This window comes from Paenibacillus sp. sg306046, from assembly GCF_059821225.1.
Window position 1 is genome coordinate 1 of sequence record NZ_JCAMRT010000022.1, and the last position, 57,203, is coordinate 57,203.

The 57,203-nt window shown below is 55.2% G+C and carries 55 protein-coding genes; 15 read left to right on the plus strand and 40 right to left on the minus strand.

Annotation, left to right across the window (positions count from 1 at the left end):
- Positions 1-399 (plus strand): MAE_28990/MAE_18760 family HEPN-like nuclease (locus AC6ROY_RS19930; RefSeq protein WP_500102352.1); only part of this gene is annotated, 399 nt, incomplete at its 5' end.
- Positions 400-621: 222 nt separating this feature from the next.
- On the opposite strand, the gene AC6ROY_RS19935 is transcribed toward AC6ROY_RS19930, so the two are convergent.
- The gene (locus AC6ROY_RS19935; RefSeq protein WP_500102353.1) at positions 622-1,479 is read right to left on the minus strand and encodes a sugar phosphate isomerase/epimerase family protein; all 858 of its coding nucleotides are present in this window, start codon (positions 1,477-1,479) and stop codon (positions 622-624) included.
- A 104-nt stretch (positions 1,480-1,583) separates the two neighbouring features.
- On the minus strand, positions 1,584-1,766 hold the full coding sequence (locus tag AC6ROY_RS19940) for a hypothetical protein (RefSeq protein ID WP_500102354.1): 183 nt from the start codon (positions 1,764-1,766) through the stop codon (positions 1,584-1,586).
- Between the two features lie 154 nt (positions 1,767-1,920).
- Here AC6ROY_RS19940 and AC6ROY_RS19945 point away from each other — a divergent pair, with 154 nt between their 5' ends.
- From AC6ROY_RS19945 to AC6ROY_RS19955, 3 genes are read left to right on the plus strand one after another with little or no spacing between them, the layout of a single operon-like run.
- Positions 1,921-3,459 carry a spore germination protein gene (locus AC6ROY_RS19945; RefSeq protein ID WP_500102355.1) on the plus strand — a complete coding sequence of 513 codons (1,539 nt, stop codon included), beginning with the start codon at positions 1,921-1,923 and terminating at the stop codon, positions 3,457-3,459.
- A gap of 54 nt (positions 3,460-3,513) precedes the next feature.
- Positions 3,514-4,722, plus strand: coding sequence for a Ger(x)C family spore germination protein (locus AC6ROY_RS19950; protein WP_500102356.1), 1,209 nt, complete (start codon positions 3,514-3,516; stop codon positions 4,720-4,722).
- 19 nt (positions 4,723-4,741) lie between these two features.
- The gene (locus tag AC6ROY_RS19955; RefSeq protein WP_500102357.1) at positions 4,742-5,851 is read left to right on the plus strand and encodes a GerAB/ArcD/ProY family transporter; all 1,110 of its coding nucleotides are present in this window, start codon (positions 4,742-4,744) and stop codon (positions 5,849-5,851) included.
- A gap of 18 nt (positions 5,852-5,869) precedes the next feature.
- Here the strand turns inward: AC6ROY_RS19955 and AC6ROY_RS19960 are convergent, their stop codons facing one another.
- On the minus strand, positions 5,870-6,052 hold the full coding sequence (locus AC6ROY_RS19960; RefSeq protein ID WP_500102358.1) for a hypothetical protein: 183 nt from the start codon (positions 6,050-6,052) through the stop codon (positions 5,870-5,872).
- Between the two features lie 195 nt (positions 6,053-6,247).
- Between AC6ROY_RS19960 and AC6ROY_RS19965 the strand changes: the two genes are divergently transcribed.
- Together AC6ROY_RS19965 and AC6ROY_RS19970 are read left to right on the plus strand one after the other, a co-directional pair.
- The gene (locus AC6ROY_RS19965; protein ID WP_500102359.1) at positions 6,248-6,727 is read left to right on the plus strand and encodes a hypothetical protein; all 480 of its coding nucleotides are present in this window, start codon (positions 6,248-6,250) and stop codon (positions 6,725-6,727) included.
- Positions 6,697-7,362, plus strand: a complete 666-nt coding sequence (locus tag AC6ROY_RS19970; protein ID WP_500102360.1) for a tellurite resistance TerB family protein — start codon at positions 6,697-6,699, stop codon at positions 7,360-7,362. The genes AC6ROY_RS19965 and AC6ROY_RS19970 overlap by 31 nt, the downstream gene beginning before the upstream one ends.
- A 96-nt stretch (positions 7,363-7,458) precedes the next feature.
- Here AC6ROY_RS19970 and AC6ROY_RS19975 read toward each other — a convergent pair whose 3' ends face one another.
- On the minus strand, positions 7,459-7,620 hold the full coding sequence (locus AC6ROY_RS19975; RefSeq protein WP_500102361.1) for a hypothetical protein: 162 nt from the start codon (positions 7,618-7,620) through the stop codon (positions 7,459-7,461).
- A 280-nt stretch (positions 7,621-7,900) separates the two neighbouring features.
- Between AC6ROY_RS19975 and AC6ROY_RS19980 the strand changes: the two genes are divergently transcribed.
- On the plus strand, positions 7,901-8,311 hold the full coding sequence (locus AC6ROY_RS19980) for a hypothetical protein (protein ID WP_500102362.1): 411 nt from the start codon (positions 7,901-7,903) through the stop codon (positions 8,309-8,311).
- A gap of 110 nt (positions 8,312-8,421) precedes the next feature.
- Positions 8,422-8,850, plus strand: a complete 429-nt coding sequence (locus AC6ROY_RS19985) for a VOC family protein (RefSeq protein WP_500102363.1) — start codon at positions 8,422-8,424, stop codon at positions 8,848-8,850.
- A gap of 164 nt (positions 8,851-9,014) precedes the next feature.
- Here the strand turns inward: AC6ROY_RS19985 and AC6ROY_RS19990 are convergent, their stop codons facing one another.
- From AC6ROY_RS19990 to AC6ROY_RS20040, 11 genes are all read right to left on the minus strand, one after another.
- Positions 9,015-9,221, minus strand: coding sequence for a hypothetical protein (locus AC6ROY_RS19990; protein ID WP_500102364.1), 207 nt, complete (start codon positions 9,219-9,221; stop codon positions 9,015-9,017).
- 197 nt (positions 9,222-9,418) lie between these two features.
- Positions 9,419-10,018 carry a TetR/AcrR family transcriptional regulator gene (locus tag AC6ROY_RS19995; protein ID WP_500102365.1) on the minus strand — a complete coding sequence of 200 codons (600 nt, stop codon included), beginning with the start codon at positions 10,016-10,018 and terminating at the stop codon, positions 9,419-9,421.
- A 182-nt stretch (positions 10,019-10,200) separates the two neighbouring features.
- A complete protein-coding gene (cysI, locus tag AC6ROY_RS20000; RefSeq protein WP_500102366.1) occupies positions 10,201-11,922 on the minus strand; it encodes an assimilatory sulfite reductase (NADPH) hemoprotein subunit in 1,722 nt (573 codons plus the stop codon).
- A 37-nt stretch (positions 11,923-11,959) separates the two neighbouring features.
- Entirely contained in the window at positions 11,960-13,819 is a 1,860-nt protein-coding gene (locus AC6ROY_RS20005; RefSeq protein ID WP_500102367.1) for an assimilatory sulfite reductase (NADPH) flavoprotein subunit, read from the minus strand.
- 601 nt (positions 13,820-14,420) lie between these two features.
- On the minus strand, positions 14,421-15,896 hold the full coding sequence (locus AC6ROY_RS20010; protein WP_500102368.1) for an oligosaccharide flippase family protein: 1,476 nt from the start codon (positions 15,894-15,896) through the stop codon (positions 14,421-14,423).
- A 303-nt stretch (positions 15,897-16,199) separates the two neighbouring features.
- Positions 16,200-17,090: a carbohydrate ABC transporter permease gene (locus tag AC6ROY_RS20015; protein WP_500102369.1), complete on the minus strand. Its 891-nt coding sequence runs from the start codon at positions 17,088-17,090 to the stop codon at positions 16,200-16,202.
- A 10-nt stretch (positions 17,091-17,100) separates the two neighbouring features.
- Positions 17,101-18,033 (minus strand): ABC transporter permease, encoded by a 933-nt coding sequence (locus AC6ROY_RS20020; protein ID WP_500102370.1) that lies wholly within the window; start codon positions 18,031-18,033, stop codon positions 17,101-17,103.
- A gap of 178 nt (positions 18,034-18,211) precedes the next feature.
- The gene (locus tag AC6ROY_RS20025; protein WP_500102371.1) at positions 18,212-20,500 is read right to left on the minus strand and encodes a glycoside hydrolase family 2 protein; all 2,289 of its coding nucleotides are present in this window, start codon (positions 20,498-20,500) and stop codon (positions 18,212-18,214) included.
- 96 nt (positions 20,501-20,596) lie between these two features.
- The gene (locus AC6ROY_RS20030; protein ID WP_500102372.1) at positions 20,597-22,096 is read right to left on the minus strand and encodes an ABC transporter substrate-binding protein; all 1,500 of its coding nucleotides are present in this window, start codon (positions 22,094-22,096) and stop codon (positions 20,597-20,599) included.
- A 157-nt stretch (positions 22,097-22,253) separates the two neighbouring features.
- The gene (locus AC6ROY_RS20035) at positions 22,254-23,855 is read right to left on the minus strand and encodes a response regulator (protein ID WP_500102373.1); all 1,602 of its coding nucleotides are present in this window, start codon (positions 23,853-23,855) and stop codon (positions 22,254-22,256) included.
- Between the two features lie 18 nt (positions 23,856-23,873).
- The gene (locus AC6ROY_RS20040; protein ID WP_500102374.1) at positions 23,874-25,604 is read right to left on the minus strand and encodes a sensor histidine kinase; all 1,731 of its coding nucleotides are present in this window, start codon (positions 25,602-25,604) and stop codon (positions 23,874-23,876) included.
- A gap of 260 nt (positions 25,605-25,864) precedes the next feature.
- Between AC6ROY_RS20040 and AC6ROY_RS20045 the strand changes: the two genes are divergently transcribed.
- The 5 genes from AC6ROY_RS20045 (at position 25,865) to AC6ROY_RS20065 (ending at position 28,252) form a co-directional block, all read left to right on the plus strand.
- The gene (locus AC6ROY_RS20045) at positions 25,865-26,077 is read left to right on the plus strand and encodes a LacI family DNA-binding transcriptional regulator (protein ID WP_500102375.1); all 213 of its coding nucleotides are present in this window, start codon (positions 25,865-25,867) and stop codon (positions 26,075-26,077) included.
- Positions 26,011-26,808 (plus strand): LacI family DNA-binding transcriptional regulator, encoded by a 798-nt coding sequence (locus AC6ROY_RS20050; RefSeq protein ID WP_500102376.1) that lies wholly within the window; start codon positions 26,011-26,013, stop codon positions 26,806-26,808. The genes AC6ROY_RS20045 and AC6ROY_RS20050 overlap by 67 nt, the downstream gene beginning before the upstream one ends.
- Before the next feature lie 219 nt (positions 26,809-27,027).
- Complete coding sequence (locus AC6ROY_RS20055) at positions 27,028-27,195, plus strand: hypothetical protein (RefSeq protein ID WP_500102377.1); 168 nt, start codon at positions 27,028-27,030, stop codon at positions 27,193-27,195.
- A 30-nt stretch (positions 27,196-27,225) separates the two neighbouring features.
- The gene (locus AC6ROY_RS20060; protein WP_500102378.1) at positions 27,226-27,774 is read left to right on the plus strand and encodes a Gfo/Idh/MocA family protein; all 549 of its coding nucleotides are present in this window, start codon (positions 27,226-27,228) and stop codon (positions 27,772-27,774) included.
- Positions 27,764-28,252, plus strand: coding sequence for a Gfo/Idh/MocA family protein (locus AC6ROY_RS20065; RefSeq protein ID WP_500102379.1), 489 nt, complete (start codon positions 27,764-27,766; stop codon positions 28,250-28,252). Before AC6ROY_RS20060 ends, AC6ROY_RS20065 begins: the two co-directional genes overlap by 11 nt.
- Before the next feature lie 13 nt (positions 28,253-28,265).
- On the opposite strand, the gene AC6ROY_RS20070 is transcribed toward AC6ROY_RS20065, so the two are convergent.
- From AC6ROY_RS20070 to dapA, 20 genes are all read right to left on the minus strand, one after another.
- Complete coding sequence (locus AC6ROY_RS20070; protein WP_500102380.1) at positions 28,266-28,535, minus strand: DUF2277 domain-containing protein; 270 nt, start codon at positions 28,533-28,535, stop codon at positions 28,266-28,268.
- 70 nt (positions 28,536-28,605) lie between these two features.
- Positions 28,606-29,874 (minus strand): nickel pincer cofactor-dependent isomerase, group 22, encoded by a 1,269-nt coding sequence (locus tag AC6ROY_RS20075; RefSeq protein ID WP_500102381.1) that lies wholly within the window; start codon positions 29,872-29,874, stop codon positions 28,606-28,608.
- A gap of 12 nt (positions 29,875-29,886) precedes the next feature.
- Positions 29,887-30,849: a phosphoglycerate dehydrogenase gene (locus tag AC6ROY_RS20080; RefSeq protein WP_500102382.1), complete on the minus strand. Its 963-nt coding sequence runs from the start codon at positions 30,847-30,849 to the stop codon at positions 29,887-29,889.
- Entirely contained in the window at positions 30,849-31,679 is an 831-nt protein-coding gene (locus AC6ROY_RS20085; protein ID WP_500102383.1) for a carbohydrate ABC transporter permease, read from the minus strand. The genes AC6ROY_RS20080 and AC6ROY_RS20085 overlap by 1 nt, the downstream gene beginning before the upstream one ends.
- 10 nt (positions 31,680-31,689) lie before the next feature.
- Entirely contained in the window at positions 31,690-32,562 is an 873-nt protein-coding gene (locus AC6ROY_RS20090; RefSeq protein ID WP_500102384.1) for a carbohydrate ABC transporter permease, read from the minus strand.
- Positions 32,563-32,633: 71 nt separating this feature from the next.
- Positions 32,634-33,965: an ABC transporter substrate-binding protein gene (locus AC6ROY_RS20095; protein ID WP_500102385.1), complete on the minus strand. Its 1,332-nt coding sequence runs from the start codon at positions 33,963-33,965 to the stop codon at positions 32,634-32,636.
- 141 nt (positions 33,966-34,106) lie between these two features.
- Positions 34,107-35,759 (minus strand): response regulator, encoded by a 1,653-nt coding sequence (locus AC6ROY_RS20100; protein ID WP_500102386.1) that lies wholly within the window; start codon positions 35,757-35,759, stop codon positions 34,107-34,109.
- Positions 35,737-37,491, minus strand: coding sequence for a sensor histidine kinase (locus AC6ROY_RS20105; RefSeq protein WP_500102387.1), 1,755 nt, complete (start codon positions 37,489-37,491; stop codon positions 35,737-35,739). Before AC6ROY_RS20105 ends, AC6ROY_RS20100 begins: the two co-directional genes overlap by 23 nt.
- 178 nt (positions 37,492-37,669) lie before the next feature.
- Positions 37,670-38,797 (minus strand): GerAB/ArcD/ProY family transporter, encoded by a 1,128-nt coding sequence (locus AC6ROY_RS20110; protein WP_500102388.1) that lies wholly within the window; start codon positions 38,795-38,797, stop codon positions 37,670-37,672.
- Between the two features lie 29 nt (positions 38,798-38,826).
- Positions 38,827-39,030, minus strand: coding sequence for a hypothetical protein (locus AC6ROY_RS20115; protein WP_500102389.1), 204 nt, complete (start codon positions 39,028-39,030; stop codon positions 38,827-38,829).
- On the minus strand, positions 39,027-40,184 hold the full coding sequence (locus AC6ROY_RS20120) for a Ger(x)C family spore germination protein (protein WP_500102390.1): 1,158 nt from the start codon (positions 40,182-40,184) through the stop codon (positions 39,027-39,029). The genes AC6ROY_RS20115 and AC6ROY_RS20120 overlap by 4 nt, the downstream gene beginning before the upstream one ends.
- Positions 40,181-41,803: a spore germination protein gene (locus tag AC6ROY_RS20125; protein ID WP_500102391.1), complete on the minus strand. Its 1,623-nt coding sequence runs from the start codon at positions 41,801-41,803 to the stop codon at positions 40,181-40,183. The genes AC6ROY_RS20120 and AC6ROY_RS20125 overlap by 4 nt, the downstream gene beginning before the upstream one ends.
- A 158-nt stretch (positions 41,804-41,961) precedes the next feature.
- Entirely contained in the window at positions 41,962-43,440 is a 1,479-nt protein-coding gene (locus tag AC6ROY_RS20130) for an amidase family protein (RefSeq protein WP_500102392.1), read from the minus strand.
- A gap of 281 nt (positions 43,441-43,721) precedes the next feature.
- Positions 43,722-44,474, minus strand: coding sequence for an SDR family NAD(P)-dependent oxidoreductase (locus tag AC6ROY_RS20135; protein WP_500102393.1), 753 nt, complete (start codon positions 44,472-44,474; stop codon positions 43,722-43,724).
- 65 nt (positions 44,475-44,539) lie between these two features.
- Complete coding sequence (locus AC6ROY_RS20140; RefSeq protein ID WP_500102394.1) at positions 44,540-45,727, minus strand: sialidase family protein; 1,188 nt, start codon at positions 45,725-45,727, stop codon at positions 44,540-44,542.
- Positions 45,728-45,801: 74 nt separating this feature from the next.
- Entirely contained in the window at positions 45,802-47,202 is a 1,401-nt protein-coding gene (locus AC6ROY_RS20145) for a sodium:solute symporter family protein (protein ID WP_500102395.1), read from the minus strand.
- Positions 47,203-47,347: 145 nt separating this feature from the next.
- The gene (gene pdxA, locus AC6ROY_RS20150; protein ID WP_500102396.1) at positions 47,348-48,343 is read right to left on the minus strand and encodes a 4-hydroxythreonine-4-phosphate dehydrogenase PdxA; all 996 of its coding nucleotides are present in this window, start codon (positions 48,341-48,343) and stop codon (positions 47,348-47,350) included.
- Positions 48,340-49,623: a four-carbon acid sugar kinase family protein gene (locus AC6ROY_RS20155; RefSeq protein WP_500102397.1), complete on the minus strand. Its 1,284-nt coding sequence runs from the start codon at positions 49,621-49,623 to the stop codon at positions 48,340-48,342. The genes pdxA and AC6ROY_RS20155 overlap by 4 nt, the downstream gene beginning before the upstream one ends.
- Positions 49,624-49,636: 13 nt before the next feature.
- Positions 49,637-50,806 carry an iron-containing alcohol dehydrogenase gene (locus AC6ROY_RS20160; protein ID WP_500102398.1) on the minus strand — a complete coding sequence of 390 codons (1,170 nt, stop codon included), beginning with the start codon at positions 50,804-50,806 and terminating at the stop codon, positions 49,637-49,639.
- A gap of 2 nt (positions 50,807-50,808) precedes the next feature.
- A complete protein-coding gene (gene dapA / locus AC6ROY_RS20165) occupies positions 50,809-51,705 on the minus strand; it encodes a 4-hydroxy-tetrahydrodipicolinate synthase (RefSeq protein ID WP_500102399.1) in 897 nt (298 codons plus the stop codon).
- A gap of 312 nt (positions 51,706-52,017) precedes the next feature.
- On the opposite strand from dapA, the gene AC6ROY_RS20170 reads away from it, so the two are divergent.
- On the plus strand, positions 52,018-52,422 hold the full coding sequence (locus AC6ROY_RS20170; protein ID WP_500102400.1) for a CBS domain-containing protein: 405 nt from the start codon (positions 52,018-52,020) through the stop codon (positions 52,420-52,422).
- 204 nt (positions 52,423-52,626) lie between these two features.
- On the opposite strand, the gene AC6ROY_RS20175 is transcribed toward AC6ROY_RS20170, so the two are convergent.
- The 3 genes from AC6ROY_RS20175 to AC6ROY_RS20185 form a co-directional block, all read right to left on the minus strand.
- Positions 52,627-52,983 (minus strand): DUF1304 domain-containing protein, encoded by a 357-nt coding sequence (locus AC6ROY_RS20175; protein WP_500102401.1) that lies wholly within the window; start codon positions 52,981-52,983, stop codon positions 52,627-52,629.
- A gap of 44 nt (positions 52,984-53,027) precedes the next feature.
- Entirely contained in the window at positions 53,028-53,303 is a 276-nt protein-coding gene (locus tag AC6ROY_RS20180; protein ID WP_500102402.1) for a hypothetical protein, read from the minus strand.
- Between the two features lie 133 nt (positions 53,304-53,436).
- Complete coding sequence (locus AC6ROY_RS20185) at positions 53,437-53,604, minus strand: hypothetical protein (protein ID WP_500102403.1); 168 nt, start codon at positions 53,602-53,604, stop codon at positions 53,437-53,439.
- Positions 53,605-53,811: 207 nt separating this feature from the next.
- Here AC6ROY_RS20185 and AC6ROY_RS20190 point away from each other — a divergent pair, with 207 nt between their 5' ends.
- Positions 53,812-54,219, plus strand: a complete 408-nt coding sequence (locus AC6ROY_RS20190) for a hypothetical protein (protein WP_500102404.1) — start codon at positions 53,812-53,814, stop codon at positions 54,217-54,219.
- Positions 54,220-54,404: 185 nt separating this feature from the next.
- Here AC6ROY_RS20190 and AC6ROY_RS20195 read toward each other — a convergent pair whose 3' ends face one another.
- Positions 54,405-55,358 carry an ABC transporter substrate-binding protein gene (locus AC6ROY_RS20195; protein WP_500102405.1) on the minus strand — a complete coding sequence of 318 codons (954 nt, stop codon included), beginning with the start codon at positions 55,356-55,358 and terminating at the stop codon, positions 54,405-54,407.
- 123 nt (positions 55,359-55,481) lie between these two features.
- Positions 55,482-57,155 carry a helix-turn-helix domain-containing protein gene (locus AC6ROY_RS20200; protein WP_500102406.1) on the minus strand — a complete coding sequence of 558 codons (1,674 nt, stop codon included), beginning with the start codon at positions 57,153-57,155 and terminating at the stop codon, positions 55,482-55,484.
- Positions 57,156-57,203: the final 48 nt, after the last annotated feature.

Sequence of the window (57,203 nt, forward strand, 5' to 3'; positions counted from 1 at the left end):
CATAATGAACTGGCCTTCAATTCAGTTACATCGTGCATTAAAGCCGATTTTCGTTCTGCGAAAGTTGAGTTAATTAGTTTTATCTTTCAGAATTTGAATAAAAATATTTCATTCGATCCAAGTCTGGCAATTGACACAGAATCAAACTTATCCTCAGCGGTACTAAAAAACATAATGTTTACAGTAGGTTTTGAATTTGATGAAGTTTGGGAAAAGAAAATACAACAAATTGATAGCAAATTGTTAAAGCATAGAAACGAAATCGCTCATGGTGAGTTAATCGAAATAACTGAGGAACTATACGAGGAGCTACACAATTTTGTTTTAGGCACCCTAGAGGAATATAAAACATTAATTGAGAATGCAGCGTATACCTCCAGTTATCAGAAAGCAAGTTAACATAACGGACATTACCGTGTAGCTACGGAGACCCGCCGGATCATCCAAGGGAGCATCTTTTTGAACCGGATTCGGCGTTTAATGCGCCTGTACCAGCCTGCCCGCACAGCTCCCGCACCGCCAGCCTACACAGAATAAGCAAAAAGGAAGCTCCCCGCCAACCTGCGCGAGAGCTTCCTTTTCGTTGTGCTGCAGCGGATTTAGAAGGCCAGACCGCCTGCTTTATTGGACCGCAGCAACGAGATCGGACAGCTTGTCGAAGCTGCGCTTGATGCTTTCCATTTCATCCATCGTGATGATATCCTGCTCGATAATGACGTATTCCGTCTTCGTCGATGCTTTCGCGCCCTCCAGAATTTGCTGGATCGGGAGCGAGCCGTAACCGATTTCCACAAAGCTGTCCGGTTTGAAAATAACGCCAAATGTATCGAATCCGATCGGCTGGCTCGCGTCAATCAGCTCGAACACATTAATCGGCTGGACAGCCGCCGGCATATCCTTCTGATGGATCAGCTCGCAGCGCTCTCCGAGCCTTTCCAGCAACGGCAAGACGTCCACGCCGCCGCGCAGCGCCCAGTACGTGTCCAGCTCAAATTTGACCAACTCCGGATCGGTATGCTGCAGCATCAGGTCAAAAACCGTATGGCCGTTAAACGGCTGGAACTCGTTAAAATGATTGTGATAATACAATTGGAGGCCATGCTCCCGAAACCGCTTGCCGAACTTGTTTAATTTTTCGGTATAGGCCATCACATCGTCATAGCTTTGGAAAAACTTGATCGGGATAATGACCTTGCTGGAGCCGATCGCCTGATTGTACGCAATCGCCTGTTCGACCTGTTCATCCGTATCAACCATGATATGAGTGCCCAGCACCTGCAAGCCGGCCTGTCTGCTCATCGCGTTCAGCTCATCCGCAGGCATCGCGGTCACGCTGAACGGGTTGTCTCCCCCATCCAGACCGACCGGAATTTCAATATGACGAATGCCGATTTCAGCTACCCGCTCCAGTGTTAGCTGACGGTTTTGCGCAAAGGAATTACGGATCGAATACATTTGCAAGCCAATTTGAAAAGACAAGAGCAAGACCTCCCCGGATTCACTGCATGAATTCGCTGCGCTTGCAGGAAGCAAGATGTGCGGATGGCTGCTGCGCTGCGATGTAACCGGTTAGATTTAACCGGTTACATTATTTTTATCATACCGGCGGCTACACTGTCAACTTGCTTCGGCGGCTTGCCGGGTCCAGGGCCGCGCCTGCCTGCAGCGTATACTTGAAACAACGGCACGGCCGCAGCTGCCGGACTGTCTGCAGCTGCCGCATCCAGTCTGGCCTGAACCGCTACATCCAGCTCGATGCGCGTCATGCGGTATACATATAGCTGCCATACCTTTGTTGCAGCTTGTTGACATTATGCTAAAAATCACATCAGTAGACCGACAGGATTTCCTGTATAGTTCAGGAATCTTGGGTAAATCCTACAAGTAACTTACCGCAGTTACCGGGAAGGAGCTCAACCTATGGCCGCCCCGTCCTCGTTAGCGTCTGAGCCGTTTCAGGCTGATTTGGAGCAAAATTTCACCTGCCTGCAAACGATTTATCATAACTGTGCGGACGTCAAGTTTCATAAACTTTCCATCGGCGGACATACCGCCGCCTTTGTCGTTTTTATCGAAGGCATGATTAATATGGAACTGCTCGACCAGCACGCCTTGTCGCCGTTGATCAAAACGATCCCGGTTACCTGGGACGATCCTGTCAAAACGTTGTCCGCCATCGTATCCATTACCGACTTCACTTCGCTAACCACCTGCGCGGAAGCCGTTGCCCACCTGTCGAACGGCAATGCCGTGCTGTTCATTGATCAACTGACGACCTGCTTCTCCCTTGGCGTGGCGGGCTGGGAGAAACGTACCATTGATGAACCGGCGGCCGAATCGGTCATTCGCGGCCCCCGCGAAGGCTTTATCGAGACGCTTGGCGTCAATACCGCGATGCTGCGGCGCAAAATTAAAGACCCGTCACTGAAAATTGTGTCCTGCCAGGTAGGACGACTGACACAAACGGTTGTGGCGACGGTTTACCTTGACGGCATCGCGACGGAATCGCTGGTCGCCGAAGTGGGGCAGCGGGTCAAAGCCATTGATGTGGACGGCATTTTGGAAAGCGGCTATCTCGAAGGGTTTATCGAGGACAATCCGTATTCGCCGTTTCCGCAAATTCAGATCACCGAGCGGCCGGATGTCGTCAGCGCGGCGCTGCTGGAGGGCCGGGTCGCACTCCTGGTTGACGGGACGCCCTTTGCGCTCATTGTGCCGACAACGCTGTTTTCCTTGCTGCAATCGCCGGAGGACTATTACCAGCGCTTTATGATCGGCACGTTTATTCGCTGGCTACGCTTCCTGTTTTTTGGCATTTCCTTGCTGCTTCCGTCTTTGTACGTCGCGATTTTAACCTTTCATCAAGAGATGGTGCCGCCGTCTCTGCTGCTCAGCATCTCGAAGTCGCGCGAGGATATTCCGTTCCCGGCGCTCATTGAAGCGCTGCTGATGGAAATTTCGTTCGAGGCGCTGCGGGAAGCGGGGGTTCGCTTGCCCAAGCAGGTTGGCGCTGCAGTCAGTATCGTCGGCGCACTGGTCATCGGCCAGGCCGCGACATCGGCAGGGCTTGTCTCCTCCCCGATGGTCATGGTCGTCGCCATTACAGGGATCGCTTCCTTTCTGCTGCCGCAATATGTGACAGGCATCGCGATGCGCGTGCTGCGGTTCCCGATTATGTTTTTGGCCGGCATGTTCGGGCTGCTGGGTTTAATGCTGGGATTTATCGCAATTGTCATTCACCTGTGCTCGCTGCGGTCGTTTGGCATGCCGTATTTGCAGCCGCTGGCCCCGATGCGACTCGCGGAAATGAAGGATGTGCTGATCCGCGCTCCGATCTGGGCGATGCTCAAGCGACCGCACCTCACCGGGCGCGCCAACTTTACCCGCCAGCCGCGCGGGCAGAAGCCGGCTCCGCCGCCAAAGCCGGACGATGTGCCGGAAGCGCAACGGCGGCGCTGAGCCTCTGAGCCCTGCACTGAATCTGTACACGCATTACGGAAAGGGGCAAGCCCGATGAGCGCATTTCACAGCTTCGTACGTCTGCGGCCCCTGCTCCTGCTTGCCCTGTGCTCCGTCCTGCTGACCGGCTGCTGGGACCGGCGGGAGGTCAATGACCTTGCGCTGGTGACCGGCGTCGCCATTGATCGCAAGGACAGCAAGCATCTGGAGCTTACCGTGCAAATTTTTATTCCCCGCAGCAGCGGGAACGGGGCAGCCACGATGGAACAGCAGTCCATTAGCAGCAACTCGACCTTCATCCAGTCAGCTCTCGGTGAAAATGTCGCCGATGCTCTGGCCCAGCTGCAGGATAGGCTGGCGCGCCGCATGTTTTGGGGACACTCCGAGGTGTATATTTTCGGCGAGGAGGAAGCAAAAAGAGGTCTGCGGGAGGATATTGATTACTTAATGCGGGCTTCGCAGCCGCGCGAGCGCGCCTATGTTTACGTCTGCAAAGGTCAGGGGAAAAAAATATTGGAGCTTCATTCCTTGCTCGAACGAGATACGGCGGAGGTGCTGCGGGAAATGACCAACAATAAGGCGTCTGTCTCCCTCACCTTGGCGCAGCTGTCTGCCAAGCTGACCAGTGAAAGTCACGCCGCCGCAGTGCCGTACGTGGACAAGCTTCCCCCGTTGAAAAAAGAAGAGCCTGACAAAACCGTTGGCTATATTAACGGCACGGCCATTCTCAAAAAGGACAAAATGGTTGGCTTGCTTAACAATCACGAGGCGCGCGGCATTTTATGGCTTCAGGACGCGATCAAATCTGCGGTCGTTACCGTTCACCCGGAAAACACCAGGGACACAGTTTCCTTGCAGCTGATGCATAGCCGTTCCCGGCTGCAGCCTGCGCTCGCAAACGGCAAGCCCAGCATGCAGGTCATCATCGAAACGACCGATGATGTGCTGCAAAATACGACCAGGCTCGATCTGCTATCCGATCAAGCGGCAATCCGGCAAGTTGAGGAGCGCATGAACGAGGATATCCAAACCCGCGTCCATCTGGCGCTGGACAAGGTGCAGAAGGGGATGAGGGCGGATGTGTTCGGCTTCGCCGGAGCGTACCATCGCGCCTTCCCCCGCCAGTGGAGGCAGATGAAAAGCGACTGGGAGACGCTTTTCCCCCAGATTGAGGTTACGGTGCAAGCCCATTCCAAAATGGCCCGGCCCGGGATGGCCAACATTAAGCTCCGTCAGCATCTGGAGGAAAATAAAGCGAACTAAATCGAAGGAGGGCGAAGCGATGAGCTCGGTGCGGATCAGCAGAAATCAGTTGTTTTGGATGATCTCCACGATGCAGGTTGGCATGTCGGTGCTGCTGACGATCAACCCGACGATTGCCGCGGCGAAGCAGGACGCCTGGCTGTCCTCGACCATCGCCGGAATCAGCGGTATGCTGTTTGCTTACGTATGCTGCCGGATCACCGCCCTGTACCCGGGAGAAACGTTAATTCAGTTTGCGGGCAAAATTTTAGGAAAATGGCCAGGGCATGCCGTCATTTTCCTTTACATGCTCTACTGGTACGCTGTAATGGCGATCATTTTGCGCCAATATGCTGAATTTATCATCAGCACCATTCTGCCGTATACGCCGGTCATCGCCCCGGTGATCGGCATGCTGCTCGTCGCGATGTATGTAACCGGCATGGGCCTCGAAACGATTGCGCGCTGCGGCGAAATTTTCGGCCCGTTTATTTTACTCGGCATAGCGCTGCCGCTGCTGCTCAGCCTCAAGCAGGCGGAGATTCACAACCTGATGCCTGTGTTTGTCGACTCCGGCTGGATGACCTTGTTCAAGGGAGCGTTGCCCACCGCTTCCTTTCTCAGCGACAATATGATGCTGCTGGTGCTGATCGCCTTCGTCAACAAGCCGCAGCAAAGCACGCTGCCCGCTGTGCTGGGGACAGGGATTGCCGCACTGCTGACGATGGCGTCCACGCTGCTCAGCGTCGCTTTATTTGGCTATGCGACCTCCTCCGGGCAAACCTACCCGTACTTTAATCTGGTCCGCTATTTGTCATTCGGCTTTATCCAGAATATGGACTCCATTGTCGTCGCCATCTGGATTATCGGCGTCTTTGTAAAGGTGGGACTTTATTTCTTTATCTGCACCTACGGCACTGCCCAATGGTTCGGCGTTCGCAAGTGGACGAGGATGATTGCCTTCACGGCTCCCGTAACGCTCTTACTGGCGATGGCGCCGCGCAATTTTTACGACAGCTCCGTCTGGTTTCCGAAATCCATCGCGATTCCGTTTGATTTGCCCGTGTATTCGATCATTTTGCCGCTGCTGCTCTGGGGTGTGGCCGCTTTGCGCAAAAAAAAGAAAAAGCCGCGCCCTTCCCCTTCATAACAGCGCGCTCCTTTCCCTTTATCCGAGCTCCTTCGCCTCCTGCGCATCCTCATGCAGCTTGAACTGCTCGATCTGGGTATGCAGCTCGCCTGCAATTCCGACCAACTGCTGCACCTTGCTGTAAGACGATTCAAACGCCCGCTGCTGCTCCAGCGTCGAAGCGGAAATTTCCTCGCTGCCTGCCGCCGACTGCTCGGTCACAGCCTTATATTTTCCACCGCTTGCAGCATTGGGATAACCCTATTCTTATTCATTGTCAGAGCCTCCCTGATCGGTAACGGTATGCTTGTTTCTTCCTTCCGCACATGAGACAATGGCTTACAACGGCGGGATTCAGCCGGATGCCGCGAATTCAGGCAAATTGATCGCGTGCGAAGCAGGGGGTGCTATAGTCAGGTGTACCAGGAAAAGCATGTGCTGGAACGGACCGCAGTCCGGATTTTCCTCGACATTTATAATCGAAATCATACAAACAAGCTGCGGCTGCTCTACCAGCGCGAACGGCCGGACGCCGTGCTTCAATTTCAGAATCAGCGGCTGCTCGGCATGGAAATTACCCATCTGTTCTACGATTCCGAAGAAGCCAAGCTGCTGCTCGGCCGCTCCAAGGGGCGGATTCACAGCCAGGAAGTGATTGAGATGCTGATTGCCGAGCTGAACAAACGTATCCGCATCAAGGAAACCAAAATCAATCAATACGCTACCGGCTACCCGATCGCCTTAATCATCCGCAACGTGTCGCCTTCCTTCGGCATGTCAGACATTTTACGCGCCAAGCCGCTGATTGAGAAGCCGCGCGGGCGGTTTACGCAGGTCTGGTTTTTGTCACGAGACGGTGAAGATGAGTGGCTGTTGACCGACCTTCAGGAGCTTTAGGCGCACACGATCAACCGGCTCTCCTGCGCGGCAAAAATTTTTTTGAATCGTCGAAACCAGTCTCCGCCTCTGTCGTACTAGTTACATGCTGGAATGATCCAGATCACGAATTTGTAGGAGGAATGTGTGTGGGACTGTTTGATATGTTTAAAGGTGACAAAAGTACAGAAGGCATGACTCCTCATTTTGCATTTGCAACCTCGTTGCTGTACATGATGCAATCCGATGGCGAGATGGATCATGAAGAAGTAGGACAGCTGCTGTCCGTACTCGGCGGCGAAGAGCAAAACGGCGTCATCGGCGTTGGCGCCAACAACCGCGCTCTGCTGGATCGCGCTTTGAAGTACATACGCTCCAATTCGGTGGACAAGTTCCTCAGCGAATCGGCCCCGATCCTGACCGACGCGCAAAAAATTTGTATCTTGATCAACCTGGTAGATTCCTCCCTCGCTGACGGCCAGCCGGAGCGCGAAGAGCAGGAATTATTCGCGAAATTTTTGCAAGCCTTCCATATTTCCGAAGAGCGCTTCACTCCGTTTTTCGAGGTTATCAGCCTGAAAAACGACCGCTCTGTCTTTTTGGACCAAAACCATCCGAAAAACCAGCCTGGTTACCAGGTTCGTCTGAACGTGTAATCGTTCGTTATAAGAAACGACTTTCCTATCGGCAGCAAGCCAAAAAGAGCCTCCCCAGAGGCTTTTTTTGTTTCTGTCATCCAGACTGCCGTTGACCTACACCCTATACACGATCAATCCGATCACTACCGCAATCGCTAAATGGATAAACGTATTGCCGGTTAGCCGTACCCATCGTTTCGCGCTCTTGCTCGTCCATAATCCGTATACAAACGCACCAACGACATAGACGGCCAAATAAATGACAACCTGTAGCACCGCTTCACCCCTGTCCCTTCTGTCAACCTGCACATGCTGTCCACACAGCTGCACATCCGGCAAGCGGATGTGTTCTACCAAACCATACCATATGTGCTCCCCGTTCCGCCACACCGAAAAGGCCAACCCCCTTCATCCATTTTGATGATAAAGTTAATTCAACCTATATTTTCCTCAATCCTCTCGTGGTACGCTTTAGATGCTTAACTCGACTTTGCCTGAAAGGAGCTGCCATTTTCCGTACGGTCCCCTATTCTACAAAATGAGAGGATGATTTGCTTTGCTGAAAAAACGATTTGCGGTCACGTTCCTGCTTCTAATGTCCCTCGTGTTAGCCGCCCTGCCGGTTCATGCCTCTACCTCGTATCAATGGGTAACACTTGACTATTTCAGCTCATCCAAAGATTCGTACAGCCGTTACGGAACCGATGTGTACGTCAATGTCGGCAACATGGCCGCAGGCAGCAACCGAAGCAACGTTTATTTCGAGGTTGTCGATGCGTGGAGCGGCGTCATTGACAGCGGCTACGTGATTCCGGAGTATGACCGGATTCATAACCTGCAAAGCGGCGAGTCCTATGTCAGCCGGGAATACCATTTTGATACCGCTCGTCCGATTCAGGTTGTGCTTTACAGCACCAATGGCTACGGAAGCGAAGGGGAAGCTTACATCGAGTGGATTACGAATTGATGGTCAGCAGCGTGCCCCATCTTTACAATTTCGTATATTTGCCTGTCCGCAGGTACATGATACAATGGTGATGGCACGCACACCGATCATGGCCTAAAGGAGCGAATCGAATGTCAGTAATCGCCTATTTGAATTTTCAAGGAAACTGTCGTGAGGCCGTGGAGTTTTATGCAGACGTTTTCGGTACCGAGAAGCCGCAATTCATGACGTTCGGCGATTCGCCGCCTAACCCGGAATATCCGCTTCCGGAGGAAGCGAAGTCGCTGATCATGCACACGAATCTGAAAATTGACGGCAGCTATGTGATGTTTTCCGACACGTTCCCTGGCATGCCATATACAGCCGGCACAAACATCAGCCTTGCTCTCGTCAATAAAGATACAGACCGGCTCAAAGCCCTTTACGCGAAGCTGAAGGAAGGCGGCCAGGTTCGCATGGAGCTGCAGGAAACGTTCTTTAGCAAATGTTACGGCGCGCTGATCGACAAATTCGGGATTGAATGGCAGTTTAGCCATGATAACCAGGATTTTACCGCCTAAGCAGCGTCCCTTTCACGAAAAAAACGGCGGCCCCGCAACGGGGCTGCCGTTTTCTTGTCCGGCGCCTTCGACAGCCGTTCCGCACACTGTACGCCAAAAAATCATGGCCACGCAAACGGAGGCCATGATTTCGGTTCAAACGTACGTGCCATGAACTGCCTGTGCTACGAGTTCACAAGCAGTAAAATCATCGCGGCCACCACAACGATCACGATAAGACTTGCCACCCACAGCCTGGCACGGGACCCCGCCGGAGCTGCCGGCTCGGACAGAGCCGCCGCTTCCCCGGAGCCTGTCGTAAAAGCGCCGCAATACTTGCAGGAAATGGAGCCTTCCGGAACCCTTTCGTTACATTGCGAACAAAATGTCATGGACATGGGCCTCACTCGCATTCCATTGGATTTGGCTACGCATAGGTAATGTATGCGCTCCCTGCAGCCCTCCATTCATACGTTTAGGCAGCTGTTTGCTGTGGAATGTATACGCTTTTGCGCTGAAATGATGCCATGTCGTCCAAGCCTCGGATGCGCTGTGAAGCCGCTGTGATTCGGGGGAAAACAGTCGCTCGCTACGGCAACGGCTCACATAACGTCTGCAAATGCTTATCCACGATCGCCTCCAGCCGCTCCACGGCCAACCGACCCGGCTGCATCATCTGGTGAATCGCCAAACCGTCCACAAGCGCATACAGCTTTTCCGTCTCCAGCTCCACATCCAGTCCAGGCCGGGTTAGCCCCTGCTCCAGCAATGTTTCCACCACGTACCGCGAAGCTTTGAGCAGTCCGTTTTGCATTTCTTCCGTCAGCCGCTTCAGCTCCGGATAAATCAGCGCCTTGGCGTTAAATGAAAACCAAACCTCCATTTCCAACATACGATCCTCATCAACCGGCATAAACTGCATCAGCAGCCGTCGCATGTCCTCCAGCAGCGGTCCGTTGATTTCAAAAGCTTCCAGCCGCATGTTGATGCGATGCACAAACAAATTCATGCAAAACGCAAACAGCTCAGCCTGCGTGGAAAAATAATGGCGCATCGAGCCTACGGACAATCCCGCCTCCTCCGCAATGTGGCGAACCGTCGCCTGATCCAGCCCGGACCGGTGGATCACCCGCAGCGCAGCTTCGGCAACAAGATGCCGCTGTTTATCATGATCTACAATTTTTGGCATAGCTCTATTATACAGGTTTCTCTTTTTATCGTACAACGTGTGACAAAAAGGTTTATTCACGCCTGGCAAACGGCTCGAAAGATGTGAACCCGTCCCCCAACGCGAAGAAGACCGCCCGAAACCGGAACGGTCTTGTTCTCAATCAACCTGCATATATCGCGTGCCGGAGCGGTTGCCTCGCACTAGGCGTGGAAATCGGTTCCGTCAAGCACTTCCTTCACATAACCGGCACGGATAACGAAGTCGCCAAAATGCTCGCCTTCTGTCCGCTCCTTCGCGTAGCGGGCAAACATTTCGCCCAGCGAATCGAGAATTTCCGTTTCGCCGATCGTTTCCTTATACAGCTTGTTCAAGCGCTGTCCGGCGAAGCCGCCGCCAAGATACATGTTGTATTTGCCCGGCGCTTTACCGATAAAGGAAATTTCAGCCAGCATCGGACGCGCGCAGCCGTTCGGGCAGCCGGTCATCCGGATGACGATATCGTCATGACGGAGGCCGTTTTCCTCCAGCAGCAGATCAATTTTGCTCAGCAGCTCCGGCAAGTAACGCTCCGCCTCGGCCATCGCCATCCCGCAGGTTGGCAGCGCCACACAAGCCATCGCATTGCGGCGCAGCGCGGAATGATGCGCGCCATCGTCAAGCTGGTAGTCGGCAATCAGCTTCTCAATCCGTTTCTTTTTGGCTGTCGTGACGTTGCCGATGATCAGGTTCTGATTCGCCGTCAGCCGGAAATCGCCGGTATGCACCTTGGCAATTTCCCGCAAGCCGGTCATCATCAGATAGCCGTCCTCGTCCTTGACGCGGCCGTTTTCGATAAACATCGTGAAATGCCACTTGCCTGTGGTGCCCTTGACCCAGCCGTAGCGGTCGCCATGATCCTTGAACGCATAGGCGCGTGGTGCAGCCAGCTCCCAGCCAAGACGCGCCGTCAGCTCGCCCTTCACCCAATCGAGCCCGCGGTCATCAATCGTATACTTGAACCGGGCGTGCTTGCGAACGGCGCGGTCGCCGTAATCGCGCTGAATCGTGACGATTTTCTCCGCCACTTCGACAGCCTGCTCCGGCGTGCAGAACCCGATGACCTTCGCCACCTGCGGGTATGTCGCCGTATCGCCGTGCGTCATGCCCATGCCGCCGCCAACCGCGACGTTGAAGCCTTGCAGCTTCCCTTTTTCCACGATTGCAATGAAGCCCAGATCCTGCGAGAAAACGTCCACATCGTTAGACGGCGGCACCGCGATGCCGATCTTGAATTTACGCGGCAGGTACACCGGTCCGTAGATCGGCTCCTGCGGCGCGTCGGCCTGGCTATCCACTACCTTCTCGCCGTCCAGCCAAATTTCATGGTAAGCGCGGGTATGCGGGTCCAGATGACTGCTGATCTTACAGGACCAGTCATAGACCTCGGCATGCACCTCGGATTGGTCCGGATTCGGGTTGCACATCACGTTGCGGTTAACGTCGCCGCAGGCGGCCAGCGTGCTGAGCATCGCATCATTGACTTCGCGAATCGTATTTTTCAAATTCCACTTGATGACGCCGTGCAGCTGAAACGACTGGCGCGTCGTCAACCGGATCGTTCCGTTCGCATATTTTTGCGCGACCCGGTCCATCATCAGCCATTGGTCGGAGGTTACGACCCCTCCAGCCGCGCGCACCCGCAGCATGAACTGGAACGCAGGCTCCAGCTTTTGCTTATGGCGCTCATTGCGCAGGTCGCGATCGTCCTGCATGTAGCTGCCGTGGAATTTCATCAGCCGGTTGTCCATCTCCGGGATCGAGCCGGTGATCCGATCCTCCAGCGTCTCGACCAGACTGCCGCGAAGATAATTGCTTCGCCGCTTCAGGTCCTCGACATCGCTGTGTCCGGCCGTATTGGAAGATGAGATTAAATTAATAGCCATGGTGGGAAAGCCCACTCCTCTCGTTCTGGGTCAGGATTTAATAAACATCCCGCTGGTAACGCTTCTCCTGCTGCATCCGGCTCAAATACTCCGCTGCCGTCTCCTGGCTCAGTCCGCCCTCTTGCTCCAAAATCGTGATGAGCGCCGCGTGGACGTCATGCGCCATCTTTTTCTCGTCGCCGCACACATAAAGGCTTGCGCCTTCCTGCAGCCACTGGTACAGCTCCTTGCTTTTCTCCAGCATCCGGTGCTGAACATAGACCTTCTGGTCCGTATCGCGGGAAAACGCCACATCCATCCGGGTCAGCACGCCGTCCTTCAGCCAGCGCTGCCATTCGAGCTGGTACAGGAAATCGGTCGCAAAGTGCTGGTCGCCGTAGAACAGCCAAGACTTTCCTGCCGCTCCCGTCTCCTCGCGCTCACCGAGGAACGCGCGGAACGGAGCAACGCCGGTGCCCGGCCCGATCATAATAATCGGCGCATCGGGATTGGACGGCAGCTTGAAGTTCGGGTTCTGCTGAACGAACACAGGCAGCGCAGAACCGGATTCGGCGCGTTCGGCGAGATGCACCGAGCAGACGCCATAACGCTGACGGCCGCGCGCCTCATAGCGTACTGCGCGAACCGTGACATGAACCTCTTCCGGGAATGCCTTAGGACTGCTTGAGATCGAATACAGCCGGGCAGGGAGCTTGCGCAGCACGCCGACGAAGCCGGCTGCAGGCACACCCTTCAATTCAAAGTCCTGCACGAGATCCAGCAGGTCGCGCTCCTGCAGACAGGCCCGCAGCTCCTGCTCCCGTCCTGCTTCCAGCAGCTCGGCCAGCTTGGCGCTGCCCGTCAGCTTGGCAAGCTGCTCGATCAGCGTCTTGGTCAGCACGGTGATTTCATAATGACGCAGCAGCGCATCGCGCAGCGCCAGCGGCTCGCCTGTCTTCGGCGCGGCTACCTGCTCCTGCGCATTCCAGCCCATCGCCGCGATCAGCTCATCGACCAGCTGCGGATGATTTTCCGGATAAATGCCGATGCTGTCGCCCGCTTCATACTGCAGATTCGAGCCTTCCAGCGAAATTTCAAGATGGCGCGTTTCGCGGTCGGAGCCGCGTCCGTTCAAGTTCAAGTTTTCCAGCACTTCCGCCTGGAACGGATTGGAACGGCTGTAGTCGCTCTCGGCGGCAGCTTCCACGGCTTGACCGGCTGCCGATCCGGCCGGAGCCGCCGCTGCCGAAGCGCCCTCGAGCGCCGCAAGCACTTGAGCCGTCCATTGTCCGGCCAGCTCGTCGTAATCTACGTCGCAATCGGCGCGATCGGCCAATCGTTTGCCGCCCAGCTCCTCCAGACGCTTGTCGAAATCTTTGCCTGTCTGGCAGAAAAACTCATAGGAGGTATCACCGAGGCCCAGCACGGAATAAGACAAGCCCTCGAGCTGCGGCGCGCGCTTGCTGTGCAGAAATTCGTAGAAGGAAATCGCGCTGTCCGGCGGTTCGCCTTCTCCGTGCGTGCTGACGACCAGCAGCAGATTTTGAATTTTTTTCAGACCGTTGGTTTTGAAATCGTTCATCGACGACAGCGACACCTGGAAGCCGCGTTCTTCGAGCTTCTTCGACAGCTTCTTCGCCAGTCCGCTGGAATTGCCGGATTGGGAACCGAACAGCACGGTCACTTCCTTGGAAACCGGAGCCGCGGCCGGAGCTGCTTGCGGAGCAGCAGCAGCAGGGATCGCCGCTGCAGCCGGAGCAGCCGGAGCGGCCGCCGTCGGAGCTGCGCCTGCGGATGCCTGCGCAGCCAAAAAGCCGCTTAGCCAAACTCGCTGACCCTCGGTTAACGTAGGCAGCAGACGATTAAGCAGCTCTGCTTGTTCTTGCGTAAAAGGACTGTTTGTCACATGAAATTCCACGAAATAATCCACCTCGCCTAACATGCCATGATAGTTGCTACATACCCAATATGCTTACTATAAACGTACCAGCAAGGGATGTACAGGTCAATTAGAGTATTCTTATGAGATTCATCAGACTTTCTGATAAGTTCAAGATGTAACCGCGCACTTATATGTATCCAAGCTTCCACGCAACACAAATAGGGCCCCCGCTTATCCAAGATAACCGGAGGACCCTATGCTTCGTTTAACCTATTCAATTTGACTGCTGCACTCCAATCTGCCTCGATTTTAATCCCTTTGCGCCTTCCAACGTTGCCTGAGACCCGCATGCCTTGAATTCCGGCACGCTTCGCTAGCCCATTTCAACGGAATCGCCGCCCTTCCAGGAGGATTAGGGAGTAACTTCAACGTGGACCGGTCGCTTGTCGAAATTCCGGTTCCAGGTTGAAACTTGTGAACTGTGGTGTGCTGGGCTCTCCTTTCTTGTCTCTTACTCTACTCCTTTATTAATAAATTGTAAATATTCAGAATATTCTATTTTCGTAAAAAAGAACACGCTTTTCTTCCATTATCGCTGATTTCCTTACAATATCTTAATATTTCGGACAAAAATGCTTTATCGGCTCGCCAGGGCCCGTCTGAGCTTCAGCCCTTTGCCGAACTCGACCCGCAGCGTCAGCGCCAGCAAGCTAAGCGCGCCGAGCCCGATCAAAAAAGGCTGCCCCGCACCGGCAAACTCGCCGATTCCCATCAGCAAGCTCATCGCGGCTGTCGGCGCCAGCGGCTCGCCATAAGCTTTCCACCAGTCGAGCGAAAAGCCCTCGCGGTAAAAAAAGTACACCATGGCAAGCGCTGAAGCCGCCCAGCTGGCCGTATAAACCCACACCGCCCAAACAGCGCCTGTTTGGACCAGCAGCGGAACAAGCACAACAACGATCGCTCCCGCCAAAATCATGACCCAGAAATTCGCTTTCGTCTTGCCGATCCCTGCCAAAATATTGCCGCCCAGCCGGCCGACGGAGGAGAAAAACACGCCAAGCGCCAGCAGACGGATGTAGGTGGCCGATTCCGCGGTCACATACCCTGCGCCAAACAGAAAGCTGTTGATTTCATCGGGAAATAAACAAATGGCTGCCGTCAACGGATACAAAATAAGATTATTGTACCGGATGCATTGGGTACCCCGGCGTCTGCTCTCCTGCGGGTCACGTGCGCTTTCCGCCACAAACGGGAGCGTAACAATCATAAACGCCCAGGTGACAATGCCGATAAACCCTGTAATCCGGGCTGCATTGGCCAGCTGTCCGACTGCAACCACCGAGATGGAGCCGATCATCATCACAAGAAACGGCTGCTGGAACGCCTTGGCGATGTTGCCGGCCCACATCGGAACGCCGTACTGCATCAGCGCCTTCAAATCATCCGCCAATACCGGCCCCCACAGACGCGGTCGATGTACCCGGATGACTCGCCAGCTGATCAGCGCCGCAGTGAATGCGGAGCCGATGCCCGTCCACAGCGAAACGCCCCAGAGCAGGTGGTGAAACGGCGCGAGTACGCCCATAATCATGCCCGCCGTGGAAAACAAGGTCATCATCACCATAAAGAAAGCCTGGGTGCGGAAATCGCGGTTGCCGGAGAAGGACGCGACGCCTATATTCACGATGGAATTGCACAGCAAAGTGATCGAGCTGAGCATAAGCGCGCCCTTCAGCTCCGGGATGCCGTACGCCGCCGCCAGCACAGGCGCCAGCAAGCAAACCGCGAGGCTAACCACAACCCCGCTTGCCGTGCTGCCGACGAGCGCTACCCGCAGCTTGAGCCGGATCGCCTCCTCCGCGGCGGTGGAGAACGTATACACCAGCGCATTCGTGAAGCCTGCATTCAGGAACAGCGTAATCATCCCGAATATTTGCAGCAGCAGGTTCACCTCGCCGAACTTGACCGGATCGTCCAGCAGACGGGCCAGCACGATGCTGCCGATCGTCTGCAGCAGCTGGTTAATAAACAGCCCCAGTACAATAATGGATACGTTGCGCAGTAAAAACCGCTGGTTGTCGGTAAACCGGAATCCGAATTTGGCCATGTTCATATGCAATCTCCCTTTTCCTGCTGGTTAAATTGAGCTTGCTCCCGGATTGAAATCGCTTGCTTTATCGTAGCAAAAGGAACGTTGCAACTGCAACTGTCAAATCGGCCGATAACAACCGCAAGGCACGCGGAATGGCCGGTTTCTTCCGCTTTTTCCATACGAACCGGCAGTATGGTGACTATTTCGGCGTATCCTGCCCATTCTGCGTCCAACTTCCCCACTAACGCAAATAGGGACCCGGCTTGGTCATCCAAACCGAAGTCCCCAGGCTTCGTGCAACCGACTCCGTCTCGCCTGCTTACGCTAGCCCTTTACTGCCCCTATGGTCATCCCCTTGACAAAATATTTCTGGAAAAACGGGTACGCGATCAAAATCGGGATGACGGCAATTACCGCAATCGCCATCCGGAACGTCTCGCTTGGGAGCTGGGCAACCTTTTCTCCGGCGCTTGCACTCAGATCGCCATTGCTGGCCAAAAACTGGATGTCGCTCATAATCCGGTTCAGTACGTTTTGCAGACTGAACAATTGAGGATCCGTAATATAAATCAAGCCGTTATTCCAATCATTCCAATAGGCCAGTCCCTGAAATAATCCGACAGTAGCCAAAATCGGCAGCGACAGGGGCAGCACAATTTTATAGTACATCTTGAATTCGCTCGCTCCGTCAATGCTGGCTGATTCAAGCACGGGTACCGGAATCGTCGTCATGAAGAAGGTTCGCATCAGCAGTACGTTGAATCCGTTCATGAGCAGTCCGGGGACGATCAGCGCCCACAGCGTATTTTTGATATCTAATAGTTGCGTATAAACGAGATAGGTCGGAACGAGCCCTCCGTTAAAAAGCAGTGTAAAAAACAACATAAAGGCAAAGAAGGTGCCGCCCGGCAAATCGCGCCGCGATAACGGATAGGCCAGCAGCGAGGTCATGATCAGGCTGGCCGTTGTCCCTACTACCGTAATCAGAACCGTAATTCCATACGCATTAAAGATCAGGTAGGACTGCTCCCACAAGTATTGATAAGCGCCAAGGCTGAACTCCTTCGGAAAGAAGGAGTAGCCATGCTGTATAATGGATGTCTCTTCGGTGATGGAAGACATAATCAGCAGCATGAACGGAAGCAGGCAAGTGACAGAAAACGAAAACAGAATGGCGTGTGCGGCCCACTGCCAGGCCTTGTATTCTTTATTCATGGCGTCCCCCTTAGAACAATGCGTTTTCTTTATTGATTTTGCGGACCACGTAGTTGGATACGATGACAAGCACGAAGCCGACCAGCGATTGGTAGAAGCCCGCCGCAGACGACATGCCGATATTGCCGAGCTGAAGCAAGCCGCGGAATACGTACGTATCAATGACGTTTGTGGTACTGAACAAGGCGCCTGCATTCATCGGAACCTGGTAAAATAGGCCGAAGTCCGAGTAGAAAATGCGGCCGATCGCGAGCAGGGTAAGCATAATAATGACAGGCGTGATCAATGGAATCGTGATCTGACGAATTTGCTGCCATTTGGAGGCCCCGTCGAGCGTGGCTGCCTCGTAGTATTCGGGATCAATGCCGATGATCGCCGCCAAATAGATGATGCATGCATAACCCGCGCCTTTCCACACATGGACCAGAGTCAAAATGACAGGCCAGTATTTCGGCTCGTTGTACCAGGAGATCGGGTCAATGCCCAGCGCGGGCAAAATGGTTTTGTTCATAAAGCCGCTCTCCATACTCAGCATGGAATAGACCAGATAGCTGACCAATACCATGGAGATCAGAAACGGCAAAATAATAATGCTCTGATACAACCGCGAGGCGATTTTGCTCTTGATTTCGTTCAGCAGTATAGCGAAGCCCACCGAAACGACGAGGCCGATCAAGATAAACGCGACATTGTACAGGATCGTATTCCGAGTGATGATATAAGCATCTGAGGTTTGAAACAAAAACTTGAAGTTTTGCAGCCCGATCCAGTCGCTCGCCCATATCCCCTTAGCGAAATTAATGTCCTTGAAGGCAATGACCAGACCGAACATCGGGAGGTAGTTATTAACGATCAAGTACACAAGACCCGGGATCATCATCAAATAAAGCGGACTATATTTCCAAATTTTCTTTCTTGTCATGCTTCGCGTGCGCGCTGCCATGGTTTGGTTCCCCTTTCCTTCTCAAGCAAGTTAGCTGTTTTGTACCTTAATCGTACTGAAAACGAGCTGAGCTCACTACCGCTCCGACGACTTCACAATGGCACTTTGCCGACCATTCGACAGCCGCCGCACACCGCAAAATACCCCGACCGGAGAAGCAACCGATCGGGGCATTGATTTACTTTTCAATCACGTTCAGCTCTTTGTTAATCACGCCGAGCAGCTCTGGCGGAATGTTGTAGAAGACAAGCTGGGACATCTTTTCGATCGACATGACGCCGCGAGTGGCCTCGAAAAAGGGATGGTTCGTCACATGAGCGAAATACTTCAGGAATACCGCTTTTGCCGCTTCATTGCTGTACAGCTCCTCAATCGTGTCGAAGGTCGAAAAGCCGCTGCTTTTCAGCTCAATCGTTTCCGTGTCCGTCAGATCGAAGTTCTCAAACCAGTTCACGACATGCGCGGCCTTCTCTTCCTTAACGTGCACGTAACCGAGGTCCTTCTGCTGAACGTGAACAAGCACAATCTCGTCTGTATGCACAACGCCTGCGCGATCTGTTCCTTCAACCTTGAGCAAATTTTCTCCAAGCCGGAAAACCGCATCCTTCACGACCTTCATCGGTGCATCGCTTTCCAGCTCGGCGATCAGCGCTTGATTCAGATATACCCGAACATGCCGTACGTTGGACAGCACAACGATGTCGTTTAACGGCTCGTGCCGGTTGACAAACCGCCGGCCGGCAAGATGAACGAACGGCTCCTTGGACCAATACGCTTTGTATAAAAAGAATGCATCCTTCTTTACGGTACGATCCAACGTAACAAGGCCCTTCAGGTTTTTCCCGGTTTCGCCCCCCTCCTTCCGGTTCGCGCTTCCGAAGTCAAACATATTCCATACATACCCGCCCAAGACAAACGGTCTGGCTTCAAACGTTTCTAACGCATTGTGATGGAACAGCAGCTGATACTCCTCGGTGTAATCCTGCACCGCAGGCTTGTAGGCATGATAATTCGGATTTGTATCTACCCCGTACTCTGACACGAGCACCGGAATATGCGGCCGGTCGCTGTGAAACGCATCCAGCCGCTCAGCCAAATCCTTGATTTCCCCATAATACCAGCCGTAATACAGGTTGTAGCCGACGATGTCGGTGAAGTCGTTGATCAGGCTTGTGTTATCGACGCCGTTAATGTTGGCCTGCGCGATGATCCGGCCCGGGTCCAGCTGTCTTGCCGCTTTGACGAGCTTCTGAATGTTCTGATAGGTCTGCTCCGATTCGACTGCGATCGTAATTTCATTTTGCACACCCCAGCAATAGATCGAGCAATGATTATACGCTTGCTTGATAAGCCGCTCCAGCTGCTCCATCGCGTTGCGGCTTTCCGGGTCCTTGGTCGAAGGGATGCTGATGTAAGGAATTTCGGCCCATACCAGCAACCCGTAGCGGTCGCATAAGCGATAAAAATAATCATCATGCTGGTAATGCGCCAGACGAATGCTGTTCGCGCCAATCTCCCGGATGAGCGACATATCCTGGTCCATATGCGCCCTGGTGATCGCGTTGCCGACCCCGGCGTAATCCTGATGGCGGCATACGCCATTTAATTTGATCGGCTTGCCGTTCAGGAATACGCCCCGATCTCCTGTAACTTCCACGGTTCGAAAGCCGATCTCTAGGCTTCGTGAGTCCTGCAACACGCCATCCATGCTGGCAACGACTTCAACCGTGTAAAGATAAGGCTGCTCCACGCCGTCCCAAAGCACAGGGCGCTCAATCTCGCTGCGAATCCTGAACTCGGCTGCAGCGGCCGGCGACAGCTCCGCATGTGCCTTCGCGACAACGGAGCCGTCACGGTCCTTGATTTGCAGCTTGATATCCGTCTTCGCAGCGGATATGGCTTCATAAATCACGCAGCCGCTAGCCACCAGCTCAAAGCTGTGCTCGCCGAGCTTCCGCTGAGACAAGTATACGCCGTCTCTCCCATTGTCCAGCAGATCGAAATGTACATCCTCCACGATAAGCAGCTGCACGTCCCGGTACAACCCGCCGTAGAAGGTGAAATCAGCGAGCAGCGGGTACACCTCGTTATCATAGCCATTGTCAACTCTGATGGAGATCAGGTTGTCTCCGGCAGTCAGGAACGGACTTAACGCGGCCCGGAACATCGCATACCCGCACCGGCTTTCGGCCGCAAGATGACCGTTGACATACACAGACCCGATATTTCCGGCAGCTCCTATCTCCAAATAAAGACGCTTGGCGTTCTCTTCCGCGGTAACCGTCAACGTCCTCTGATACCAGCACGCTCCCCGGTAATAAGCTTCGCTGCCGCCTTGCCCGTCCGTATCATTCCAGCAGTGCGGCAATGTAACCGGCTGTCCGGCCTCGATTGGCTTGTGGGCATAATCCGGATTGTTGGTTTTCGTGAATACCCAATTTTCGTTCAGTAACACGGCCTTGGTCATAAAGCATTCCCTCTTTCCCGAGCATGGCTGCGCTTGTCGCGCCAATTGCCCGGCCAACGGCATCGTCGGGCGGGCAATTGGAGCTGGCAGCTAGCGTTATTTATTTGTTTTGGCCCATTCGTCAAGCTGCTTTTGCTTTTCTTCAATAATTTTGTCGATGCCCGCAGACTTCAGCTTGCCGATAAACTCGGGCAAAATTTTATCCGGATCGACACTGCCTGTTTCCAGCGGCAGCTTGTACTGCGTAACCACGTTTGTGACAGCCGCGTATTCCGCCTTAATCTTGCTGGCGTCAAACGTAAAGCCGAGCGCTTTGGACTTGACAGCCGATTTATTAAACTGGTCCATCTTCTCCCAAATTTTCGGGTCATCTCCGTTGAACACGTAGGACAGGAACTGGTTGCCGAACAAGTAGCCCATGTTTAAGCTGTAGCCGGAATTTTTCGCGTCAACGCCTTCCGGAAAGTCAATAACGTTGTCGGATTTGACGACGTAATGCTTGCCTTCAATTCCCCAGTCAAACAAATTGACCATTTCCTTGCTGGCGTACATCAAATCCAGGAAGGCCATTGCTTTTTCCGGTGTTTTGGAGTTAATCGGAATCCCCCACATGATGTTGGTAACGTTCGTAGTCGTAGAAACTTGCGGAACCAGGCTGGCGGTTACAACCGGAATGCCGCTGCTTTTCGATTCCTGCTGCTCGAAGCCAGGCTTCATGTTGGAGAAATAAGCAAAGCCGCGATTCGACTTCAACAAGTCAAACTGGGATGTCTTATTTGTCGCTGCATCCTTGAGAATCAAGTCGGAGGTATACCAGCTTCTCATCTTTTTAATAAATTGCGCATATTCAGGCGACTCGTACAAATTCACGATTTTCAGGTTGTTATCAAAATTGGGAAGAACGCCAATCGAATCCCCGAGCGTATCGTAGGTACGGTACGCGTCAAGCATGGAGCGGCCGATATTGCCCGGAATTAACGGAGACAAGTTCGGCTCCTTCTCCTTGATGAGCTTCAGCGTCGCCTCGACATCGTCGAGCGTACGAATTTTACTGACATCAAGCTGATATTTGTCCACAAGGTCCTTGCGCAGCGTTAAGCCCTGGTTAGCGGCAAAGTCGCGCTGCGTAGGCACCGCGTAGATCGCGCCTGAAATTTTGGCCGCATTGACATAAGCCGGGTCCAGCGCCTTCTTGATGCCTTGGCCGTGCTCCTCAAGCCATTTATCCAGCGCAATGAGCTGTCCCTTGGCTACAAAATTGCTGTACAGATTGCCGGTTACGACCATCAGGTCCAGCTTTTCGTTGCTGCTCAGCATCAGGTTCATCTGCTGCTCCCAGTTCCCAAAGCTGATTGGCGTCAACTTCACCGTAGCATTGATTTTTTCAAGCGAAATTTTATTGATCGCATCCTGCACCTGGGCGATATCTTTGGGCACTGCGCCGAAAATCGGAAAGGCAACATTCAGCTCCGTCGGCTTCTCCGCAGACTTGTCTCCATTAGCCGGAGCCTTGTTTGTGGCTGCACCGCCGCAAGCGGTTAACGTGAGCATAGCTCCGATGATGAGAGCGCTTGCCGGCTTAAATCTGTTGTTCATGGAACTCCCCCATTTTACATAGTATCACTCGCATCCGGACCGGCTTCCTTGCCCGTACCGATCAGCGAAGCTATAATTATTATAAAATTGCCTGGGTGCCTGCTCTGCCCCTCTCACGACTTTTCGCTATGCATTTGCCGACCACGGGACTACGAGTTCAGCTTTGCATGTGCTGATGCATCTGGCGGTATTCGTTCGGGTTTTGCTCCGTATGCTTTTTGAACATCCGCGAGAAATGCGAAAAATTCGAATAGCCGATGTGTGAGGCGACGGCGCTGATCGGCATATCGGTTTTCGCAAGCAGCTCCTGCGCCAGCTTCAGCCGTTCCTGCAGCAAATAGTCGGAAACAGCCATCCCTGTCTCCTTTTTAAATATTCTCGTTAAATAGTCCGGATTTAAAAACACATGCTTGGCAATATCCTCCCTCGACAAGTCTTCGGCAAGATGCAGCCTGATATAGCTGATGACGCGCTCAACAACGCTTTGCGATTGCTCGATAGACTGCATATAATCGATTGCATGGCTCGCGATGTAGGTCATCCAATGCTTCAGATCGGTCACGGAACGAAGCGCTGTCGCCGTTATCTCCTCTGACTGCGGATCGCTGAACAGCTGATGCGCCTGGACGCCTTTCGTTTGCAGCACATAGTAGATCATTTGCTGGAAATCGTGAAAAAATTGTCGCAGAAGACTCGCATCCAGCGCTTCCCGCTGCAGCAGCTGCTCCAGGTAGCCGAACGCTTCCTCCAGCACATGGCGATGTGCGCCATCCTTCAGCATAACCGCCCATATGCCCATATCAGGCAGCTGATTGGCGCTCGGCTTGATCTGCTTGTCAGCTGACCATACAAACACTTTGTTGCTGTAAGCCACATTATTTTTTTCATAGCTTTTCAGCCGCTGTACCATCATGTGCATCTTGTGGCTTCGCACCTGCTCCCCGATATAACCGGACAAATCGCAGTAAAAGTATGAGCTGCACGCTTCGATGTAGCGTTCGCATACCTGCTTCAACGATTCAGTGTCGGAGAAGCTGTCCCCCAGTAAAATCGCCAAAAATTTTCCGTCCTCAAGCCTGATCAGCTGCCCCAGCTGACGATTGTGCAGCAGCATTTCCTCGGCTGAGTTTTTAAGCGCATATTCCATCAGCTTCTCGTCACGCAAGCTCATCGGCTTATGCCAGCGTTGAATGCTGATCAGCACCGGTAAAAAACACATATGCTCCGCATACGGAATATTGCGGTCAGTCGCCGCACGCATCACAGCCTCCGCACTCGGCGGAATGGTCTGGCTAATAATATCCAGCCAAAAGCGTTCAATCAGCATCGGCTGATATTGAAACCAAAATTGGCCGTATTGACTGAACTCCGTCAATTTTGTATGCTCGTTGATGCTCTCAACCGCCTTGAGAATCGTTTTTTCCAGCTCGCCAAATGGAATCGGCTTCAACATGTAATCCAGGCTGCCCAGCTTGAGCGCCTGCTTCGCATACTTGAAGTCGGCATGGCAGGTCAGGAAAATAATGACGGTTTGCGGATGCCGTTCCTTCACCCATTCGGCCAGCTCCAGCCCTGTAGCCTGAGGCATCTCAATATCGCACAGCATGATGTCAATGCGCTCGCTTGCGAAAATTTCGCGCGCTTGTTTGACCGTATAGGCGGTAAATACTTTACTTATTCCAAGCGACTGCCAATGAACACCCGACCTGACCCCTTCAACGGCATGGATTTCATCATCCACGATCAAAAGCTGCAGCATCCAGGCCCCCCCTTCCAGCTATATGCCCGATTGATAGGGCAAATTAATTTCAACGACAGCTCCGCCGGGCAAGCCATTATAGCAATAAATCGTCGCCTTATCGCCATACAGCAGCTGCAATCGCTTGCGAACATTCCAGATGCCGATATGCTCTCCCTCTTCGTCCACGACGCGTTTGCCGGAATGAATGTCCGTCAGCACATGCTCCGGAAAGCCTCGGCCTGTATCCCTTATTATGATTTCAAGGTAAGGCTCCAGCCCTGATTCCACCAAGTCGATCATAACGGAAATATAAACCCGTTCTTCAAGCGTTACGCTATGCTTAATGGAGTTTTCCAGAAACGATTGAATGACTAGCGGCGGAACCGGATGATCGTTCAGGAAGCTCGGCGAGTTGACCGTGCAGGTCAAGCTGTGCGGAAAGCGAAGCTCCTGAATCCGGACATAGTTTTGTACATGCTGAAGCTCCTCCTGCAACGAGACAAATTTCAAATTGCTGTGAAACATAAAGCGGAAATAACGCACCAGGCATAACGTCATCTCCTGAATCAGCTCGAAATTTTTCACTTGCGCCAGGTTATATAAAATGTTTAAGGAATTCATAAAAAAATGAGGATTAATCTGCAATTGCAAATGCTGTAGCTCGGCCTGCTGCTTGCTTAACTGCTCCTCGTACACGTTGATTTTCAGCTCTTCGATTTGGGCAATCATCGTATTAAACGTTTGATTAACGAGCAGAAACTCGTCCGACGCCGGATACGGCTCGATACGGGCATGCACCTGGCCGTCGTTAATTCTCCTCATGACGATAATTAACCGTTTGAGCGGCACGAGCAGCGTTTGGCGAAGAAACAGCAGACTGAGCGGCACCAGCCCGATCGAAGAAAGGATGATCACCTGAATAATACGCGTCAAGCTCGGCAAATTTTGCAAAATTTGCTTGTCCGGTATGACGGCAGCCAAGCTAAAATCGCCTTTTTGCGAGTTTTCCCCGACGATCAAATAATTATTTTGGTGCCCGGACAAATAAAACTGCTGGAAGCCTTTCGTAAAATCCAGATTCGCTTCCGGCAAAGCCTGCGTGCTGACCATCGGAGTCCCTTGGCTCGTAACCAGCAAGGCGCTCCCCTTATCGCCCAGGTCGATCAGGTTCAGCGGCACCAGCAGCGTCTTCGCGCTAACCCATGCCCCGATGTAAAGGTCACCGGACTGAATAATGCGCAGCGCGTAGTAATTTTGCCCGATGGGCTGCATAAACCAGCTGCTGCCGCGGGTTTCGGCCACTGAAGGACTGCCAGCCAAAAACCGGCGCAAATAGTCGCCTATCTTGTCGCTCTCCGCAAAAGTAACTCCTGACTTGAATACATTTAATAGATCGCGGCGGGATTGGGAAAATACAAAAAAAGCATCGACCGATTGAAAATAAGCTATATCGCTTGACAGCTTATTGGAGACGCCATGCTTCGCCAGCACATATTCATCCTCCGAGCCCGGCGCATTCATGGACTGCAGGAGATAGTCCGAGGTAAGACTGATCAAATTACGATCGGCATCCCGCAGCTGCGCGTCAATCTGTCCCATGTAAAGCGAAATCAGATTTTTGTTGGAGATAGCCACTTGATTGTGGACAACGCGAATGCTGTAAAAATTATGGTAAAGCATGAGTCCAATGAGCGGCACGGTTATGAGCAGCAGCCCGACCACCAGCTTGAAGCGAATTGAATTCCATGACAAGCGTGGGATTTTCATGTTTATCCTCATCTTGTGTCCCCCTTCTCCCCGCACCAACAGATCAATCGGACGGCCGCGTGGTCTATCCTGTCATTATCTCGCAAAATGGCACACGTTATTGCTAAAATATCAAATTTCGCACGTCCTCACTACTGTTTTGACAACCTTCGATTGTGCATTTCACGACTCTCCGGCTGATAAACAAGGACCAATCGCGAGCCGACACAAAAGTATGCTAACATGGTAACGATAACACATGGAGGCTGGAGACTGATTTTATGAATATCAAGATGTCGGATATCGCCAAAGCAGCAGGTGTTTCGCTCGCCACCGTCGGCCGGGTTTTGCACAACAACGGCTACGTGTCCGAGGAGAAGCGCAAGGAAATTGAGCGAATCATCAAAGAGACGGGTTATATTCCAATATGCAATATAAAGACATCAGCTCCGCCGTCAATGAGGCTGCCGCAGCCAACGGCTATCATGTGTTAACGCTTGCAAATCATCCAGGTCTGGGCGAAGAGGAGCAGCAAATCAACGACTTGATCGGCCACCGCGTTGACGGTGTGATTATTACCTCCTACCCTTCCATTTCGCAGAACTTAATCGGCCGCTTGGTCGAACAACAGATTCCCGTGGTTATGATCGAACGGACCTTCGAGCTGCCCCTGGTCGACCAAATTGTAGTTAATGATCGCGACAGCTCGCTATGCGCCGTCCGTCATATGGTGCATAAAGGGCACAGACGTATTGCCTTTATCGGCGCCGAGCTTGGACAGCAGGTAGAGGTAAACCGTTACGCCGGTTATGCGGATGCGCTGAACGAGGCAGGCATCATACCTCACGAGGCCTGGGTCAAAGTAATATCGGAGTATTCGGCTGAGGCGGGTCGGCAGGCCGCCTGTGACCTGCTGAATGCAGAGCCGGCGGTTACCGCCATTTTTATGACCTCGGACATCTACGCCTGCGGCGTGATGCAGGTGTTGTACGAGCGCGGTCTGCGTGTGCCGGATGATGTGTCGCTGATCGGCTATGACAATACGCTGTCGGCATTGCTGTCACCGCCGATTACATCCGTCGGCTTACCGTTCAAGGAAATCGGCGAGCATGCATTGCGGCTGCTCATGCGACGAATAGACGACATGTCCGCCCCATCCAGCAGCGTCGGAATCTCCCCCTTCCTGATGGACCGGCATACGGTGCGTGAGTGGCAGGCCGAATAGGCGAGGCGGAGCGAATTGAGCTCTTAGGGAGAGCAATGTTCTGCAAATAGATCATGCCGAGCACCCGGTTCGTCGGGTTTTCCAGCCAATGTGGTAACGTTAACATGTCAGGTGTCAGATTTTGTGGTAACGATAACACATGTCGAGGCAAGTTATAGAATCATTATAAGGAGGTAAACATGCTCGCACCCATTCAGCTTGGAAAGGAGCACGAAAAACATGGATATCAGCACGCTTCGCGCACTCCTAAGAGAACGACGTTCTTTCAGCATGCTGGAGCTATTGGATGTTGCCACAGGCGAACGAACGGCTTTGCGCGAATTTGACGAGGTTATCGCAGCCCCCAACTGGACAAACGATGGCCGGTTTCTGATTTATAGTTTCTGATTTATAACAGCGGCGGCGGCATGTACACCTATGAGCTGGCTTGGAAGGCGGAACGCCGACACTGGTGACGCCGAACGCCCACCGATCAAGGTGGCTGTCATAGGCTGCGGCATGATTAACGACGCTTATTTAAACACGATGATTAATAAGTTCCAAATATTAGAGGTCGTTGGCAGCTGCGATCGTAACCCCGAGAAAGTCGAACGGGCCGCACAGAAGTATAAAATCAAGGCGCTTACCATGGAAGACATTATCGCGGACGATTCGATCGAGATCGTGGTCAATCTGACCGCTGCAACGGCGCATTACCAAATCGTGAAGCAGCTGCTCGAAGCGGGCAAGCATGTTTATACCGAAAAGGTGCTGACTGTTGACCTGGAGGAAGCGGCCGAGCTGGTGCGGATCGCCGATGAGAAAAACTTGTATCTGGGCGTTGCCCCGGATACGTTCCTCGGCGCAAGCATCCAGACCGCTCGCTACGTCGTCGAAAGCGGGATGATCGGCAAGGTTACGTCCTTCCACTGCGCACTGAACCGAGACGTTTCCTTTTTTTGCGGAGCGTTCGCCGGTGGCCGTTAAGCCGGGAGCAGGCATTGGCTTTGATGTTGGCATTTATTACATTACGGCTATGTTAAGCATCTTGGGGCCGGTAACGGAAGTATCGGGAATTGCGAAGACGGTGGATACGGAGCGCAAGCATTATTTTGTGGAAAAGCTGGACGAGACCTATGAGATCCAGTGTGAAAATCTGATGGCAGGCACGCTGCAATTTGCAAGCGGCGCAGTCGGCAGCCTGCTGTTCGATTCCAATTCCATCCTGATCGTGCCGGAGAAGCCCTCGCTGGTGGCGTGGTCCATGCGCAAGGGCCGCATAAATCGTGCGAACAAGGAAATGGCCTATCATGCGCTGGACATTTTGCACAGTATTGTACAAAGCGGCGAGACGAAGCGGCATATCGGCCTGCAATCAACCTTCGTCAATATGCCGCCTCTTCCCAGAGGCTGCCTGGGCAGCTCGTATTACAACTCCCAGGAAGAATCCGGACTCGCCTATTAAACCTCCGGTCAGGTCAAGGACCGAACCGCTTCGCGTTGCGAGCCCGCGCACGCTCCGCTTCCACTTCCCGGTTGCGCGGCTCCGCTTGCGTCACCAGGGAATCCAGCAGCTGGCGCGCGGTGGCCGACACTTCGCGGACCGCATGACGGAACGCCTCCTCATTGGCCTTGGACGGTTCCTGGAAGCCGGTCAGCTTGCGGACGAACTGCAGCGCCGCGGCTTCGACCTCCGCATCGGTCGCAGGCGGTTCAAAATTAAATAACGTTTTAATATTGCGGCACATCGGGCTCACTCCTTCTCCATCACTTGTCTCTCCATTATACAGCATACCGGAGGGAGTGAAACCCGGACGCTTACCGTTCGTCAAACAGCACAGGTCGCGCCAGCTGACCCTGACTGTCAAATTCAAGCGGATTTGGCGGGCCGAGCATACGCAGCCCTTCAGAGACGGCCAGCTGCTCGCCGTACGTCTCTGACACGTAAATATGCCGCAAATGAAGCGTATCCGGAATCCAGACAAGCTTGACCAACGCGGGGTGGATGCCGTTGCAGGTGCGAATAGCAATGTCCAGCGCCTCCCGGTCGTTCGCGGCCGTCAACGGTATTTTCGCTCCGTCCAGCACCGTCGACGTGATGCAATTCGTATACGTTTTGTGGAAATCAATCTGCTCCACCACATGCCGGGTCGTTATATCGGCAAGCCCGATGCCGGTCGCATTGCCGTGCGATTGCCGGGTCAGCCCGCGCACGACAATTTTTTGCACCGGAGGCGCGGGCGGCCGCGGTGAAACCGGCACAGGAAAGCGTCCGGTAATGTTCGGGTCCATGCCCGCTCCGCTGATGTTTTTGCCAATCTCCTCGATCAGCAGCACATCTATGGCGTCCAGCTGCAGACGCGGCATCTGCCGCTTCGCTTCGTCCAGCAGCGCAGGCTCCCGTTTGGCGATCCGGTCCGCCGGGAGCACTTCGATGCAGGCGATCTCATCGTAAGCATTTTCGATAATGGCGACTCCAAGCGCAATCGGCGTGTGCGTCAGCAGCAGCTGACCGGCCAGCGGGATCAGCGCAGGAAAGGAGGCAAAGCCGCGACTGTGCAGAGCGGCTGCCCCCTGATGCTTGCCGAGACCGATTGCGGCCATCTTCAGCAGGCCGCTTTCGATCGGCCCCTTGAAGTCGGTATGCGCTTTGATCCGCGCGACCAGGACGACGGCATCCGCCTCATACGCCTGCCGGTCGACATGCAGCGGCAGCCCGTCCGGCAGCCGGCAGGCGATGACTGTGTCCATCGAGCTGATCACCGGCGCGCCGACGGCTGCTTCGGTAATGCTGTAGTCGGCCAAAATCGCCGCCTGCCCTTCGGCGGTAGCACCGCCGTGACTGCCCATGGCCGGCACGATAAACGGCTCGGCCCCAAGCGCCCGCAGCTCGCCGACGACGCAGCGGACAATCTGCTGCAGCCCGGCGATGCCGCGGCTGCCGACCGCAACCGCTACGCGCATGCCGGGCGTCAGCTTGCTCCTGACCTCATCTGCGGCGAATTGCACGCGCAGCGCGCCCGGCACATCCTCGATGCGATCCGGGCAAAACTGCTGCTCGACCGGAATCATCCGGGGAAACTCCATGGACGCCCCTCCTCAAGTCAGCGCATTCGCCGGCGTCCGGCCCTCGAATACGTCGAGAATCGCTTGCGCCGTCGTCAGGCTGACAAGCTGATACGTCTCAAACGTCTCAGCCGCCGTATGCGGAGTCGTCACAATCGTGTCCAGCTCAAACAGCGGATTGTTCGCAGCAACCGGCTCCTGCTCGTACACGTCAATGGCCGCGCCGGCCAGATGGCCGCCGCGCAGCGCCTCAGCGAGCGCCGCCTCGCTGACAACCGCGCCCCGCGCCGTGTTGATGAAGTACGAGCCAGGCTTCATCATCGCAAACCGCTCGCGGTTCATAAAGTGCCGGGTTTCACTCAGGCTCGGCAAATGCATGCTGACGATATCGGACTCGCGCAAAATAGCCTCGTAGTCTTTCAGCGTGACGTTCAGCTCACGCGCCTTCTGTTCGTTCGGATATTTGTCATAGGCGGACAACTCCACCTGGAAGCCCTCCAGCTTCTTGGCCGTCATCTGTGCGATGTTGCCGAACCCAAGCAGGCCGACCTTGCGACCCTTCAGCTCGGAGCCGACATGGCGGTCCCAGTAGCCCCGGCGCGCCGACTGATGCAGATTCGGCAAATTACGCATGGTGCTCAAAATCAGGCCAACCGCCAGCTCCGCCACCGCGTTGGCATTGCCGCCCGGCACATTGGTCACGCGGATGCCATACGCCTTCGCTTGCTCCAGATCAATGTTGTCAACGCCGACGCCGAAGCGGGCGATTACCTTGAGCTTGGGCGCCAGCTTGAACACCTGCTCATCCCACGTATCGACGCCTGCCACAACCGCGTCAATATCGCCAACCAGCTCCTTCAGCTCTTCGAACGTATGCGGCCGTCCAACCTGATTCTCAATAATCTCGCAGCCTGCCGCTTCGAGCTGCTGCTTTGCCTCTGCGCATAAAGTCGCGTAATTCGTAGCTGTCACAAGAATTTTTTTATGTGCCGTCATTATTTCACGCCTCCTACCGTCATCCCGCTTACCATATATTTGGAAGTAAACAAGTACATAATCAGCACCGGAATGGATGCCAAAATCGAACCGCCCATCAGCGGGCCCCAGGCGAATACATCGCCTACAATCATGTCGGCCAAGCCGAGCGTAATCGTTTTGTCCGCGCTTTTCGTGATGACAACAAGCGCATACAAGTATTCGCTCCAGCACAGCGTGAAGGCGAAAATAAACGTCGCCGCAATGCCGGGCGCAGACAGCGGGAAAATAATGCTCAGCATCGTCCGCGTCCGCGTGCAGCCGTCGATCATCGCAGCTTCCTCAATTTCGATCGGAATCGACTTGAAATAAGAGATCAGCATCCACGTCGCATACGGAATCGTAATCGTCGGATAAATGAGCATGATCCCCCAGATCGAATCATTCAGCCCGATCGACGATACGAGCATGTACAGCGGGATAAACAGCACCGCGCGCGGCATCAGGTACGCGTACAAAATCCCCCGGGAAACAACGCTCCGGCCGCGGAACTGCAGCTTCGAGACGGCGTAAGCCGCCAGCATGCTGACCAGAATCGAGACGAAGGAAACGATCAGTGAAACGACCAGGCTGTTTTTGACATTATTCAGAAAGTTTTTCTCGGTGAGCAGCTTGACGTACGCCGACCACGTAAACTGCTTCGGCCAGAACGTCGGGATCATGTTGTACACTTCGCCCTGCGACTTGAACGACGTATTAACCATCCAGTACAGCGGGAACAAAGCAAACAGAAGCATGACCGCAAGCGTCGCGTACACGATAATTTGTTTGACCAGTGAGTTATTTTCCATAGCTTGTCACCTACTCTTTCGATGAAAGCGAACGCTTCGTTACAAAATTGATAAGCATAATGAGCGGAGGCATCGTCAATATGGCAATCGCAATAGCTTTGCCCAGTTGAAGGTTCAGGAAGCCGACCGTATAGCTGAGGGTGGACAGCACCTGCGTACCGTTGGACGGACCTCCACGGGTCAGAAGCCAGATGATTTCGAAGTCATTCAAAGTCCAGATCGTTGTCATAACAGCGGCCAGCAGCGTCACTTCTTTCACCGACGGCAGCGTCATGTAGAAGAAACGCTTGATCGCTCCGGCCCCGTCCAGCATGGCCGCCTCGTACATTTCCTTGGACACGGTTTGCAGACCGGCCAGGATTGCAATGCCCATAAACGGAATGCCGCGCCAGACGTTCACGAGAATAACGGAGAACATGGCCAGATCCGGTGTAGCCAGCCAGCCGATTTGCCGGTCGATCAAGCCGGTTTTCATCAGCAGAAAGTTGAGCACCCCGCCGACGTCGGAATAAATCCACTGCCAGGTAAACACGGAAACGATCGTCGGAATCGTCCACGGCAGAAACAGCAGCACGCGAAATACATTGCGGAAAATAATTTTTTCATTTAAAATTAGAGCCATAATCATGCCGAACACGCTTTTGGCGATAACGGCGACAAGTGTAAATACAACGGTGTTCCAGACCGCTTTCCAGAAGATCGAATCCTTGAACAAGTCGATGTAGTTTTGCAGTCCGACGAACGTCGCCGGTCCGCCCACGACCTTGCTGGTGAAGCTGAGATAAACAGCCCAGCCGAACGGCAGCACCATAACCGCCAGCAAATACGCGACGACCGGACTGACTAGCATATAAGCCAACTTGCTATCTTGAGTAGTTTTCACGCTGTATCCCGCCTTACCTGTAAGGTTATGGAGAGCAGGCCCACCCTGCCCTCCACAGCCGAGTTTACCTGCTATTTTTTGTTGTACACATCTTCAATCTTGGCCTGCAGATCCTTCATTGCCGCTTCCGGCGTGTAGTTGGCATCCAGCAGCAGACGCTGGAACGCATCGTTGACCAGTCGCAGGTTAAACACTTCGCCCGCCTTCGGGTTGTACGCCCCAGGGTAACCGAGGAAGTTGAAGCCTTTTACGGATTCGACAAACGCCTTGTTTTTCGCATCCTGCCATACCGGCTCGCTCGTCAGCTTCGTGTAGACCGGACCGGACAGCGGAGCGCCTTTTTCAACCCAGGTTTTGTACCAGTCCGCATCCAGCATGTACGCGAGGAACTTTTTGGCCAGCTCTTTGTTTTTGGAATCCTTGAAAATACCGAGGTTGTTGCTGATGCCCGGAATGAAGACGCCCTTCGGTCCGGCCGGATACGGCGCGATGCCCGTGTTTTCGTACATCTCCGGGTTGTCCTTCTTCAAGGTGCCGAGCACGCTGCCCGTATTAAAGATCATCGCGGCTTGTCCGCTCAAGTACGCTTTGTTGTTGCCGCTGTCATCCCAGCCGATGGCGCTTGGCGGCGTGCTTTTGTCCGTCAGGAAAATGTCGCGGATCATCTTGGTTGCCTCGATGGTTTCCGGCGAGTTCACGATGACGGTTTTGCCGTCCTTCGTATCTACAGAGCCGCCGTAGGACCAGATAATGCCCCGCGTCAGAAACTCTGCGTCCGAGTTGCCCTTGCCGTAGCCGATGCCGGCTCCGTATACGCCCTTGCTCGGATCGGTGAGCGCTTTAGCCATTTTGCGGAACTCGTCCCATGTGGCAGGCGGGTTATCGAACCCTGCTTTTTTCAGCAGATCCTTGCGGTAGTACAGTACCTGCGATTCGGTCCAATATGGAACCGCGTACGCTTTCCCGTCGAAGCTGATTGATTTTTTCAGGCTGTCCTGAATGGCGCCGTTTTTGTCCTCGATGCTTTTCATGACATCGCTGACATCCTCCAGCACATTTTTGCCGTAAAACTGCCCGACCTCCTGGTAGCCGAAAAACGATACGTCCGGCACCGTAGCCGATTCAATCGCCGCCGACCATTTCGGATAAAAATCCTCGTAAGCGATAATTTCGACATTGACGTTCACATTGTTTTCTTTGCCGAACTGCTTCGCGCGCTCCTCGATCAGCTTGTTCTGATCGTCGAACAGCTGCTTTTTCATCCAGAAGGTGATCTGTCCCTGCTTGCCCGCCGGAGCTGCCGTTCCCCCTGTGCCTGGCTCCGTACTCCCTGCATTGCTGCACCCGGCTGCCAGCGATACGAGAACCGTTGTCGCCACCGCTTTGGAAACCCAATGTTTCATGTTTTTCTGACCCCCTAAGTGTTGTGTTCCCTGCTTTTTTATCTTAATCAATCCCTGACTGGATGAAAATGAGACAAATTTAACATCCGTGATACAAATTTAACGGATTGCCGCAGCCAGCATCTTCCGCGTTTCGCCGCGCTAGGCGTCTTCCTCCAGCTTCATCCGGTACTCCTGTGGTGTAAGCGAATAGTATTTTTTGAAAACCTTAATAAAATAGTTCGGATTCTGGTAGCCGAGCCTGGTCGAAATTTCGTAATTTTTCAGTGCGTTGTTCCGCAGCAGCGACGCCGCCAGCTCCATCTTCAGCCGCAGCACGTAATCGCTCAGGTTTTCACCGGTTTCCAGCTTGTACAGGCGCGAGACATGCACCGGATGCATAAATAAAAAGTCGGCAATCGCCTGCAGCGACACATCCTCGGTCAGCTGCTTCTGCACAAACTGCTGAATTTTGCGCACCGCGCCCTCCCGGTCGTTGCGCGTGTCGCGCTCCATGCTTTGCTGCATGTGACGGAGCGCCTCGAAGCACCAGCTCTCCAGCGCAGCCAGCGAACGGCAGGCAGGCAGCCCGACCACATGCGACAAATCCGGTCCGATCAGTTCGGCCAGCTCGCGGCCGTTCTTGTGAGCGAACGAGCTGAACGACGCGTAGACGGAAAAAAACACCTCGACGAGATGCTCCCGCGAGTCGGCCCACTTCAGGCTGATCTCCTCCAAAATGCCTGTCAGCTTCTCCTCCGTAACCGCCCACTGGCCGGACTCCAGCAGATGGATGAGCAAGGGCGGCTCATACAGCTTGTGCAGCGCCTGTACGGGCAGCTGCTCGGTTTCATCCGCGACATACACAAGCAGCTCGCTTTGATTGCCGACGCGGCGGCGGAGCGACAGCAGGCTGTCCTGATACAGCTTACGCACGTCGCCGGGGAAGCTGCCCCATTTGTGCAGCAGCACGGACACCGTCCCTTTCAAATATTGGCCGACATTCATCTGCAGCTGGGAGCCCATCAGCTCCAGCTGGCTCTCCAGATCCGCCTTCCCTTGCTCCGTCGCCCAGGCGGCATCCGACTGCTTGTCCGTGGACAGCATCACCAGAAATATCAAATACCCGTGCACATCCTTGCACGACCATAACTCAAAGCAAGGCTCAAACAGCTCCTCAGCCATATTCACAATGGCATATTCGATCAGCGACAAGCTGTAAAAATCGAAGTCGAGCATTTCGCCCTCCAGCCGGACAAGCATCAGCGCAAAGCTGTTGTGCGGCACCGCGATTTTTAGCGACTCCAGCTTCTCAGCGAGCCGCTGCGGCGGGTATTTCCGGCCCTGGAGCAGCTCGCCCAGAAATTCGCCCTGCAGCTTGGGCAAATTTTCCTCAAACGCGCGGACGATTTGCCGGTACGTATCATCTTCTTCCCGCTCCTTCTGCAGCGCCTGCACGACCAGCCTCACCTTGGCCAGCACCTCTTCGTCGCTGACGGGCTTGAGCAAATATTCATACGGCTTATGCTGAATCGCCTGTTGGGCATAGGAGAAGTCGGCATGGCCGGACAGCAGCAGGCATTTGATCCGCTTCCAGTTGCGGGCGACTTGCCCCAGCAGATCAAGACCGTTTAACCCCGGCATCCGGATATCCGTCATCATAATGTCAATCGGCGTCGTTTTCAGCAGCTCCAGCGCTTCGAACCCGGAATACGCCTTATGCACCTTGCCGATGCCGATCGTCTCCCACGGCAGCGTATCGGCCAGGCTGTCTACGACAACCGCCTCATCATCAACCAGTAGCAACTGAAACATCGTGATCCCCTTCTTTCTCCGTTGTCATTGTCGGATTGTCCTGCCACACCAGTTCAACCCGCAGCCCTTGCAGCGCTGAACGGGAGAAATACAGCCCGGACGGGCCGCCGTACCGGTGCACAAGCCGCTGGTGAATGTTCCACAGGCCGCAGCCCATCTGTTCATCGAGCGGCAGCGCTATTTTCCGCTCCAGCTCGCGGATCGCCTCCTCGCGCATGCCTGCGCCCGTGTCCTCGACGATGATGCGGTGAACGCCGCCTGCAGACTGCCCATGAATCCGGATGACGCCATACTCCAGACTTTCCTCCAACCCGTGAATGACCGCATTTTCAACCAAGGGCTGGATGATCAGCCGCGGCAGCATGAGGGTCCTCATCGCATCGGGCAGCTCGATTTCATAGTGAAACCGCTGCAGGCGCAGCATTTGAATTTTCAAGTAATTTTCCACCAGCTTCAGCTCATCGCTGACCGTTGTCATCGTGTTTTCCAGCCGGGTCGTATACCGGTAATATTCGCCAAGATTAAGCGCCATCGCAGCCACCGCCTCCTGGTCGCCCAGCTTGGCCATGCTTTTGATATAGAAGAGACAATTGTACAAAAAATGCGGATTAATCTGCGATTGCAAATGCTTGAGCGTCGCTTCCCGCGCCTGGAGCGTTTCCTTGTACACCTTCTCGATCAGCTCCTGGATTTGTTCGGCCATCTCATTGAAGCTGACAAATAAATAATCGAACTCATTATTGGGCGGCTCCTGCAGGCGCGCGGCATATTTGCCCTGCTTGATCCGCTGCACGCCGCGCACCAGCATCCGGATCGGCCGCTGCACATTGCGGTACAGCAGCAGCGTCGCCAAAATGCTTAGCACCATCAGCAGTGCAACCGAGGTATAAAATAAATTGCGGCTGATTTGAATCGGAGCAAACACACTCTCCAGCGGCACGATATCGACGAGGTACCAGCCAAGGCTTTCCGAGCGAATGTAGTTGACGATGACCTTCTCCTGATTCAACGTGAGATTCAAGCTGCCGCTTGGCCCAAGCTGCTGCTCATCCAGCTGCCCGATGACCGCATTCACGAGCGTTCGCTTGGCCGTGTAATTCACTATGGGATCAGCGCCGGACTTGTACAGAAACGGCTCGCGTTCTTCTCCCTGCTTGAGATTGCTGAGCATATTGCGAATATTTTCATCCGCAAACCGTACTTCAACAAGCAGGTTCGGCAGCTCGGTCGGCTGCAGGCGCGAGAAAAACGACTGGTGGATGCCATACACCGGCGCACTGCGATGCAGCCATTGGGTGGAGCGCGGATCGCGCAAATACCCCTCGTCAAATTTGGCCGAATAGTCAGATGAAAGCGTTTCTTGAGCATCCATCAAGTACAAAATGATCTGATTGCTCCAGCCGCTTGTCGCGGTCTGAATGTTCAGCGTATCGGCGATGTTCAGCTGCTTCTGCAGCAGCGTCAGCCGGTCCGTCGTAAAGCGGCCGTCGAAATATTGCTTGATGTTATAATCGCGGCTGACCGTTACCGGAAACTTCGTCAGCTGGTCGATCATCATCTCCATCTGGCTGTTCACAAAGGACAGCCGGTTGCGGTTGCCTGCCTCCACCGTCTCCCGGACGACGTTGACGCTGACCTGATAGGAATAGCTGTATAACAAAATAATCGGGATCAGCAAGCCTGCAACTAACGCGATGACCTTGCTGAACGTATTGATGCGAATCTGGGCCATCCTCATTCCCCCTTGCTTGTGACTGACAGCCGACCGATGCGAGACGAAGCGGCTTTAGCTACATTGTAGGCGGATTCTTCCGTTTGCCTATAGCATAAATTTAACATGGAGGATAAAAAATTAACGAAAGGCGGTCGTCAGACGAAAAAAAAGCAGCCTGCGTGAATCAAGCTGCGGACTAGGGCGAGCTGCGGCCGGCCGGCTGCTCTGGCGTCGCGTTGTCGCGCTTCGCTCCGGCTCGCAGCTTGGCGGCGGCAAGATAAAGGATCGGCAGCAGCTGTACAGGAATGGCGAAGGCCGGCCAGGTGAAGGACATAAAGTGCTGCAGCTCAGAGCTGCTGTCCGAGAGCTGCAGAGACAGTCCCATTGCAAACGCGGTGAGCGACGTGCTTATAGGCTTGTGATCCTTCAGCTTCAGCAGCTTGGCCAAGCTGTCCACGGCAACAAATACGGTCAAGCTCATTTTGATAAAAATCGCAGGAATCCATAAAATGGTCAGAAACGGATCGAGCGTATCAATAAAATCGGCCAGCTGCAGCGTCCGCACATATTCCAGCACCGGATACATGAGCCTGCTCGCCAGCATCGGGCCAAAGACAAGCATTGTCGGCAGCAAATAAAACAGCATAAACATCCCGGACAGCAGCGTTGCCCTCGTAATTGTACGGGCGGTTGCCTCCCTGCGCTGCAGGTACGGATACAAGTACAGCACCATAAACACATCGCCAAACCACGGAAACGCCTCATACAGACCAAGCCCTGTGCCTTTCAGCTGCAGATGAGTCACCAGCGCCTTGAGCATCGGAAACTGCAGCTCAATATTCAACAGAATCGGCACAAACAATGCCAGCGAAATGAAGGTCACGACAAACACAAACTGCGCCAGCCGCGCAATCGCTTCAATTCCGGCCCGAACCGTCAGCGCAATGCATGTGCCAAATAAAACCGCCAGCGCCCACGCGGGCGTCGCCGGCAGATGATTCAGCAAAATATAGTCACTGAGGTTGCGCATCGCAAGCGCCGCACGGTGCAGCAAATAGCCGATCATGACAAGCAGCAGCGGCAGATGCAGCCAACGGCCGACAAGCTGCCGCCCGAAGACGGCGAAAAACTCATCGGCCCGCTTCCGCGCCAGCCTGACGGCAAGCAGGCCGGGAATCGCGGCGAGCGCAGCCGCCGCACAGATGACATAAGGCGCATTGTACCCGGCGGCTGCCAGGACCGGACCGGTCAAAAAGCCCGCGGGCGTCGAATATAACGTAAGAATCAGCATCAAAATCAACTGGCCCTGCGTAATCCGCTGCATCTCGCTCCCTCCTTTCAATCCCAATCACGCTACAGCATGTGCAGCAGCGCCTCCATCAGCCGATTCGGGCTCGGCATTCGCTCGCCCAGCAGCAGGCTCGCCGCATTATACGCCAGACTTGCCGCGAGCAAGGTATAGACGATCACGTACGTGCGAAGCTTGCGCTGTCTTCGCTTGAGATAAATGCCTTCGCCCGCCATCAGGAGGGCAAACAACACCAGCAACCCTGTCATGACGGCACCCGCTGTTTATTTTGCTTCGATCCGAGCAAGGAGATGTCCACCTTCATCTTCAGGTCAAGCGACGCTTGCCGCCGATACACGCTGCCCCAATCCTGCTGCACCTCCGCCCAGCGCTTCGGGTAGTTCCAGGCTAAATAAGCGCCCAGTCGGAACACATCCGCCTCCAGCTCCCGCGACCTGTCAAAAGCCGAGAGAATGCGCTGTTCAATCTGTTTGCCGATCAGCTGCTCCAGCTTCGTAATTTGCTGCGGGTCAGTCAGCTCGGTAACGGATTCGTTGCTGTCTACCTGACATTTCACATGCACATCGACTTCATACACAAGCTGCTCCCCCTTCGGCCGCGGCTTGATGACGGTATGCGCCTCAAACACGAGAAAGCTGATCCAGTTGCCATCCGCCTCGGCGCGGAACGTCACAACCGCATCCTGCAAATCGCCGTTCAGCCACATGACGCCCCTGGCCTCTTCACCGGTGAACATCCCCACCAGCCTGTTGTCCTTATACAAGGCGACGCCCTTGAGATGAGCGCGGATTGCCGACGATTCCGAGTAAATATGCTCCAGCAGCGGCGTCACGAGACCGCGTCCGTAATCCTCGGCGATCAGGAAATGCTTGACGCTCGACATCACCGTTCGCTGCCGGGCGACCTGCTCCCGCAGCACCTCACTCGGAAACTTTTCGATTTGGGTCGCAAATTTGGCCATCTCGGTCGCCCGGCCTGCGGCTGTCATGACAAATGCTTTGTTCGGAAAGCCCGGCTTGCGATTGACAAATTCCAGCACGGGGCTGATGCCTTGCCGCGCAAAGCCGCTGCCGATGACAATAACCTTCGTCTGCCCCCAGAATACCTCTCTGGACAGCTCCATTTGCAAATTGCGGTACGCATCGGACATATTCAGCCCGATTGCGCTCACAAATCCGTAGGGGGCTTTGCCCGAGGTGCCCCCGCCGGTCTGCGACCCGAGCAGATTCGGACGCGCAAAGCCGAGTCCCAGTTGCACCTTCTGGTCCGGCGCCTGGTCGATATACATCGCCACCACCAGGAGACGGTCATTCATTTCGACGCGAGACCAGCAGCCGGACAGCAGCAGCGGCAGCAAAGCGAGCAGCAGCGCCAGCAGCCGACGGCCTACGAGCTTGTTCAATCGCCTTCATCTCCGTCCCGCACCGCAGGCTTCACGAAAACCCGCCTTCGGGGCGAGGCCCCGAACAAAATCGGACGACGCTCCATAAACCGCCACGGCATCCGCAGCATCACGTCCTTGACTCCATCCCATTGAAACGGCGCCAGCGGGGCCAAATACGGCGTGCCAAACGATTTCAGCGTCACGAGATGCAGCATCAGTAAATAAATGCCAATCGCCATCCCGATCAACCCAAAGCTTCCCGCCAGGCAAATAATAGGAAAGCGGAGCAGCCGCAGCGTTAGCCCCAGGCTATAGTTCGGCACGATAAACGAAGCGATCCCTGTCAGCGACACGATAATGACCATCGGCGCGGACACAATGCCCGCCCGAACCGCCGCTTCGCCGATGACCAGCGTACCAAGAATGGACACAGCCTGGCCGATGGCCGATGGAATGCGGATGCTCGCCTCCCGCAGCGCTTCGAACGTAACCTCCATAATCAGCGCCTCGATAAAGGCCGGGAACGGTACCGGCTCTCTCGCCGCGGCGATGCTGAACAGCAGGCTGGCCGGGATCATCTCGGGGTGAAAGGTGGTCAGCGCAACATAGAAGGACGGCGACAGCATGGAGATGAGCATAAAAACCAGCCGGACCCAGCGGATCGCCGTCGAGGAATACGAGCGCTGGTAGTAGTCCTCCGAGGACTGCAGGAAGCTGGGAAACGCCACCGGTCCGATCAAGGCAATCGGCGTGCCGTCCGTCAAAATAACGACCCGTCCCTCCAGCAAGGAGGCGCACACCGTATCGGGCCGCTCCGTAGCCTGCAGCTGCGGAAACGGGGAAAACGGATTGTCCTCGATGCATTCCTCCAAATAGCTGCTCTCCAGCACACCGTCGATGTCGATGGCGGACAGCCGCCGGTGCACCTCCTCGACCAGCTCGTGCTTGCAGATGTCATCCACATAGCCGATCACGACCTGAGTTTGGGTATATCGCCCAAGCTGGAGCAGGCGCAGCTTGAAGCGCGGACTTCGAATCCGTCTGCGCAGCATTGACAAATTCGTGCCCAGATCCTCGACGAACGCCTCGCGCGGGCCGCGAATGACGACTTCATTTTGCGCTTGATCGACATTTCGTTTATTGTAGGCGCCGAGCGCGTAGCTGACCATCCGGGCTTCCCCGTCAATGAGCAGCACGACCTGTCCCGACAATACCGCCATCACTGCCTCCGGCAGCTGCTCGATCACCCGGTAAGCAGACACCGTTGATTGCAGCAGCCGGTCCAGCCGGCTGCCTGCGCCGATCTCTCCCTCCTCCGTGTAGCTGGCTGCCAGCGGCTGGAGCACGGTCGTTTGCAGCAGCAGCCGGTCGACCATATTATGCATATAAATAAAAACATACCGTTCCCCTTCTCCAAGGGTGAAGGGCTGAAATTGAATATCACAGTTGCTGCCCAGTCGGCTCTGCAGCCACGTCAGCCTTTCCTCCAGACCGCTCCCCTGGGGAGCGTCGGCAGCTTCAGCCGCCGATGCGCCCGCGCCCGGCTGAACGCCGGTCAACATGGAGGCGGGGGCAGCCGGGCCAGACTGCGGGCGCTTGGCTGCGCCTGCTCTGGGGCGGCGGAAGATAAATCGCATACAAGGTCCTCCTTCCCGATTCAATCGTTCCTATTATTGGCGCGAATGACGCAAATTAACCGAAGCAGCCGCTGCTTCGGGTGTATAAGAAAAGCTTTAGATCCTAATAAGAAAGCAGAGCTTCAGGCGAATCGCCAAGGCTCTGCTTTCTTATAAGATCAGTTGAAGTCCGGCGGCGGAAACCGATGGCGGGTCGCTTGCTCGAAATCGTACGCAATTCGCAGCAAGGTCGGCTCGCTGAACGCTTTGCCTGAAAATACGACGCCAAACGGTCCCTTCGTCGAGTCCCCGTCCTCATCCGGCGCGCCGGACGCCGCAAAGCCGGCAGGCACCGAGATCAGAGGATAGCCGAGCCGGGCGGCGATATACATCCCGTCCACGTCGCCGGGCAGCATAAGGGCGTCCAGCTCGTACGCATCCAGCACAAAGTCGATGCCCTGCTGTCGGGGCAGCTCCAGCGCCGCCTCCTTCTGCTGGCGGTAGGTTAGCTCATCCAGCGTACTTGCTTCCGCGTGAATCAAATTATCCTGGCCGTACCGCAGCGCTTGGGCAGCGTGCTGTTCATTGTAAGCAATCAGCTCGCGGAGCGAATGCACTGGCGCGTCAGCAGACAGTCCGCCCAGATAAGCGTTCAGATCCCGCTTGAACTCATACAAAATGACGTCATGATTCCAGCTGTGCTGCTCGATATGCAGCTCGACCGGATCAAGGACCGTCGCTCCCTGCTCCCGCAGCATGTGAATCGCCGCTTCCATCAGCGCCCGTCTGCCCTCATCCAGCTGACGGTAATAATGGCGCGGAATGCCGATTCTCGCCTGGCGCAAATACCCGCGCTCCAGACACATCGTATAGTCCGCAGCCGCATGTTCAGCCGCGGCGAGCGTAGCCGCATCTCGCAGATCGCTGCCGACGATCACGCCAAGCAGGATCGCCGCGTCTGCTACGGTACGGGCCAACGGACCCGGCGTATCCTGGCTGCCGGAAATCGGGATGATGCCCGCGCGGCTTGCCAGCCCGACTGTCGGCTTGATGCCGACGAGCATCTGCTGGCTGGCCGGGCCAACAATCGAGCCCGCCGTTTCCGTGCCAATCGCTGCTGCGGCCAGATTGGCCGCTACGGCCGCTGCCGAGCCGGAGCTGGAGCCGCTGACAAACAGCTCGTCAGGGCCATACGGGTTTCGCACATAGCCGCCGCGCGAGCTGTAGCCTGCCGGCATTTTGCCGGACATAAAGTTGGACCATTCCGTCATATTCGTCTTGCCCAGCAGCACAGCGCCAGCCGCCCGCAGTCTGGCCGCGACTCCGGCATCGGCTGCTGCGAAGGAATTCGCGAGCGCTACAGAGCCTGCGCTGGTATGCATCCGATCGTGCGTGTCGATATTATCCTTGAGCAGCAGCGGAATGCCGTGCAGCTTGCCTCGGCTGCCCCGCTCCCGCCGCTCCAGATCCAGCTCTCTGGCGAGCTGCCGCGCATCCGGATTCAGCTCCAAAATCGAGCAAAGCCGTCCATCAAGCCGGTTGATCCGTTCCAGATAACAATCGACCAGCCCCTCCGAGGTCATCTTGCCTTGCTCCAGCGCGAGCTGCAGATCGGACAAGCTTGCTTCAATAATCCAATGCTCTATGTCCTTATTCATCGTCCCATCCCCCTCACACAAGCGAATTCGGCGGCTTTGCTGCCCAGAGCCTCAACCCGATGCTCACCTCGTTGCATGTTCCGGTTCTGCCCAAATGCCTCCGTTTCCAACTTACCATGCCGCGACAGGTATCATACAGGGAAAGTTCGTGTATAAGCATTGACGCCACGAACAAGTATTCGAAAAAGCCGACCCCGCCGGGCCGGCTCAAACGACTTGCTTTGCTTATTAACTTGCCTTGCTTATACGATTGCCCTGCGCTCACAGCATATCTTGCCGCATTAATTCATGTACGTTCCGCCGTTCAAGTTGATGGACTCTCCGGTGACGAAGTCGGACATCGACGATGCCAAATACAGCACCGTATCGGCCACATTTTGCGGCGTGCCGAGCTTGCCGAGCGGAATGCGCGACATCACCTCAAGCCGGTATTCCTCCGTCCACTGCTGGCTCATATCCGTATCCACCGGGCCCGGACAGACCGCATTGACATAAATGTTATGCTTGGCCATTTCCAGCGCCAGATGCTGGGTCAAATAGTTTACGCCCGCCTTGGAAGCGCCGTAAGACGGCGCCGCGTTGCGGTGAGGCGTCTTGGCGGTCGTCGAGGTCACGTTGACAATTTTGCCGTACCGGCGTTCAATCATATGCGGCAGCGCAGCCCGGCAAAAATACAATGTGCTGTTCAGATTGATATCCATCACTCTGTGCCAGTCCGCCAGCTCCATGTCAAGCGTCGAGCTGCGGTTGTTGACGCCCGCGTTATTGACGAGAATGTCCAACTGGCCGAAGGATGCGATGGCCGCCTGAACGACCTGGCCGGCTACCCGCTCATCGGACACATCGCCCGCACTGATGATGCATGTCCCGCCTTGCTGCCGAATTTCCTCTGCCAGGCTTTGCAGCAGCTCCTCGCGTGTCCCGTTAATGACCACCGATGCCCCATGCTGCGCCAGCGTCAGCGCAATCGCCCGGCCGATTCCCCGGCTGGCGCCGGTTACGACCGCTGCCTGTCCCTGCAATAACTTGTTCATCGTTTCTCCGTTCCTTTCCGTCAAGCCTATCTGATTCGGCTGATCCGCTGATTTGGTTTCCTCCGCTATTCGGCTGTTTCCCCGATGTACGGCGCGGCTACGACCACGTATTTGATCGCCTGGCGGAAGTACGTGTACGCGATATGCAAGCTGCCATCTTTGGATTGCTTGATTGTCGGATACGAATATTCGCGGTTCCGCTTTTCCTTGGAATTGTTTGACATCGCATAGCCGTCGCCCACTTCCAGATTGCGGACAAGCGGCCACGTCAGACCATTGTCTCTGGAGATCGCCAGTGTCATCGGCGCGCGCGGCGCGCCCCAGAACGCCTGACGCTCTTCGGCAGCTGGCACAGCTACAGCCGGAGCCGCCGCTTCTTCCTCTTCGTCCTCAATTTCATCATACAGCGAAGCTCGGCGTTCCATCGCGTCGGTTGCGCTCATATGATTGTACACAATCGCCAGGTCGCCGTTTTGCAGCTTCGTAAACTGGATGGAGGAATTGTTGTTCGGCAGCACAGTCGGCGTCGGCACGCTCCACGTTCTGCCGTTGTCCGTCGATTCGCTTCTGTAAATGTAATCCGCCCAGCGGCTGCGGAACAACGCAAGCAGGCTGCCGTCGGCGAGCTTTTCGATGTTCATATGCACGCAGCCGAGACTGTCCGGAACGGCAACCTCTGTCCACGTAGCGCCTTGGTCGGACGAAATTTTTACGGCGCTGACATCCTTGTTGCCTGTCCACTTCTCGCCCGGATGCGTATGGCAATACCAGATCGGCAACAGCCAGTCGCCATTGTCCAGCACCGTAATCGGCTGGCGGATGAAAATGCCCGGCGTGTCAAACAGCGTATCAATCTCGCTCCACGTATAGCCATTATCCTCGGAGAGACGGCGGCGGATGACAGCCGTATCCTGATTGCCTGACTTTTGCGCCGTATACAGCAGCCACAGCTTCCCGTCCGGCGCAGAGAACAGTACCGGATTTTGCTCGGAGCGGGTCGGATCATCCGATAGCTTGACCGGCTCTGTCCAGGCGGTTGCGCCCTTATTCAACCGGGACATGTAGATGGAAATATCCGGAATCCCTTCCTGCGTGCCTGCAAACCAGACGCACAGCACATCGCCATTATCCAGCACATGCAGGAAAGAGGCATGGTTCTGCACCTGATTCGACGGAATAAAAGCATCGGAGCGGTACGCTTCTCCAGACACAGGTGTAATTTCATAATGAAAAACAGGTTGTTGTTCACTCATCGTATAATCCTCCCCGGAACTAATTCGCCTAGCGGTTGCAGCGTATCGTATCAGTTGATGCTGCAATTACTGGCCTATGGCCGTGACTTCGTGACCGGCACAGCCGCGCGGTCGCTGATCCAGCGGTCAATGACCATGACGATAAATGGCGCGACGACGGCAATATACATGTTGTCAATGTGGAACGGATCGCCCAGCAAATACCAGACCGTTGTGCCGACGGAAGCGATAATAAGTCCCGTCGTTGCGCCGCGGTTCGAGCTGTACAGCGGCAGAAAGAAGCCCATGCCCGCCACAACGGCAATCGACGCGCGCAAGGCACGGGTAAAAAACGACAAGGTCAGCAAATCCGGCGCGAAGATGACGCCCAGCAGCGGAATCATTCCGACAATCACGGATATGATTCGCGTCATTTTCATTTTCTGCTCCGGCGTCATCGGCTTGCGCGGTACGATGAAGTCTTCCACCACGAGCGTTGTCGTCGACAAGGCTACGGTGGACACGCCGACAAAGATGGAAGCCACAAGCGATGTCGCCACAATAGCGCTCAAAATCGGGTGCATGTGCTGCATAAATACAGGAAACGCATAAATCGGGCTAATGTCCGGATACAAGTAACGCGCGCAGACGCCGATAATGGCTACTGCGACGGCCAGCGGCAGAAACAGCAGCCCGGCGTAGATCGTCGCCCGCTTGGCCGCCTTCGCATCCTTCGTCGAAGTGATTGCCTGAATAATAAACTGGGTGGAAAAAATGGTCCCCATCGTCCCGATCAGCCAGGCAATGATCGTGCTGACGCTAATTTTACCATTCCAGGTGAAGTAATAGTCCGGCAAATTCACCTGCATCGGCTTGAGGCCGCCTGCCAAATAAAGCGCTATAAACGCAGTAAGCAAAATCCCGGCGTACTTGAACGTGGAGTGGATGATTGTAATCCATGCAACCCCTTTCATTCCGCCAAAAGTAAAGTAAATCGTACTGATAATCATCGTGATGACGGCGCAGGTCATAATCGGAATGCCCAGGATGGATGAAATCGCGGCCGCTCCGCTTAAATAGTTGCCTAAATTAACAAGCAGCAAGGCAAAAATCATGATCAGCGACACGACAATTTTCGTTGAGGTGCCAAATTTTTCTTTGATAATACCCGAAATCGTATAATGTCCGGTATTGTAAAACCGGGTGACCAGGAAGAAAGCAAACAGGAAAAATCCGATGGAGCCCGCCAGCAGCGACCATGAGGCGCCAAACCCGTTTTTGAAGGCGGATTCAGCCGTGCCAATCGTGGATTTCGTTCCCAGAAACTCGGACATCATGAGAATCCCGACAACGAGCGCCGGCAGCGACTTGGCTGCATTATTAAACTCGGAGCTGGATTTACTGCGCATTTTAAACGTCAAGTAGGTCGTGAACACAATATACACCGCAATCACGATCAAAATAAACAGGATCGTGCCGGAACTTAGCTTTTCCATGTGGAAGGACCTCCGTTTTTCTCCGTTTCATAAAGAACCATAACCTGTCTGATCGTTTGCCTCTGTGAAGGGCGGGCAACCGGCAGCTTGCCGGTCGCCCGTTCCATCTTGATGCCGCTGCCCTTGAGCTGCGCAGCTTTCCCGCTTATTTCGGCGAAAGCTCGACCGCCGACGCAAGCGCGGCCAGCATACTCCGCTCATCGGCGATATTTTTCCCGGCAATATCGAAGGCGGTGCCATGATCGACCGAGGTGCGGATAAAGCCGCCCTTCAGTCCGACCGTAATGTTCACGCCTTCCTCCAAACCGAGCACCTTGATCGGCACATGGCCCTGGTCGTGATAGCAGGCGATGACGATATCGAAGTCGCCGCGCACCGCCCGGAAAAACAACGTGTCCGCCGGATACGGCCCGCTGGCATTGATCCCTTCCTCAACCGCCTGCCGGATGCCCGGAATAAGCTTTTCTTCTTCTTCCCCTTCGCCGAACAATCCATTCTCGCCCGCATGCGGATTGATGCCGCATACCGCAATTCTTGGCTGGTCATAGCCGGCGCGTGTCAGCGTCTCATGCGCCAGCTTGATCACCGTATACGTTCGCGCCGGCGTAATATTGTCAATCGCTTTGCGCAGCCCGACATGCGTCGTCAGATGGATGACCCTGAGCTTGGGCGATGACAGCATCATGGAGTAGCTCGTCGTGCCGGTCAGCTCCGCAAAAATTTCCGTATGGCCAGGGTACAAATGCCCGCCCTTGTGCAGCGCTTCCTTGTTCAGCGGCGCGGTACAAACGCCCTGCAGCTCTCCGTCCTGGGCCAGCGCAACCGCCTTCTTGATATAGTGGAACGCCGCATCGCCGGCGGCTGCCGATACCTCGCCTTGCTTCAGATCATCCGGCAGCAGGTTCAAGTCGAAGCAATCAATGACACCCGGCTTGAACTGGCAATCTGCCGTGCTGTTGACCGGATTGACGGTAAAGCTTGTGCCCGTCTGCACAATGGCGCGGCGGATGCTTTTGGCATCGCCGATCACAACGGGCCTGCACATCTCAAGCACTTCCTTGTGCTGCAGCGCCTTCACGATCACTTCGGGACCGATCCCGGCCGCATCGCCCATCGTAATGCCGATCACTGGTTTACTCATGCCGATTTCACTCCTTCGAGCTTTTTAATCACATGCTCCATCGTTTGATCCGAGCCGAAATTGCCGGCTTTCGTCACGATATACATCTGCCGCGCTTCATTTTTGCCAAGCAGCACGCCCGGCTCCAGCTCCTCCACCAGCTCGAAGGCCGGAATGCCAAGCTGCTCCAGCACCTGGTAAGCGGTGTCGCCGCCGGTCAGAAACAATTTGCGGATCGGCAGCTCCCCGGCCAGCTTGGCCGTCATGCTGCCGAGACCGGCGGAAATCGCATCGCTGATCTGGATCGGCGTCATGCCGAGTTGCGCGCCTGCCTCCTTCGTCTCCTCCACATTGTCGGAGGCAACGATCACGGTGTGGCGGCCCGCCGACCAAGCCCGGCTTGCTTCGCCGCAGACGCGCTCCAGCTCCTCCTGCAGCTCGGCTCCATGAGCCAGCAGACGCTCGGAGCGGGCAACGACCTGCACAGCCAGCTGCTGCTCCAGCAGGCTATGCAGCTGCTGGCGTCCCCGGCGGCTGACGCTGCCGACAACAAGCAGAAGCGGGCCGTCCAGCGAGGGCAGCGGCTTCGCTTCGTGCCGCTCCGCCACAGCATAGGCTTGCGGAAGATGGTTCATCAGGCCGGCCGATCCGACCCACATGAAGCGGTGGGGCAAAGCAGCCAGCGCCGCGGCCAGCAGCTCCAAATCAGACTCGACGGCCGAATCTGCGACCACATACGTAATGCCGTGCTCCTGCAGCTCCCGCAGCCGGCGGGCAACCTGCGCTTGACCTTGATTCAGGTCCGCTTTGGCGATATGCCCGACTGCGCGTCCCGTCTGTTCAGCGAACAGCTGCACGACGTCCGATTGCAGCACCGGCGTCTTCGGATCGCGGCTCACTTCGGTCTGATGAAGCGGCTCGCCGTGCAAATAGTGAATCCGGTCGATCACCTGCCGGCCGTTCTGCGGATAGCCCGGAGCAATGATCGTGAAGTCAGGCTGGATCACATCGGCCATCGCATTCAGCTCGGCACCGAGATTTCCGCGCAGCGTGCTGTCGATTTTTTTATAGATCATGTCAAACTGCTGCTCGTTGATGTGGCTGCTCACCCGCCGGACGATGGCTGACGCCTCGTCCGCCGGCAAGGAGCGGCTCACGGTGTTAAAGACAACGGCGTCTGCCGTCGCGGCTTCGGTGATAACCGGGTTGATTTTTACAGACACACGCATACCATAGCGTACCAGCTGCCCCCCGCAATCGCTTGCGCCCGTCAAATCATCGGCGACAATGGCAATCCTCACGGTAATCCTCTCCTTACTTGACAATCAGCTTGCGATAAATGGACTTGATATCGTCCAGGCTCAGCACCTTCGGGTTATTGTTCAGCAGCCGCGTCACCTGGGACGCCGACACGGCCAGCGCCTCGATGTTTTCCTCCTGTACGCCGTAAGCCGTCAAATCCTGCGGAATGTTCAGCTTCACGGTCCATTCGCGGATTTGGTCGATGACAGCCTGGGCCGCTTGCTCCGGCGTCAAGCCTGCGGTCGCGATGCCCATGGGCCCAGCGACCAGCGCCAGACGGTCAATACACGCGTCCATGTTAAACGCCATCACATCCGGCAGCAGCATCGAATTGGCTACGCCGTGCGGAATGCCGTATTTGCCGCCGAGCGGATAAGCGAGCGCATGCACGGCCGCTGTGCCCGCCGCAGTCAGCGCCATGCCGCCATAGGTGGAGCCAAGCAGCATCTTCTCGCGCGCCTCCAGCGAGGAACCGTTTTCGTACGCTTCCACGATGCTGGACGAGATCAGCCGGATCGACTCCAGCGCAAACATGTCGCTAAAGAGGTTCGCTTTATTGGAAATAAACGATTCGATCGAATGCGTAAATGCGTCCATCCCGGTTGCAGCGGTAATCGGCTTAGGCAAGCCAAGCGTCAGCACCGGATCGAGAATGACAAGCTTGGGCAGCAAATACCGGCTGACAATGCCGATTTTCAGTTCTTGCTCCGGCAGCGTCACGATAGCGTTCGGCGTAACCTCCGAGCCCGTGCCGGAGGTTGTCGGAATAAGCACAGTGGCGACACCGGCGTTCGGAATCAGGTTCGTGCCGAGCATGTCTGCAATTTTCAGTTCATTCGTCATCAGCACGGACAATATTTTGACCGCATCCAGCACACTGCCGCCGCCGATGCCGATGATCAGCTCATAGCTGTTCGCCGCGTAGGCCGCAAACGTTTCCTCGATATTTTGAACGGTAGGCTCCGGCAAAATCGACGTGCATACGTCAAAAGCAATGCCTTTGTCCGCCAGCTGCTGCTCAATGTTGCCGGTGAAGCCCATAGCTTGCATCGCAGGCTGCGTCACCACGAGTACACGGCGAATTCGCGGATGAAGCGTATTCAACTGCTCGCCAAGCTGCAGCAGCGTATGGGGTCCGGCGATGATCCGCTCGGCGGTTTGAAATTGGTAGGTTGTAAGCATCATTAGGCCTCCTGACTTGATTTGTAATGCTCAAGCATAGCTTCAATCCGGTCCAAGGCCGCCCCGGTCGGCTGCTGGATCGGCGATCTCGGCGGGCCGACCGGGATGCCGGACAGCTCAACCGCCTTCTTCAGCGAGGACGGAATGCTGGTCAAGCCAAACGTATCCCGCAGCGGCTGCAGCGCCTGCTGGGCTTCCTGCGCCTTGGCGATGTCACCGGATTTCCAGTGGCCATAGATGGCCACGACCGTTTGCGGCAGCAGGTTGGCCGTCGCCGCCACAGCGCCGGTTCCGCCGGATTGCAAGGTTTTCAAGATCAAGGAATCCGTACCGGCGATGACCGCAAAGCTTTCGCCGCGCGTCTGCTCGATATATTGCTCAATCAGACTGAAATCGCCGCTGCTATCCTTGATCCCGATAATATTTGGAACGCTGGCCAGACGGCCGACCGTTTCGGGCGCAAGCGAGAAGCCTGTCTTGGACGGAATGTTGTACAGCACGACCGGAATGGACACGGCCGCCGCTACCTTGCGGTAATGCGCCTCGGCCTCCTCCTGGGTCGGCGGGATGAAATACGGCGTGATGACTGACAAGGCGTCGACGCCCAGCTTCTCCATGGCTAGCGACAGCTCGATCACTTCACGTGTGCAGTTTCCGCCGCTGCCGACCATAACCGGCACACGTCCGGCCGCTTCCTGCACGACAATCGCCGTAACGGCCAGCTTTTCCTCGCGGGTAAGCGCATGAAACTCTCCATTGGTGCCAAGGGCAAAAATGCCGTGTACGCCAGCTTCAATCAAAGCATGCACAAGCTGCTTCAGCGCTGCCTCGTTCACTTCTTCTGTTGCGGTAAACGGCGTCAATAACGCCGGATAAATGCCTTCGATGGTAACTAACATAGGGAAGCCTCCTCAGCAGGTTGGTTAACGATGCGAAGCGTTTTCATAATGCGAGTTTAAAACAACTTGATCAATTTTGCAACTAGTATTTTACGATTTTAATCATACTGTTTATTTTTGCAACATTCTAACTTATAGAGTAGTCCGCTTTATGCTGCCAATTCAGCCTGTCCTGCTTCCCGCCAACGAAAAATAAGCCGAGATGTCGATAATTATCCATTTTTTTCTATGCGCTTTTACTCCGAAATATGGTTTAATAAGAAGATAGACCTACCCTGATCTAGAATAATCATGCGGAAGGGAGTTATGACCATGCGCGTCGGTTCTTTTTTATTGCCTAAGGAAGAGGTTGCTTATACGACATCCTCCGCTACGATGAAGGAAGCGATGGAGCAGCTGGAGGCTCACCATTATTCGGCGATTCCGATCATAGACGAGAGCGGCCTATATATAGGGACTTTGTCGGAGGGGGATTTGCTATGGAAGCTGAAAAGCACCCCGGAGCTGAGCTTTCAGAATATGGAGCAAGTTGCGGTGAGCCAAATCAAGCAGCGCATCTATAATGAATGTGTGTCCATCCATGCCCAGATGGAAGACATGCTCGCGCTCGCGGCTGATCAGAACTTTGTTCCCGTCGTGGACGAAAATCGTCTGTTCCTCGGAATTATCCGGCGCAGCGATATCATTGAATACTACACCCGGAACATTACAGACTGACCGTCGGAAGCCGTCAGCTATAGGCTAGGCGCGCATCCCGCCGCCATGTCGGGACGTTAATACGTCATGCGCACCGGGCTTCGGCCTAAAAAAATGACCTAGACCTCCACGCTGACGTGGAGGTCTAGGTCATTTTTTTAGGGGCATGCCCCCTGCTGGGGGGCAGCCCTGTTTACATGCACAGCGTCTACAGCTTGTACAACGTTACGTCAGCAGCACCACAAGCAGTGCCACCAGGGCAGGCAGCCCTTGCACAAACAAAATCGACTTTTTAACCGTTAGTCCGCCGTATAGCCCTGCTACGAGCACGCAACCGAGGAAAAACAGCTGCAGCTGCTCGGCAATGGCCGGGTTCGGATGCAGCAGGCTCCAGATCAGACCAGCGGCCAAAAAGCCGTTGTACAGCCCTTGATTGGCTGCCATGGATCGTGTGGAGCGCGCATGCTCCGGCGTTGTCCCGAATGTTTTCATCGTACGGGGCGACGTCCAGCTGAACATTTCCAGATACAAGATGTACAAATGCTCAATCGCGACAAAACCTACCAAAATTGCGCCTATCATCGAAATCCGGCTCCTTTTTCCCGTTTGCCTGTTTCCCAGGCTCGTTACGCCATCCGCACGCGTCCTGCTTCGTCCACGATAAATTTCTCTTTGCGCACCCGCTGCTCTTCTTTATACAGCTCAACGACGCGATTCGGGCTGACGGAATCGTCGATGCGCACGCTCCAGTCGTTGCTTTCGAATAAAGCGACCACTTCATCGAGCTCCAGGTCCTTGAAGCCGTAAAGCCCGCTAAGCCCGGCCCACCGCTTCAGCAGCACTTTCGTGGAATGATTGAGCTTATCTGCGGTGTCTGTAAATGATTTCTTTTTCTGCGTCATGTCATTGGCCTCCAGTAGCTTGAATCGGATCAGAATACAACCTATTCCCATCCCGTCATCATATCATGTTGCGCCTGTGCGGACAAGCAACAATACTGCCGCGCATTGCTTGCTTCAGGCAGCAAACGGCCGACTACCGGTTCAGCTTGCGCATGGCCAATTCCTTGCGCAGCGCCTGCTCCACAGACTCGGCCAGCAGATCGAATTTTTCCGCAACCGTAAATTTAAGCACATTGCCGCAGTGGCTGCACCGGTACTTTTGCAGCTCCGTTTTGCGCATGCAGCTTGGACATTTGAACATCGTCGACAGCCACCTCGAATTCCAAATTAAGGACAGCATGCTCCTTCTTCGTCAGTATACCTTGTCTGTCGGAATTAGGGAAGCAAACCGCCATCGCTCAGCCCGCTCAACTCGATTTAAACCACCTATATTTTCCTATAGCTGGACATGGTACGATCAGTTGGCAGCCTGTGCTGCATCCAAATTAAGAAGGGATGATTCCTGACAATGAGAAAAAAATGGTGGACCAGTCTCGCCCTCGCCGCTTCCCTGCTGACCATGTCCTTGAGCGCAAGCGCCGCTTCCAGCCAATGGGTTGAGCTGACTGAGCATTCTTCCGGCTACGCGCAATCCAACGAGCATCTCGGCAATCATGTGTATATTCAGATTTACAATAACGCGCCTACCGGCAATTGGGGCGATATCGAGTGGCAGCTCGTTGACGGCTATTCCCAGGTTATCGCCAGCGGGGTCGCAACGAATCCGCTGACCGTCTTTGGCTACCCGAACTCCGGCGAGCACAGCTATACCGGGGAGTTCTCGCTCGACAGCTCGAACCTGAACAGAGCCAGACTCCTCCTGAACTGCACAAGCGGCAGATGTCAGGGCGAGGGCATCATCGAAACGACAAACTGACAAACCGCCCGCAGTCTGTAGCGGTTGCGGCGTCCAGACCCGACGGGTCCGTCCAGGCTGCCGCCTCGGACAATAAATAGCCGGTCAGGCGGATACCTGTCCGTTTCCCAGCACCAGCAAGCCCCGGCGTGATGGCCGGGGCTTCGTCTGGATATATCCTGTTTGTGCGTAACCTTATCCGTATCTTACTTCGCCAGCGCCTTCACGACATCGTCGATTTTGCTGCTGTCGGCAATCGGACCGCTTTTCATCCACGTTTCAAAGTTAACCTCGTAGACATGGCCGTTTTTCACAGCCGGCAATGATTGCCACAACGGATTGCTCAGCAGCTCCTTCGTTTTGCCCTCTGCCCCTGTATCGGTCGTAATAAAAATATGGTCTGCCGTCAGCTCCGGAATTTTCTCCATCGACAACGCAGCCACGCCGATATTCTTATCAAGAATCAGCTCCTGCACCAGCTTGTGCGGCTTCAAGCCCAATTCCTTGTGAACGACCGGACCGGCATAACCCGGACCGCCGTACAGGCGAAGCTCCTTCGTATGCATGCGGATGATCGCAACCGTCTGGTCGCCGATCGCCTTCCGAACCCGCTCACCCGCCTCCTTTGCCTTCTGGTCGTAGCTCTGAATGACGCTCTCCGCCTTCTCCGACCTGCCGAGCAGCTCGCCGAGCGTGCGGATTGTCTTGCGCCAGTCGGCGCGCGCATCCTTGAAGGCGTACATCGGCGCTACCTTGGAAAGCTGCTCATACCGCTTTTCGTTGTAAACGTTCGTCAAAATCAGATCGGGAGCCGCATCGAGAAACGCCTCTGTGCTGCCCTCCACATCAAGCTCAGGGATGTTCAGTCCCAAATATTTCTGGCCGCTCCACGTGCCGATTCGCGATTGACGGATCGGCGTCACGCCAAGCGACGTCAGCTCATCCTCCAGGTAGATGCCGATAATTTTTTTCGGCTCCGCCGGAAGGGTCAGGTCGTGGCCAAGCTCATCCTTTACCTTCCGCTCCTTAGGGGCCTCCGCTGCGGCTGCAGGCGTCGGCGTTGTTTGCGGCTCAGCGGCAGGCTGGGCGCCGCAGCCCACCGTCAGCATCACAAGTAATGCCAGCGTCGCACTGGCTCCGATCCGGGTCTTTCTGATCACGGGTACTCACTCCTTGGCGTTTGCTTGAGAATCGTTATCAATTGTAGTACGTTCTCAAACAAGCTGCCAAGGACAAAAGTGGACTGCCGTTTGGACTTTTGTGACCTAAGAAGCAACGGCCGATTAGCCAAGCACACGCAGCGCTTCCTGAAGCTTGAGCGTATTCATCTCGACGCCTCTGCTCATCCAGGTATAATAATCGACCCGGTGGACATGGCCTTGACGCACTGCCGGAAGCTGCCGCCAGTCGCGCGTCTGCATCAGCTCAGCGGCTTGGCGGACCGCATCCGGGTCCACGACAAGCAGCAGCCGATCGGCATCCAGCTGAGACAGCAGCTCCGGGGGCAGCAGCAGCAGCCGTTTGTCCCAGACGCGGCTGCGGATCAGCCGGGGCGCGGGGAGCCGCAAATCCCCGTACAGCACAGGTCCCGTATAACCGGTACGGGGACCGCCATACAAGCGCAAGCCTTGCGCATGCACGCGCAGCAGCGCGACGGTTTGCGCGCCGAGCTTCGCCCGAAGCTGCTCCCCGGCTTCTGCGGATCTCCGCTCATAGCGGACGATCGCCTCCTCCGCTTCCTGCTCACGGCCAAGCACTCCGGCCACCTCACGCAGCACCGTGCGCCAATCCTGCTCATAGGACACCTGAACGGTCGGGGCGATCCGGTTCAGCAGTTGCTCCTGATTCGGGCTGATGTAGCTGCTGCACAAAATGAGCTCCGGCTTCGACTCGGCCAGCAGCCTGGCGTGCCGCTCGCCGAATTCCGTCTCGTCCAGGCCCAGCTCCAGAGCGCCGCCGGTCCGGTCGGCCAGCGGATGGGATTTGTCCATCATCGTCGCATGCGGGCGATGACCGACGGCCAGCATGCAGTCGACGTACGGAGCGTACAAGCAAGCCGTCTTGCTGCTTCGTTTGCCCTGAATATACACCGTCGGCGCAATGCCTGCGACCTGCTTGAATTTGCGGCTGAAATAATACAGGTCCTCATACCCGACATATTCCGCAATATCGCCGATCGTCAGATGGCCGCGGAGCAGCTCGCGTTTGGCATGATTCATCCGAATCTGCGTCAGGTAGCCAAGCGGCGTGCTGCCCGTTTCCTTCCTGAACGCGCGGGAATAATAGGCCGGGCTCATGCCGGCCATATTTGCCAGCAGCTCGCGCGACAGGTTGTCTGTAAAGTGGCTTTCCATATACAGCGTGGTCATCCGGATCGCCTCTGACGCCTGGCTGGCCGATCTGGCCGTCAGCTCGGCCATGATGCCGTACACCAGCTCCTGAAACAGCAAATTCAGCCGGAATCGCTCCAGCTCGCTGCGCGCCGCGCGACTATGCTCGGTGTACAGCCTCTTCGCCCCGTCCAAAACCGGCAGCGCCGCCCGCATGGGTAGCTGGGCCGCCCGCAGCCCCGGCTCTTCGTCCTCCGCGGCCGGTCCGGGGCTCGCAGACAAATCGTACCCGGTGACGCCGATCTGGTAAGTAAGCTCATAAAAGGTCATCCCTGCTTCGCCCGTCGGGCTGACCGTCAGCGTCATCCCGGCTGACAGCAGGCAGCAGGTGCCAGGCCCCGCCTCCATCCGCTCGCCGGCAGCCTCCAGCAAGCCTGTCCCGTCCGCGACCAGCAGCAGTCTGCGCTCGTCGCTCCTCAGCTCTGTTCGCGGCATATAAGAATCCAGTCTGCGATAGCGGATGTCCCGAAAGCAGAGCAAGCGCTGCAGCAGCGGCCAGCTGCCGGCGGCGGCATCCGTCCGCTTCGCAGCCTTAGCCGGACGCTTGCGTTTATCAGGGTCGTTCATGCGTACTGCCCCCATCCCGTCAACATCTTGATGTGTTAACCGCCATTA

What these genes read in the sequence shown, in the direction of transcription:
- AC6ROY_RS19940 (WP_500102354.1), bottom strand. Translation starts at nt 1,766, where the DNA reads ATGACGCGCATCGAGCTGGATGTAGCGGTTCAGGCCAGACTGGATGCG.
- AC6ROY_RS19945 (WP_500102355.1), top strand. Translation starts at nt 1,921, where the DNA reads ATGGCCGCCCCGTCCTCGTTAGCGTCTGAGCCGTTTCAGGCTGATTTG.
- AC6ROY_RS19950 (WP_500102356.1), top strand. Translation starts at nt 3,514, where the DNA reads ATGAGCGCATTTCACAGCTTCGTACGTCTGCGGCCCCTGCTCCTGCTT.
- AC6ROY_RS19955 (WP_500102357.1), top strand. Translation starts at nt 4,742, where the DNA reads ATGAGCTCGGTGCGGATCAGCAGAAATCAGTTGTTTTGGATGATCTCC.
- AC6ROY_RS19985 (WP_500102363.1), top strand. Translation starts at nt 8,422, where the DNA reads ATGTCAGTAATCGCCTATTTGAATTTTCAAGGAAACTGTCGTGAGGCC.
- AC6ROY_RS19990 (WP_500102364.1), bottom strand. Translation starts at nt 9,221, where the DNA reads ATGACATTTTGTTCGCAATGTAACGAAAGGGTTCCGGAAGGCTCCATT.
- AC6ROY_RS19995 (WP_500102365.1), bottom strand. Translation starts at nt 10,018, where the DNA reads ATGCCAAAAATTGTAGATCATGATAAACAGCGGCATCTTGTTGCCGAA.
- cysI (WP_500102366.1), bottom strand. Translation starts at nt 11,922, where the DNA reads ATGGCTATTAATTTAATCTCATCTTCCAATACGGCCGGACACAGCGAT.
- AC6ROY_RS20010 (WP_500102368.1), bottom strand. Translation starts at nt 15,896, where the DNA reads ATGAACATGGCCAAATTCGGATTCCGGTTTACCGACAACCAGCGGTTT.
- AC6ROY_RS20015 (WP_500102369.1), bottom strand. Translation starts at nt 17,090, where the DNA reads ATGAATAAAGAATACAAGGCCTGGCAGTGGGCCGCACACGCCATTCTG.
- AC6ROY_RS20020 (WP_500102370.1), bottom strand. Translation starts at nt 18,033, where the DNA reads ATGGCAGCGCGCACGCGAAGCATGACAAGAAAGAAAATTTGGAAATAT.
- AC6ROY_RS20025 (WP_500102371.1), bottom strand. Translation starts at nt 20,500, where the DNA reads ATGACCAAGGCCGTGTTACTGAACGAAAATTGGGTATTCACGAAAACC.
- AC6ROY_RS20030 (WP_500102372.1), bottom strand. Translation starts at nt 22,096, where the DNA reads ATGAACAACAGATTTAAGCCGGCAAGCGCTCTCATCATCGGAGCTATG.
- AC6ROY_RS20035 (WP_500102373.1), bottom strand. Translation starts at nt 23,855, where the DNA reads ATGCTGCAGCTTTTGATCGTGGATGATGAAATCCATGCCGTTGAAGGG.
- AC6ROY_RS20040 (WP_500102374.1), bottom strand. Translation starts at nt 25,604, where the DNA reads ATGAAAATCCCACGCTTGTCATGGAATTCAATTCGCTTCAAGCTGGTG.
- AC6ROY_RS20045 (WP_500102375.1), top strand. Translation starts at nt 25,865, where the DNA reads ATGAATATCAAGATGTCGGATATCGCCAAAGCAGCAGGTGTTTCGCTC.
- AC6ROY_RS20050 (WP_500102376.1), top strand. Translation starts at nt 26,011, where the DNA reads ATGCAATATAAAGACATCAGCTCCGCCGTCAATGAGGCTGCCGCAGCC.
- AC6ROY_RS20055 (WP_500102377.1), top strand. Translation starts at nt 27,028, where the DNA reads ATGGATATCAGCACGCTTCGCGCACTCCTAAGAGAACGACGTTCTTTC.
- AC6ROY_RS20060 (WP_500102378.1), top strand. Translation starts at nt 27,226, where the DNA reads ATGAGCTGGCTTGGAAGGCGGAACGCCGACACTGGTGACGCCGAACGC.
- AC6ROY_RS20070 (WP_500102380.1), bottom strand. Translation starts at nt 28,535, where the DNA reads ATGTGCCGCAATATTAAAACGTTATTTAATTTTGAACCGCCTGCGACC.
- AC6ROY_RS20075 (WP_500102381.1), bottom strand. Translation starts at nt 29,874, where the DNA reads ATGGAGTTTCCCCGGATGATTCCGGTCGAGCAGCAGTTTTGCCCGGAT.
- AC6ROY_RS20080 (WP_500102382.1), bottom strand. Translation starts at nt 30,849, where the DNA reads ATGACGGCACATAAAAAAATTCTTGTGACAGCTACGAATTACGCGACT.
- AC6ROY_RS20085 (WP_500102383.1), bottom strand. Translation starts at nt 31,679, where the DNA reads ATGGAAAATAACTCACTGGTCAAACAAATTATCGTGTACGCGACGCTT.
- AC6ROY_RS20095 (WP_500102385.1), bottom strand. Translation starts at nt 33,965, where the DNA reads ATGAAACATTGGGTTTCCAAAGCGGTGGCGACAACGGTTCTCGTATCG.
- AC6ROY_RS20100 (WP_500102386.1), bottom strand. Translation starts at nt 35,759, where the DNA reads ATGTTTCAGTTGCTACTGGTTGATGATGAGGCGGTTGTCGTAGACAGC.
- AC6ROY_RS20105 (WP_500102387.1), bottom strand. Translation starts at nt 37,491, where the DNA reads ATGGCCCAGATTCGCATCAATACGTTCAGCAAGGTCATCGCGTTAGTT.
- AC6ROY_RS20110 (WP_500102388.1), bottom strand. Translation starts at nt 38,797, where the DNA reads ATGCAGCGGATTACGCAGGGCCAGTTGATTTTGATGCTGATTCTTACG.
- AC6ROY_RS20115 (WP_500102389.1), bottom strand. Translation starts at nt 39,030, where the DNA reads ATGACAGGGTTGCTGGTGTTGTTTGCCCTCCTGATGGCGGGCGAAGGC.
- AC6ROY_RS20125 (WP_500102391.1), bottom strand. Translation starts at nt 41,803, where the DNA reads ATGCGATTTATCTTCCGCCGCCCCAGAGCAGGCGCAGCCAAGCGCCCG.
- AC6ROY_RS20130 (WP_500102392.1), bottom strand. Translation starts at nt 43,440, where the DNA reads ATGAATAAGGACATAGAGCATTGGATTATTGAAGCAAGCTTGTCCGAT.
- AC6ROY_RS20135 (WP_500102393.1), bottom strand. Translation starts at nt 44,474, where the DNA reads ATGAACAAGTTATTGCAGGGACAGGCAGCGGTCGTAACCGGCGCCAGC.
- AC6ROY_RS20140 (WP_500102394.1), bottom strand. Translation starts at nt 45,727, where the DNA reads ATGAGTGAACAACAACCTGTTTTTCATTATGAAATTACACCTGTGTCT.
- AC6ROY_RS20145 (WP_500102395.1), bottom strand. Translation starts at nt 47,202, where the DNA reads ATGGAAAAGCTAAGTTCCGGCACGATCCTGTTTATTTTGATCGTGATT.
- pdxA (WP_500102396.1), bottom strand. Translation starts at nt 48,343, where the DNA reads ATGAGTAAACCAGTGATCGGCATTACGATGGGCGATGCGGCCGGGATC.
- AC6ROY_RS20160 (WP_500102398.1), bottom strand. Translation starts at nt 50,806, where the DNA reads ATGCTTACAACCTACCAATTTCAAACCGCCGAGCGGATCATCGCCGGA.
- dapA (WP_500102399.1), bottom strand. Translation starts at nt 51,705, where the DNA reads ATGTTAGTTACCATCGAAGGCATTTATCCGGCGTTATTGACGCCGTTT.
- AC6ROY_RS20170 (WP_500102400.1), top strand. Translation starts at nt 52,018, where the DNA reads ATGCGCGTCGGTTCTTTTTTATTGCCTAAGGAAGAGGTTGCTTATACG.
- AC6ROY_RS20175 (WP_500102401.1), bottom strand. Translation starts at nt 52,983, where the DNA reads ATGATAGGCGCAATTTTGGTAGGTTTTGTCGCGATTGAGCATTTGTAC.
- AC6ROY_RS20180 (WP_500102402.1), bottom strand. Translation starts at nt 53,303, where the DNA reads ATGACGCAGAAAAAGAAATCATTTACAGACACCGCAGATAAGCTCAAT.
- AC6ROY_RS20185 (WP_500102403.1), bottom strand. Translation starts at nt 53,604, where the DNA reads ATGTTCAAATGTCCAAGCTGCATGCGCAAAACGGAGCTGCAAAAGTAC.
- AC6ROY_RS20190 (WP_500102404.1), top strand. Translation starts at nt 53,812, where the DNA reads ATGAGAAAAAAATGGTGGACCAGTCTCGCCCTCGCCGCTTCCCTGCTG.
- AC6ROY_RS20200 (WP_500102406.1), bottom strand. Translation starts at nt 57,155, where the DNA reads ATGAACGACCCTGATAAACGCAAGCGTCCGGCTAAGGCTGCGAAGCGG.